The organism is Burkholderia sp. 572, assembly GCF_040545135.1.
Classification (GTDB): domain Bacteria; phylum Pseudomonadota; class Gammaproteobacteria; order Burkholderiales; family Burkholderiaceae; genus Burkholderia; species Burkholderia cepacia.
The window spans coordinates 285,454-343,124 of record NZ_JBEPLH010000006.1 but is presented as its reverse complement, the minus strand read 5'-3'; the positions used below and the strand labels follow the sequence as shown (position 1 = coordinate 343,124).

General features: G+C 66.4%; 46 protein-coding genes (2 of these 46 only partly in view). 18 read left to right on the top strand and 28 right to left on the bottom strand.

The features are described from left to right. A protein-coding gene (locus tag ABIC51_RS14480) for a flavin monoamine oxidase family protein (RefSeq protein ID WP_226128574.1) crosses the window boundary here: on the top strand, positions 1–1,519 show its 3' portion. 626 nt of this gene lie to the left of the window's left edge; 1,519 of the gene's 2,145 nt are visible here — the last part of the coding sequence; its start codon lies beyond the left edge, outside the window; it ends in the stop codon at positions 1,517–1,519. 117 nt (positions 1,520–1,636) lie between these two features. Here the strand turns inward: ABIC51_RS14480 and ABIC51_RS14475 are convergent, their stop codons facing one another. Further along, positions 1,637–1,825, bottom strand: a complete 189-nt coding sequence (locus ABIC51_RS14475) for a hypothetical protein (protein WP_027792696.1) — start codon at positions 1,823–1,825, stop codon at positions 1,637–1,639. Between the two features lie 616 nt (positions 1,826–2,441). Between ABIC51_RS14475 and ABIC51_RS14470 the strand changes: the two genes are divergently transcribed. Beyond that, positions 2,442–4,553: a radical SAM protein gene (locus tag ABIC51_RS14470; protein ID WP_226128572.1), complete on the top strand. Its 2,112-nt coding sequence runs from the start codon at positions 2,442–2,444 to the stop codon at positions 4,551–4,553. A gap of 104 nt (positions 4,554–4,657) precedes the next feature. Here ABIC51_RS14470 and ABIC51_RS14465 read toward each other — a convergent pair whose 3' ends face one another. From ABIC51_RS14465 to ABIC51_RS14455, 3 genes are all read right to left on the bottom strand, one after another. Beyond that, positions 4,658–6,988, bottom strand: a complete 2,331-nt coding sequence (locus ABIC51_RS14465) for a putative bifunctional diguanylate cyclase/phosphodiesterase (protein WP_027792698.1) — start codon at positions 6,986–6,988, stop codon at positions 4,658–4,660. Between the two features lie 53 nt (positions 6,989–7,041). Continuing rightward, positions 7,042–9,144 (bottom strand): putative bifunctional diguanylate cyclase/phosphodiesterase, encoded by a 2,103-nt coding sequence (locus tag ABIC51_RS14460; protein WP_354006526.1) that lies wholly within the window; start codon positions 9,142–9,144, stop codon positions 7,042–7,044. A 565-nt stretch (positions 9,145–9,709) separates the two neighbouring features. Beyond that, positions 9,710–11,407: a M4 family metallopeptidase gene (locus ABIC51_RS14455; RefSeq protein WP_176115160.1), complete on the bottom strand. Its 1,698-nt coding sequence runs from the start codon at positions 11,405–11,407 to the stop codon at positions 9,710–9,712. Between the two features lie 275 nt (positions 11,408–11,682). Between ABIC51_RS14455 and ABIC51_RS14450 the strand changes: the two genes are divergently transcribed. Continuing rightward, the gene (locus ABIC51_RS14450) at positions 11,683–11,841 is read left to right on the top strand and encodes a hypothetical protein (RefSeq protein WP_175854004.1); all 159 of its coding nucleotides are present in this window, start codon (positions 11,683–11,685) and stop codon (positions 11,839–11,841) included. A gap of 209 nt (positions 11,842–12,050) precedes the next feature. Here the strand turns inward: ABIC51_RS14450 and ABIC51_RS14445 are convergent, their stop codons facing one another. Further along, on the bottom strand, positions 12,051–13,265 hold the full coding sequence (locus tag ABIC51_RS14445) for an MFS transporter (protein WP_226128566.1): 1,215 nt from the start codon (positions 13,263–13,265) through the stop codon (positions 12,051–12,053). Positions 13,266–13,668: 403 nt separating this feature from the next. Between ABIC51_RS14445 and ABIC51_RS14440 the strand changes: the two genes are divergently transcribed. Beyond that, positions 13,669–14,199 carry a P-loop NTPase family protein gene (locus ABIC51_RS14440; RefSeq protein ID WP_060084660.1) on the top strand — a complete coding sequence of 177 codons (531 nt, stop codon included), beginning with the start codon at positions 13,669–13,671 and terminating at the stop codon, positions 14,197–14,199. A 34-nt stretch (positions 14,200–14,233) separates the two neighbouring features. Here the strand turns inward: ABIC51_RS14440 and ABIC51_RS14435 are convergent, their stop codons facing one another. From ABIC51_RS14435 to ABIC51_RS14420, 4 genes are all read right to left on the bottom strand, one after another. Further along, positions 14,234–14,983 carry an SDR family oxidoreductase gene (locus ABIC51_RS14435; protein ID WP_136470969.1) on the bottom strand — a complete coding sequence of 250 codons (750 nt, stop codon included), beginning with the start codon at positions 14,981–14,983 and terminating at the stop codon, positions 14,234–14,236. Positions 14,984–15,220: 237 nt separating this feature from the next. Continuing rightward, the gene (locus tag ABIC51_RS14430) at positions 15,221–15,628 is read right to left on the bottom strand and encodes a VOC family protein (protein ID WP_027792704.1); all 408 of its coding nucleotides are present in this window, start codon (positions 15,626–15,628) and stop codon (positions 15,221–15,223) included. Positions 15,629–15,943: 315 nt separating this feature from the next. Further along, positions 15,944–16,858, bottom strand: coding sequence for a hypothetical protein (locus ABIC51_RS14425; protein ID WP_175899533.1), 915 nt, complete (start codon positions 16,856–16,858; stop codon positions 15,944–15,946). Positions 16,859–17,425: 567 nt separating this feature from the next. Next, positions 17,426–21,760: a YadA-like family protein gene (locus ABIC51_RS14420; protein WP_481193302.1), complete on the bottom strand. Its 4,335-nt coding sequence runs from the start codon at positions 21,758–21,760 to the stop codon at positions 17,426–17,428. Positions 21,761–22,905: 1,145 nt separating this feature from the next. On the opposite strand from ABIC51_RS14420, the gene ABIC51_RS14415 reads away from it, so the two are divergent. Then, a complete protein-coding gene (locus ABIC51_RS14415; RefSeq protein WP_027792706.1) occupies positions 22,906–23,712 on the top strand; it encodes a response regulator transcription factor in 807 nt (268 codons plus the stop codon). Between the two features lie 22 nt (positions 23,713–23,734). Here ABIC51_RS14415 and ABIC51_RS14410 read toward each other — a convergent pair whose 3' ends face one another. After that, positions 23,735–25,912 (bottom strand): TonB-dependent siderophore receptor, encoded by a 2,178-nt coding sequence (locus ABIC51_RS14410; protein WP_354006525.1) that lies wholly within the window; start codon positions 25,910–25,912, stop codon positions 23,735–23,737. Positions 25,913–26,260: 348 nt separating this feature from the next. Next, on the bottom strand, positions 26,261–27,286 hold the full coding sequence (locus ABIC51_RS14405; protein ID WP_027792708.1) for an AraC family transcriptional regulator: 1,026 nt from the start codon (positions 27,284–27,286) through the stop codon (positions 26,261–26,263). Positions 27,287–27,638: 352 nt separating this feature from the next. Here ABIC51_RS14405 and ABIC51_RS14400 point away from each other — a divergent pair, with 352 nt between their 5' ends. From ABIC51_RS14400 to ABIC51_RS14375, 6 genes are all read left to right on the top strand, one after another. Continuing rightward, positions 27,639–28,886 (top strand): dienelactone hydrolase family protein, encoded by a 1,248-nt coding sequence (locus ABIC51_RS14400; RefSeq protein WP_226128562.1) that lies wholly within the window; start codon positions 27,639–27,641, stop codon positions 28,884–28,886. A gap of 40 nt (positions 28,887–28,926) precedes the next feature. Continuing rightward, positions 28,927–29,715 (top strand): SDR family oxidoreductase, encoded by a 789-nt coding sequence (locus ABIC51_RS14395; protein ID WP_060084654.1) that lies wholly within the window; start codon positions 28,927–28,929, stop codon positions 29,713–29,715. Positions 29,716–29,779: 64 nt separating this feature from the next. Further along, positions 29,780–31,018 carry a styrene monooxygenase/indole monooxygenase family protein gene (locus ABIC51_RS14390; protein ID WP_060372600.1) on the top strand — a complete coding sequence of 413 codons (1,239 nt, stop codon included), beginning with the start codon at positions 29,780–29,782 and terminating at the stop codon, positions 31,016–31,018. A 5-nt stretch (positions 31,019–31,023) separates the two neighbouring features. Next, positions 31,024–31,551 (top strand): flavin reductase family protein, encoded by a 528-nt coding sequence (locus ABIC51_RS14385; RefSeq protein ID WP_354006524.1) that lies wholly within the window; start codon positions 31,024–31,026, stop codon positions 31,549–31,551. A gap of 36 nt (positions 31,552–31,587) precedes the next feature. Continuing rightward, positions 31,588–32,544 carry a SphA family protein gene (locus ABIC51_RS14380; RefSeq protein WP_027792713.1) on the top strand — a complete coding sequence of 319 codons (957 nt, stop codon included), beginning with the start codon at positions 31,588–31,590 and terminating at the stop codon, positions 32,542–32,544. 135 nt (positions 32,545–32,679) lie between these two features. Further along, entirely contained in the window at positions 32,680–33,942 is a 1,263-nt protein-coding gene (locus ABIC51_RS14375; protein ID WP_222212896.1) for a serine hydrolase domain-containing protein, read from the top strand. 289 nt (positions 33,943–34,231) lie between these two features. Here ABIC51_RS14375 and ABIC51_RS14370 read toward each other — a convergent pair whose 3' ends face one another. The 15 genes from ABIC51_RS14370 to ABIC51_RS14300 all read right to left on the bottom strand — a co-directional run bounded on the left by ABIC51_RS14370 (position 34,232) and on the right by ABIC51_RS14300 (position 47,164). Then, positions 34,232–35,194, bottom strand: coding sequence for a type II secretion system F family protein (locus ABIC51_RS14370; protein WP_027792715.1), 963 nt, complete (start codon positions 35,192–35,194; stop codon positions 34,232–34,234). Positions 35,195–35,230: 36 nt separating this feature from the next. Next, positions 35,231–36,208 (bottom strand): type II secretion system F family protein, encoded by a 978-nt coding sequence (locus ABIC51_RS14365; protein WP_060196884.1) that lies wholly within the window; start codon positions 36,206–36,208, stop codon positions 35,231–35,233. Between the two features lie 33 nt (positions 36,209–36,241). Beyond that, entirely contained in the window at positions 36,242–37,609 is a 1,368-nt protein-coding gene (locus ABIC51_RS14360) for a TadA family conjugal transfer-associated ATPase (RefSeq protein ID WP_060063808.1), read from the bottom strand. 18 nt (positions 37,610–37,627) lie between these two features. Then, positions 37,628–38,836: a CpaE/TadZ family protein gene (locus ABIC51_RS14355; RefSeq protein WP_059699373.1), complete on the bottom strand. Its 1,209-nt coding sequence runs from the start codon at positions 38,834–38,836 to the stop codon at positions 37,628–37,630. A 22-nt stretch (positions 38,837–38,858) separates the two neighbouring features. After that, positions 38,859–39,302, bottom strand: a complete 444-nt coding sequence (locus tag ABIC51_RS14350) for a TadE/TadG family type IV pilus assembly protein (protein WP_059699376.1) — start codon at positions 39,300–39,302, stop codon at positions 38,859–38,861. Then, a complete protein-coding gene (locus ABIC51_RS14345) occupies positions 39,299–39,832 on the bottom strand; it encodes a TadE/TadG family type IV pilus assembly protein (RefSeq protein WP_027792720.1) in 534 nt (177 codons plus the stop codon). The genes ABIC51_RS14350 and ABIC51_RS14345 overlap by 4 nt, the downstream gene beginning before the upstream one ends. A gap of 12 nt (positions 39,833–39,844) precedes the next feature. After that, positions 39,845–41,110, bottom strand: coding sequence for a pilus assembly protein TadG-related protein (locus ABIC51_RS14340; protein WP_175853980.1), 1,266 nt, complete (start codon positions 41,108–41,110; stop codon positions 39,845–39,847). Between the two features lie 25 nt (positions 41,111–41,135). Continuing rightward, positions 41,136–41,432: a hypothetical protein gene (locus ABIC51_RS14335; protein WP_027792722.1), complete on the bottom strand. Its 297-nt coding sequence runs from the start codon at positions 41,430–41,432 to the stop codon at positions 41,136–41,138. A 20-nt stretch (positions 41,433–41,452) separates the two neighbouring features. Further along, the gene (locus tag ABIC51_RS14330) at positions 41,453–43,378 is read right to left on the bottom strand and encodes a type II and III secretion system protein family protein (RefSeq protein WP_175899545.1); all 1,926 of its coding nucleotides are present in this window, start codon (positions 43,376–43,378) and stop codon (positions 41,453–41,455) included. A gap of 97 nt (positions 43,379–43,475) precedes the next feature. Continuing rightward, on the bottom strand, positions 43,476–44,315 hold the full coding sequence (gene cpaB / locus ABIC51_RS14325; RefSeq protein ID WP_027792724.1) for a Flp pilus assembly protein CpaB: 840 nt from the start codon (positions 44,313–44,315) through the stop codon (positions 43,476–43,478). Positions 44,316–44,350: 35 nt separating this feature from the next. Further along, positions 44,351–45,751 (bottom strand): DUF8689 domain-containing protein, encoded by a 1,401-nt coding sequence (locus ABIC51_RS14320; protein ID WP_175899546.1) that lies wholly within the window; start codon positions 45,749–45,751, stop codon positions 44,351–44,353. A gap of 32 nt (positions 45,752–45,783) precedes the next feature. Then, positions 45,784–46,323, bottom strand: a complete 540-nt coding sequence (locus tag ABIC51_RS14315; protein WP_175899548.1) for an A24 family peptidase — start codon at positions 46,321–46,323, stop codon at positions 45,784–45,786. Between the two features lie 28 nt (positions 46,324–46,351). Continuing rightward, on the bottom strand, positions 46,352–46,507 hold the full coding sequence (locus ABIC51_RS14310; RefSeq protein WP_226128560.1) for a Flp family type IVb pilin: 156 nt from the start codon (positions 46,505–46,507) through the stop codon (positions 46,352–46,354). 142 nt (positions 46,508–46,649) lie between these two features. Further along, positions 46,650–46,832 (bottom strand): Flp family type IVb pilin, encoded by a 183-nt coding sequence (locus ABIC51_RS14305; RefSeq protein WP_021156632.1) that lies wholly within the window; start codon positions 46,830–46,832, stop codon positions 46,650–46,652. Positions 46,833–46,972: 140 nt separating this feature from the next. Beyond that, entirely contained in the window at positions 46,973–47,164 is a 192-nt protein-coding gene (locus ABIC51_RS14300; RefSeq protein ID WP_027792728.1) for a Flp family type IVb pilin, read from the bottom strand. Positions 47,165–48,226: 1,062 nt separating this feature from the next. Here ABIC51_RS14300 and ABIC51_RS14295 point away from each other — a divergent pair. The 6 genes from ABIC51_RS14295 (at position 48,227) to ABIC51_RS14270 (ending at position 54,067) form a co-directional block, all read left to right on the top strand. Then, positions 48,227–49,468, top strand: coding sequence for a glycosyltransferase family 87 protein (locus ABIC51_RS14295; protein ID WP_027792729.1), 1,242 nt, complete (start codon positions 48,227–48,229; stop codon positions 49,466–49,468). Next, positions 49,465–50,844 carry a glycosyltransferase family 87 protein gene (locus tag ABIC51_RS14290; RefSeq protein ID WP_175899552.1) on the top strand — a complete coding sequence of 460 codons (1,380 nt, stop codon included), beginning with the start codon at positions 49,465–49,467 and terminating at the stop codon, positions 50,842–50,844. Before ABIC51_RS14295 ends, ABIC51_RS14290 begins: the two co-directional genes overlap by 4 nt. 24 nt (positions 50,845–50,868) lie before the next feature. After that, on the top strand, positions 50,869–51,912 hold the full coding sequence (locus ABIC51_RS14285; RefSeq protein WP_059699392.1) for a glycosyltransferase family 2 protein: 1,044 nt from the start codon (positions 50,869–50,871) through the stop codon (positions 51,910–51,912). Between the two features lie 15 nt (positions 51,913–51,927). Next, positions 51,928–52,311 carry a GtrA family protein gene (locus ABIC51_RS14280; RefSeq protein ID WP_027792732.1) on the top strand — a complete coding sequence of 128 codons (384 nt, stop codon included), beginning with the start codon at positions 51,928–51,930 and terminating at the stop codon, positions 52,309–52,311. 296 nt (positions 52,312–52,607) lie between these two features. Beyond that, the gene (locus ABIC51_RS14275) at positions 52,608–53,111 is read left to right on the top strand and encodes an inclusion body family protein (RefSeq protein WP_027792733.1); all 504 of its coding nucleotides are present in this window, start codon (positions 52,608–52,610) and stop codon (positions 53,109–53,111) included. A 65-nt stretch (positions 53,112–53,176) separates the two neighbouring features. Further along, positions 53,177–54,067, top strand: a complete 891-nt coding sequence (locus tag ABIC51_RS14270) for an AidA/PixA family protein (RefSeq protein WP_175899555.1) — start codon at positions 53,177–53,179, stop codon at positions 54,065–54,067. 28 nt (positions 54,068–54,095) lie between these two features. Here ABIC51_RS14270 and ABIC51_RS14265 read toward each other — a convergent pair whose 3' ends face one another. Both ABIC51_RS14265 and ABIC51_RS14260 read right to left on the bottom strand, forming a co-directional pair. Then, positions 54,096–55,034, bottom strand: a complete 939-nt coding sequence (locus tag ABIC51_RS14265; RefSeq protein ID WP_175899557.1) for an ABC transporter substrate-binding protein — start codon at positions 55,032–55,034, stop codon at positions 54,096–54,098. A gap of 119 nt (positions 55,035–55,153) precedes the next feature. Next, the gene (locus ABIC51_RS14260; protein ID WP_175853968.1) at positions 55,154–56,272 is read right to left on the bottom strand and encodes a TauD/TfdA family dioxygenase; all 1,119 of its coding nucleotides are present in this window, start codon (positions 56,270–56,272) and stop codon (positions 55,154–55,156) included. Between the two features lie 426 nt (positions 56,273–56,698). Between ABIC51_RS14260 and ABIC51_RS14255 the strand changes: the two genes are divergently transcribed. Beyond that, a protein-coding gene (locus ABIC51_RS14255) for an MFS transporter (protein WP_354006523.1) crosses the window boundary here: on the top strand, positions 56,699–57,671 show its 5' portion. It continues 461 nt past the right edge of the window; 973 of the gene's 1,434 nt are visible here — the first part of the coding sequence; its start codon is at positions 56,699–56,701; its stop codon lies off the right edge, out of view.

Genomic DNA, 57,671 nt, shown 5'->3' with positions numbered 1-57,671 from the left:
CGTCGCCGGCGGGCTGGTGGGCAACCCGCAAGGCGAGAATGTCGCGATGTATCCGATCGCCAATGTGGATCCGGCCAAGATCGCGGCGATCCTGAATGCGGCTACGCCGCCGGCCGATGCCCTCGAGCGGATTCAGACGAAGTACTGGCCCGAGTTCATCGCGCAATACGATGGCCTGACGCTCGGTGCGGCCGTCCGCGAGATCGTGACGGTTGCGTTCGAGAAGGGAACGCTGCCGCCGGTCGACGGTGTGCTCGACGTCGATGAATCGATCAGCTACTACGTCGAACTGTTCGGCCGCTTCGGCTTCGGCACCGGCGGCTTCAAGCCGCTGTACAACATCTCGCTGGTCGAGATGATGCGGCTGATCCTCTGGGACTATTCGAACGAATACACGCTGCCGGTCACGGAAAACGTCGAGTTCATCCGGAATCTGTTCCTCAAGGCCCAGGACGTCGGCGCCGGCAAGCTGGTCGTCCAGGTTCGTCAGGAACGCGTCGCGAACGCCTGTCATTCCGGCACCGCGTCGGCGCGCGCACAACTGCTGTCATACGACAGCCATAACGCCGTCCATTCCGAAGCCTACGATTTCGTGATTCTCGCCGTCCCGCACGATCAGTTGACGCCGATCGTCAGCCGCAGCGGCTTCGAACATGCCGCCAGCCAGAATCTGGGGGACGCGGGCCTGGGCCTCGAAACGCATACGTACAACCAGGTCTATCCGCCGCTTCTGCTGAGCGATAGCAGCCCCGCTGCAAACGCCCGGATCGTCACGGCGATCGGCCAGCTTCACATGGCGCGCTCGTCGAAGGTGTTCGCCACCGTCAAGACCGCCGCGCTCGACCAGCCGTGGGTCCCGCAATGGCGCGGCGAACCGATCAAGGCCGTCGTCTCCGACAGCGGCCTCGCGGCGAGCTACGTGGTACCGAGCCCCATCGTCGAAGACGGCCAGGCGCCCGAGTATTCGAGCCTGCTCGCCAGCTACACGTGGGAGGATGATTCGACCCGGCTTCAGCACGATTTCGGGTTGTATCCGCAAAACCCGGCAACCGAGACCGGTACGGCGGACGGGATGTACCGGACGATGGTGAATCGCGCGTATCGGTACGTGAAGTATGCGGGCGCGTCGAACGCACAACCGTGGTGGTTCTATCGGCTGCTCGCGGAAGCACGCACGGCGGACCGCTTTGTCTTCGACTGGACGACCAACAAGACGGCCGGCGGCTTCAAGCTCGACATGACGGGCGACCATCACCAGAGCAACCTGTGCTTCCGGTATCACACGCATGCGCTCGCCGCGTCGCTCGACAACCGCTTCTTCATCGCCAGCGACAGCTACAGCCACCTCGGCGGCTGGCTCGAAGGCGCGTTCATGAGCGCACTGAATGCGGTGGCGGGCCTGATCGTGCGCGCCAATCGCGGCGACGTGAGCGCGCTGTCCACTGAGGCACGTCCGCTCGTGATCGGTCTGCGGCCCGTCGTGAAGGTCCCCGCAGCGGAGCTGGCCACCAGCCAGTAATTCGCGAACGAAGAGACGCTTGCGTCGCGCGTCATCATGCGCCCGCCGTCCGGCGGGCGCGTTTCACATCGATCGAAACAGGGGCGCGCGGCCGGACGGCGGAATCGATGTATCCGGTTACCGCTCGCTCACCTTCACGCGCGGCAGCCATTCCGCCTCGGCACCCTGCGTGCCTTTCAATTGGGCGGGAATCGCGTCTTGCACTTGCGCGTCGTAGCGGCGTACCGCCTCGGTGTCGAGATGACGGCCGTCGAACGTCGACTGGCGACGGGTAATCATGTTGATGCGAAGGCGTTTTGCCGCCATGGTCGGTCTTCCTTGAAAAATCGGCACCCCGCGGACTGGCGAAGTGCAATAGATGTACGTGAGAAAGATGTCGCCAAGATGACGTGATGTGAAACGCACGTCTCCCGCCATCCTACGGCGGCTGCGCATGCACCGCAATGACCTCGAGCAAGCATCGCAGTTCACTTCTCCGCGATCCGCTTGCCGTCCGGCTTGATGGGTCGTTTCAAAGAAGGCACTCGAGGCGCGCCGCACGATCGACACGCTCCGCACTGGGTGCAGCGTCGAGGTACAACGGGTCGAAGGCCTGCCGGACGTGACGCCGTTCAACTTCGACCGCATCTGACCTCGCAGGCCGGACCGTGATCGGGCCGCCGTTATAATCGGTGCGACTCTACGGCGGCCGCGCGTGTCGGCTGCCGGCTACACGCCGGGATGATTTCCCTTTCGGGCGCGACGCGCTCGAGGATTTCATTCTCCCCGAGCGTGAAGCGCCTTGCGCCATTCCCCGCGCCTGCCATTCATGCTCAGCGAGGCAACGGATGGTGACTGCGCGAGTTGCTTCAAATATGACGGTTTCCCGTGCTGCCACCGGGTTCACGGGGATCCTCGACAAAAAAGACAGAGGGCCTCGCCGATGCCGGTTTCCACTGGTTTTGACCGCAATGCATTCAGGGCGTATCCGCTGGACGGCGCGCTGCTGCGCTTTCACCCCGCGACAGGAACGCACGTCCGGATCGAGAACGCGGCGACCCGCCACTTGCGGCGCCTCGCACCCCGGGTCGTGATGTTCGGGATAACGAACAAGTGCAATCTGTCCTGCGACTTCTGCTCGCGTGATGTGCGGCGCGACAGCGCCTGGTCCGTCCAGTCGGCCGCCGGCGTCCTTCGCGGCCTCGCCGCGGCAGGCACGCTGGAAGTCGCCTTCGGCGGCGGAGAGCCGTTCGCGTTCCGTGGATTCGCCGAGCTGATCGACATCCTCCATCACACCACGCCGCTTGCGCTGAACGTCACGACCAATGGAACGCTGATCCGGCGCAACACGTTCGGGCCCTACGCGGGCCGCTTCGGCCAGGTCCGCGTCTCGCTCTACGACGACGTGCGCTGGCGCGACGCGGGCACGGTCCTCTCGGAATACGGGCAAAGGTGGGGCGCCAACCTGATCGTCGACGACGCCGTGCTGCCGGGCCTCCCCGCCCTGCTGGCCGAACTGGCCGCGCTGGGTTGTCAGGATGTCTCGTTGCTGTCCTACATCGGCCCCGATTTGCGCAGGCACCTTTCGCCGAGGGGGCGCGCGCAGCTCGCGGCCATCGTGCAGGATTCGCCGATCGCCTGCCGCCTGTCGGTGTGCTTCGGCGACGCGGTGCCCGTATCCAGATTGTTCGACGGAGCCGATGGCAGTGGCGACTGCGGCGCGGGGCTGGACTTCGTCTCCATCACGCCCGATCAGCGCATGCAGGGCTGTTCGTTCCAGGACGGCGGCCTGCCTGCCGCCAGTGCGGAGGACATCCTGCACGGGTGGCGCAACGCGCGTGCGTACCTCGAGCAACCCAGTGCGCGGCGCGGTTGTGCACGTCGCGGCGCAGATGCCGGTCGAACCCGGTCAACGCCGCCGGTCAGCGTGTGGCAGGCCTTCTCCGGCAACAACAGCGGTGAGTGCGTGATGGTCGCGAAATTCGAGACCATCGCGGATGCGGACGCCTACCTCGCACAACTGCTGCCGTCATGGGCGCCCGATGCCGAGTATTCGTCCGAGTGGAAGCGCCTGTTCAAGGAAGAAGCGGTCGCGGGGCCGGGCTTGTCGGGCGGAGGGTCGCCTCGCGAGCTGGCGGCGATCGGCCGCTCGGTGATCGCGACGGGATACGAGGCAGACGACCTGTTTCCGGAATTGCGTGCGCTGGCCTGGAAGAAAGGCGCATACGTGGTGCCCGGCGGCATCCACGCCCACGACGTGTTCCTGCTGGCCGCGGTGCGTGCGTCAGGCGCGGATGACGCACGCGATCTGGCCGCCCGGAAGCCCCATCCCGCCGCCAGGACCTGGCTGCATGGAGAGGTCGTCCTCGTCACGCTCGAGCTGCAGGGTGACGGCGCGCCAGGTGAACTCGTCGAGATTCGGCAACTGCTCACCGACTATTGCGCCGGTCGCCCGCTCGCCGCGGAACTCGTGTTCGACGACATCGACGACGCGGCCATGCTGTCGGTCAAGAAGCGGCTCGGCGCGGAAATCGGTCGAACGCCAAGGCTTGCGCTGCATTTCGGCTCGCGTGAGGATTCCGGCGAGCGGGCGGTTCGATTCGCGCAAATGATCGCGGAAGGCCAGACCAACGTCGCCGGCACGTGTGTCCTGGTATCGGGAATCGAGCGGCGCAAGCGGCTCGCGGTGCTCGCCTATCGGCAAGGTGCGCATGTCGGCGCCATCGACGGCCCGGAAGTGCGCGTCAGCGCCTGTTTTTTCGTGCGTAATGTCACCCCTCGGAAAGGCCGGCGCGCGGAACCCGGCGAGATCGATATCGGCCTGGTTCGCGAAGCGCTTCACCAGCGGTTTCCGGGCGGCGTTCGCATCGATGTCAAGGCGGGATATCGCCGGGGTATGGCCTTCGTGACCATTGTCACCGCGGACCCCGGATACGCTTTCGGTCAACTCGAGCAGCTTGCGGCGTCGTTCGATGCGAGGCTCAGCATCGGGGTGCACGAGGTCGATCCGCTGGCGTTTGCCGTTCGACGCGTGATCGCGGACGTGTATTCCTGACCTTCAACGCAACCCGCCCGGCGCGCGCAATCTTCTTCCCGGAATGCGCGCTTTCGGCCTTCAATCGATCCGGGTATCGCGCAGTCCGGTCGCGTCGCCGTCGCTCACGCCCGCCTGCCCGTCGACTGCGCAGCCAGCGCGGCCCGCTCGATCCAGCGAATGGCCGGAGCATCGTGCTCGCCCGGCGCGGGCTTGCCGATCAGGAAGCCCTGCACCTCGCGGCAGCCGGCATCCGTGATGCACGCCAGTTGCTCCTCCGTCTCGACGCCTTCCGCGACGGTCGTCACACCGAGGCGCTTGCCGAGATCGGCCACCGCGCACACGACGGCCGCGCAGTCCGGTCGCGAGATCGCATCGCGCACGAAGCTGCCGTCGATCTTGATCTTGTCGAACGGAAACGCGCGCAGATGCGCGAGCGACGAGAAGCCCGTGCCGAAATCGTCGAGGGCGACGCGCACGCCCATCGAACGCAGCGCGCGCAGGTCCGCGATCGCCTTGCCCTCGTCATGCAGCAGCGCGGTTTCCGTCACCTCGATTTCCAGCCGGTCGGGCGTGAGGCCCGCGCCGGCCAGCGCCGCCGCGAAGGCCGGCACGATCGTGCCGTGGCCGAGCTGCGCCGCCGACACGTTGACGGCGACGCGCGCGCCGTCTGGCCAGCGCGCCGCCTCCCGGCATGCATGGTCGAGCACGAAGCGGCCGAGCCGGTCGATCAGGCCGCCGCGCTCGGCCACCGGAATGAAGTAGCCCGGCGAAATCCAGCCGGAGCGCGGGTGATGCCAGCGCAGCAGGGCCTCGCGCGTCGTCACCTGGCGGGTCCGGACATCGACGATCGGCTGGTAGAACACGTACAGCCCCTGGTTCTCGTCCAGCGCGACGCGCAGCTTCGATTCGAGCGCGATCCGCTCCTGCGCGCTCGTTTCCATGTCCGGCGAGAACATCCGGTACGTCCCCTTCCCGGCTTTCTTGGCCGCATAGAGCGCCATGTCCGCGCGTGACAGCAGCACGCCGGCGTCGTTGCCGTGATGCGGCGCCAGCACGCAGCCGATCGACGCGCCGATGCGGAACTGCCGCTCGGGCGACGGCGCATAGGGCGCGACGAGCGTGTCGACGAGCCGCGCGGCCGCGCCCATCGCGCCGTCCGCGTCGGTGTCGCGCAGCAGCACCGCGAATTCGTCGCCGCCGATGCGCCCGAACATCGTCCTCGCTTCCGGGCACTGCCCGCGAAGGCGTTCCGCGACCTGGCGCAGCACCTCGTCGCCCGCCGAATGCCCGCACGCGTCGTTGATCAGCTTGAAGCCGTCGAGGTCGATGAAGAGCAGCCCGAGCGTCTTGTCCGAGCGGCGCAGGCTCGTGTCGAATTCGGCGAGGAAGGTCGCGCGGTTCGGCAGGCCGGTGAGCGAATCGTGATGCGCGAGCTGGTGGATGCGCGCTTCCGCCTCGGCCTGCTGCGTGACGATCGACCACGACAGCATCGGGCCGATGTAGCGCCCCTCGGCATCGCGCACCGCCGAGACCTGGAGGTCGAGCACTTCCGGCCCGAGCCGCACGCGGCCGCGATGCGGCAGGTTCGCCGGATCGGCGAGCAGGCGGCGCTGGTGCTGCGGGTGCGGATGGAAGAAGTCGATCGACGCGCCGAGCGCATCGTCCGCGCGGATCGGCAGCAAATGCTCGATCGAGCGCAGCAGGTTTCGCGACGCCGTGTTCAGGTAGTTGATGCGGAACGTCTCCGGGTCGGCCGTCATCACGGCCACCGGCATGTCGTCGATCATCCGCATCAGCCGCGTCTGCGCCTGCTCGCGCATCCGCGATTCGGCCTGCGCGTCGACGGTACGCACGAAGCCCCGGTAGTTGACCGAGATGACGGCGATCAGCGCGGCCGACACGAAAGCCATGTTGACCGCGGTGGCGACGAGCGTCGGCTGGCCCGTCGAGAGGAAGAACGCGATGAACGCGGCGTTGACGATCACGGCCACGATCAGCGCGGCCGTGCGCAGGTACATCAGGCTGAAGATGCAGCCGATCACCGTGATCGCCATGTAGAACGCGACCTGGGCCTTTTGCCACGCGTCGCCGTACGGGAACAGCAGCAGCGCCCAGAGGGTGAACGTCACCGCGATCGGGATCACCAGCCAGTTCGTCATCGTGAGCGCACGCGACACGGTGTCCGGCGTCGGCTCCACCAGCCGCGCGCGGCGCCAGTGCAGCAGCCGCGCGAGCGACACGAGCGTCATCCCGGCCGGCATCGCGACCGACAGCCACCACGGCGTGCTGCGCAGGTGCGTGACGGCGAGGCTCCAGGTGCTCGAGACGAGGATCAGGTACATCACCGGGAGCTGGCCGGCGAATACCCGGAATTGCGCCGCGAGCAGGTCCGGGTTCCGGGCCGGCGCCGCGATGCTTGCCAGTCTGACCATCCGTGCGTAGTGGGTTTTCATGTGAGCCTGCCTGCTGCAACCTGCGTTCGGATTGCCGTATCCGGCGTTGTCGCTTACCGGCGCGGGCCCGGATCCATCTCGGCCGTGACGGCCGATCCGGACGCGGGAACCGTCGCGCTGGCGCGGTTGCTGCCGGTCAGCGCGATCTGCCCGCTGCCGACAATCTCGTTGAGTGGTGCGGGCCTGCCGAGCAGGAAGCCCTGCGCTTCGTCGCAGCCTTCGTCGGCCAGCAGCACGAGCTGCTCGCGCGTCTCGATGCCTTCGGCCAGGATCGGAATGCCCAGGCTCTTGCCGAGCGCGAGCACGGCGCGGATGATCGCGCGATCCTGCGGTTTCGCTTCCGCGTCCGCGACGAACGACTGGTCGAGCTTGATGCGGTCGAACGGGAACGAGCGCAGCGTGTCGAGCGACGAATAGCCGGTACCGAAATCGTCGAGCGCGATGCTCACGCCCAGCGCCTTGATCTGCCGCAGCGTATCCAGCGCGCGCTCGCGGCCGGCGAAGATCGTCGATTCCGTCAGTTCCAGTTGCAGGCGCGACGCCGGCAGGCCGGTTTCCTCGAGCACGTCCGCCACGAGCGCCGTCAGGTCCGCGTGCATGAACTGCGCGGCCGATACGTTCACCGAGACCGTATAGGGCGGCTCCCACGTGGCCGCGCGCGCGCATGCCTCGCGCAGCACCCACGCGCCGATCTCCAGGATCACGCCGTTTTCCTCGGCGAGCGGAATGAACTCGGTGGGCGGTATCGTGCCGAGCGTCGCATGCTGCCAGCGCAGCAGCGCCTCGTAACCGCGGATCTCGCCGGTCGTCAGCGACGTCTGCACCTGGTAGTGGATGCTCAGCTGGTTGTCGGCCACCGCGCGGCGCAGGTCGGCCGCGAGGCTGCGGCGCGCGCGGACGATCAGGTCCATCGCCGGCTCGTAGAAGCAGATCGATTGCGCGACGCTGCCCTTCGCACGGTACATCGCGAGGTCCGCGTTGTTGATGAGGATCGCCTTGGTGGTGGCGTCATCCGGGTAGATGGCCACACCGAAGCTCGCGCCCGGCACGACCTCGTAGTCGTCCAGCCTGACCGGCTTGTAGAGCGCGGGCTCGAGCCGTTCGAGCAGGTCCATCAGGCGGGTGTCGTCGCCCATGCGGCAGAGTGCCGCGAATTCGTCGCCGCCGATGCGGGCGACGAATTCGCCTTCGCGCAACACGTTCGACATGCGCCGCGCGAGGATGCGCAGCACCTCGTCGCCGGCGTGATGGCCGCGCAGGTCGTTGATTTCCTTGAAGCGGTTCAGGTCGATGCCGATCAGCGCGAGCTTCGTGCCCTGCTCTTGCGCCAGCGCGATTTCGAGGTCCAGCCGCTCGTTGAAGCTCGCCCGGTTCGGCAGGCCGGTCAGCATGTCGCTCAGTGCCAGCCGGCGCAGGTGCTCGAGCGATTCGGCCCGCACGTTGCTGTCGATCACGTAGCTCACGAGCCCCGTGCAGACGATCACGAGCGACGTACCCGCGACCGCGAGCGCCAGCGGACGCAGCGTGTTCACGTCGGTCCACGCGCCGTCGAGCGTCAGCGGCGTGATGCGCAGCGCGGACATCCCGGTGAAATGCAGCGCGAGGATCGCGAGCGACAGCACGCCGGCCATCTGGTTGACCGCGTGCGGCGACGGCCGCATCGCGAGGTGCAGCGCGAGCGCCGCGAGGGTCATCGCCAGCAGCACCGACGCGACCAGGTAGCCGATGTCCCACGACACGATGCCTTCGACCCGCCACGCGAGCATGCCGGTGTAATGCATCAGCACGATCGCGACGCCGACGATCGCGCCGCCGAGCGCGGGCGCGATCCTGACGATGCGGCAGGTCGTCAGCGCGAAGCCGATCGTGCTGCCGCCGACCGCGATGAGCAGCGATACGAGCGTGAGCGGCAGGTCGAATTGCACGGGCGCGCCGGCGTCGAAGCCGAGCATCGCGACGAAGTGCGTGCACCAGATCGCCACGCCGGCCGAAATGGCCGTCAGCACCTGCCAGCCGAACCGCTGCGTGCCGGAGGTGTTCACCGTGCGCTGGAACAGGCGCGCGGTGACCCACGAGCCGGCCCCGCACAACAGCGCGGCAAGCAGGACCAGCCAGTGATTGTGCCGTTGAACGATGCACCCTAAAACTGTCGCCAAAACCTTTCTTCCCCTATCCGTCGCATGCGTGGATGCCGTTCCCGATCGAAACCGCGGGGCGATGCCGCTTCGATCAGGCGCGCCTTCCGGATATCGGCATGCGATGAATAAACTGAACGCCGCGCGGCGGCACGCAAACGATTGCCCGGAAGATATTTTTTCTGGGAAAAGTGCCGGAACGAGACGGGGCGGGATATCGAAGGATTGGCCGATGGTTTGCCGATCGACCGACGGGTGTGGGCGATGGGTGATACGGCTGGATTCCGCCGCGCTTCACCGTCAGGTTTCTTCCGGGTTCGTCACGGATGGCCAGGGAACGCGGCGCGGTTATCGAGGAAGGTGCGGCAGGCGCAACCATGTCGGCACGAAGTGCCGAAGAACGGGATATGTGGCTGGCGGGACAAAAACCGGATTCCAGAGATCGACCGCCCGCAATTGCAGGCGGTCGATCAACACGCGTCCGTCATTTGCCCGGGCGTCGCGTGGCCTCGATCGGCTCTCCGTTCTCCGACACGAAATGCCGTCACGCGATCGTCGGGCATTCAACGCACTGGCACAAACGCCATCAATTCACCCCGACCGCGCTCCAAGCACGAGCGACCGTCGCGCTTTCGGCCGAATTCGCGCCGTACAGGTCGTTCGCCGCCTGGATCGACGCACGCCGCGCGTTCGGGTAGCTGGAGTTGGCGTTCAGATACACGGTCAGCGTCCGGTACCAGATCTTGCCGGCTTTCTCGCGGCCCAACCCGGTGAAGGTCGTGTCGCCGTTGCAGACCAGTTTCGCCTTCGTCAGGCCGGTATCGGTCGACGGCACCGTCGGGCCTTCCGCCAGCAGGTAGAAAAGGCGGTTGCCGACACCCGACGTGAAATGCGGATCGTGGCGCGGATTCGACCACGAGAATCCGCCGGACGGGTAACAGCTGAACGACCTGCCATCGAGATCCTGCTTGTACATCTTGCGCAGGCCGCCGCTCACCACGCGCGCACCGATCACGTAGTTGCCGGGATCGTTCGGGTTGTTCGCGTAGTACTTGACGAGCGTGCCGAAAATGTCGGAAGTCGCTTCGTTCAGCCCACCCGCGTCGCCCGAATAGTTCAGGTTGGCCGTGGCCTCGGTCACGCCGTGGCTCATCTCGTGTCCGGCCACGTCGACCGACACGACCGGCTTCGGCAGGCTCGTGCCCGGCTGGCCGTCGCCGTACACCATGATGTGCGACGGCATCCATGCCGCGTTCGCGCCGGTCGTGCCGCTGCCGGTGTCGAACACCACGTGCGCGAAACTCTTCACGCCGCGCCCGTCGTTGAAGATGCCGTTGCGGTTGTGCGTCGTCTTGTAGTAATCCCAAGTTAACGCCAGACCGTAATCGATGTCGGCGGCGACGGTCTGCCGGTCGGTGGTCGCGTTGTTGCCCCACACGTTCGTGCTGCTCGTGAAGATCGGCAGGTCGGTCGCCTGCTCGACGTCCTCCGCGATCAGTCCGCGACCGTCGTACACGGAGCCGCCGCCGCGATTCGGATCGAGCATCCGGTACGCGTTCGTGCCGGTCTGGTCGGTGGTCAGCGTCAGGTTGCCGTAGTACAGCGAGCGGCCGGTGCCGGTCGCGGCGGCGGTCTTGATCAGGTCCTGCGCATCGAGCACGGCGCCCGTGCGTGCGTCGACGTAGTACAGCACCGCATCGCCGTGCACGTCGTTCGACTTGCCGTATACGCGCACCGCGTAGGCCAGCGTCGGCGTAACGTCGCGCGCGAACACCACGAGTTCCGCGTCGTCGACGCGGCGCACGTCCGAGTTGAAACGCGCGGTCGCGATGCGCTTGACCCTGGCGTTGCCGATGTCGGGCGCGTTGCGTATCACGGAGCGGTTTCCGACCTTGCCGATCGCGCCGGCGAGATTGATCGGCGCGAGCTGGGTCACGCTCGCCTGCTTCAACTGCCCCTTGCTCGAATGGACGACCACGTCACCGCCGATCACGGGCAGGCCCGCGTAGAAGCGGTCGAAACGCACGTGCTCGGTGCCGTCGGGATCGACGATCACGTCGCGCACCTCGAATTGATCGCCGTCCGTCGGCGCACTCGCCTGCGGCCCTGCGAACTTCAACGTGCGTGCTGCGCCGCCAGCGGCCAGACTGAAGGCGGACGGGTTCTGCTGGATCAGTTGCAGTGCCTTGTCGACCGTGGCCGACTGGTCGCCGGCCTGGGCAAAAGCACTGAGACTCGCGACGGTAATCGCGGTGATGGACAGCAGGCGAGACAGTTTCTTCATGTAATCCCCCGGTTATGTATGGGTGATGTTCGAGGAATGCATCAAGTACAGACTTTGATCCAAGACATGTCACGAACTGCAGAGGGATGCTAGAAGGTCATTTTTATAATTACAAGATATTTTCTGACAGGTTAATATTTTCTGTCGGCGATGTTAATCGAGTCATGATTTGGTGAGAAATCTGAAATGATCTCGTCGGCTGCGATGCCGGTTTCGGCAACGCCGCATCGGCGGAATGTGCGTGACGGGCCCGTCGTTACTGGGGAAAGGCGTGCGTGGCGCGGGTCGGCGGGATGGAGAATGTGAAGCTCGAGGTAGCGCGGCAGATGCTATTTGCTTTATTAAATATTGATTTTGATTATTGCCATTCCGGGCGCACCACCGGGATTTTTAGTGGCTTTCCGATTCTCGCCCTTGATGACACCGCCTTTTAATTCGTAGTAAAAGCCTCGCGAACGACGCATGAGAACAAGTTTTCTACGAATCGTTCGTTTAAGCGGTACGGCTCATCCGGCAGCATGAGTGCGTCACACTGCCTCTTGCGTCGCCCTATCCGCGCAGCGTGACGCGAATGCGCGGCCGCACGCCGCTGTTTTCGCGAGAGATGCATACGGCCGATGAACCGTCCGTCGACGTCGGCCGCCTACCTGCCCCGCACCTTGACCTGCACCACCAGCCACGTCAGCGCCCCCAGCACGAATACGGCGAGCGTCCACGTGCCGCCATGGTGCTGCAGCACCGCAGCCGTCGCGGCGACGCCCGCCAGTCCCTGCTGCAGGAAACCGCACAAGGCCATCGCATGCGCGCCATGTTCATGCGCATCGCTGACGGCGGTCGCCATGCTGTTCGGAAACAGCACCGCCTGGCCGAAGATCGCCAGGCAATACAGCGTGATAAAGATCCACAGGCCGGAGAAATGGGTCAGCAGGCCGCTCAGCCACGACACCAGCATCAACGTGGTTGCGAACGCAAGCAACGCGGCACCGGCATGCATCATCCGGGCGCCGCCATGCCGTCTCACGAGACGGTTGACCAGCATCGCCCCACTGAAATAGGCCACGCCGAGCAGCAGGCCGATACTGCCGAAGCTCGTCACGGCCAGCTGGAAATGCTCCTGGAACACGAACGGGCTCACCTCCTGCAAGGTGACGGTCGTCGCGAACCCCAATCCGCCCGCGCAGGCTGGCCACAGGAAGCCCGGGCGCCGCAGCAGGAGCCAGTAGGTACCGGCCAGGCCCGACGGTTTGGCGGCTCGGCTTCCCGCCTTCAACGGCAACGCATACGACAGCGCGATCGCCAGCGCGGCGACGACGGCCATCAGCACGAAACCCGTTTGCCAATGACTGTATCGGCCGATGAGCCCGCCGATGAACTGGCCGCCGCCCAGGGCCGTGATGAAGGCGATCGACAACACGGAGAGGCGTCGCGCCAGTTCGTCGCCGCGCCAGTTGTCGCGGACGATGATTCGGGCGATGATCGCCGCGCCGCCGCCGCCGATGCCCTGGATGGCGCGCAACACGAGCAGCGCCGGTGCGACCGTGCAGCCGGCGAGCAGCAGGCTGCTGCCAATGAACAGCAGCAGCGAAATCAGCAGCGGGCCGCGCCGGCCCCAGCGTTCCGCGGCAGCGCCCCAGAATGGCACCGGCAGCGCGGCACCGATCACATAGGCGGAGATGGATAACTCGGCGCCGCCTTGCGTCATCTTCAACTCGCGCATGACGACAGGCAGCGACGGCAGGTACACCGTCGTCGCCATTTGGGCCATGAATACGACCAGGCACCCCAGTGCCATCAAGGAAGCAGCCGACGCCGCAGGTTCGCACGGCGCACCGGCGGCAAGAACGGGTTTGTCGCTCATGCCAGCCCTCGATCCGGTCGGGACGCGCACCCGGTTGTTGCCCATTCGAGCGCACATGACGGGCTCCCGTCGCGGGCGCTATCCGCGTATATGTGCGTCTGAAATCCGGGTTCGGTCGCCATCGTTTCTCTCACGTTATTTTTTTCGGGGTTTGCCGCGGCAGTGGGCGGCAGGACTGAAGCGGCTGATTGTACAAAGGTGCGGGAAACGAATGGTAGACGCCGAATTCAAATGACCGTTGCGGAGCGGCGAGGGGCGCCCGGCTCCGCCCGCCCCGACAATGCAGGAAGTGTGGTGGGGCAAGCAGGGCCATGGCCGATATTCAATGACGAACCGCAGTCGAGCGACCGCTTCGTGCATGAGGCACAATAGCCGGCTTCAACATTCAACCGCGATCAAACCCATGCGCTTCGTCGTCGTCGGAACCAGCGGAGCGGGGAAATCCACCTTTTCCAGCGCACTGGCGGTGGCAGCAGGCTGCCCGTACATCGAGCTGGATCGACTCTACTGGGGCCCCGACTGGACTGCCGTGCCGCCGGAACAGTTCGAGCGCGCCGTGCTGGCCGCGACGGCCGGCGACCGATGGGTCGCCGACGGGAACTACAGCGCCGTGCGCGACGTGCTCTGGTCGAGAGCCACTCACGTGATCTGGCTCAACTTCGGGCGGCGGACGGTGTTCTCCCGGGTGCTCTGGCGCACGTTGAGCCGCGGGCTCATGCGCACCGAGCTTTCGCACGGCAACCGCGAGTCGCTGCGGATGGCATTTTCGCGAGAGTCGGTGCTGCTGTGGTCGTACACCACGTTCGCCAGGAATCGCGTCAAGTTCGCCGGCCTGCGTGACGACCCGAAATACGCGCATCTGCACTGGACGGAGATCACCCGGCCTTCGCGCACCCGCGCGGTCATCGACATGCTGGTTCGCGCCGGCGGTTGAGCGCGGCGCGACGCGCGTTTGCGGCGATGCGAATTCACTTCACGGCCGCATTGCCTCCGTCGGCGAACAGGGCCGAGCCGGTAACGAAACTGGCCATCGGGCTCGCCAGAAACAGCGCCGCGGATGCGATCTCGTCGGGGCGGGCGATGCGCTTCATCGCGTGGAGCCCTGCCGCCCATTCCTTTTGCTCGGGGTCTCCCCCCATCGCGGTGTCCACACCGCCCGGCAACAGTGCGTTTGCCCGAATCCCCCGTGCCGCGTAGTCGGCGGTGATGCCCTTCACCAGTCCCATCAAGCCGGCCTTGGACGCACCATACGCGGACATGCCGGGTAGCCCGACGCTGGTCCCGACGAAGCTGGACGTGAAGACGATCGAGCCGCCTCCGCGTTCGAGCATCGCGGGAATCTGGTTGCTTGCGCCCAGGAAGGCTGCCGTCAGATTGGTAGACAGCGTGTGCTGCCAATCGTCGAGCGAGATGTCCGCGAGCGGTTTGAGCGGCCCGACGGTTCCCGCGTTGTTGATCGCGATGTCGAGACCGCCGAACTCGCGCAGCGCCGTCGCGACGAGCCTTCGATGCGTATCGACGTGACAGACGTCGCCGGCGCAGGCGAACGCCTGCCCGCCGTGACGACGAATCTCGCTGGCCACCTGATTCAACGCGGATTCGCTTCGCGCGCCCAATACGATTGACGCGCCATGCGCCGCGAACATCAGTGCGATCGCCCGGCCGATTCCGGTGGAGGCACCGGTGACGATGGCGACTTTCCCGTCGAGTAAGGTCATCTTCTTCACATCCCGTGATTGAGGTCAGTCACGGCAATGTAGACGACCGTTTGCAGGCAGACACTCCGTTTCTTGCTGTTGAAGTCCGGTGCGACGGCATCGCGGGTGGTGCGGCACGGCCATGTCGCGCGCTGCGGCGATCTGCACGTGATGGAGATGCGCAGCCTTCCCGACCTGCACGGTCATTGAAATGGCGGCCCGCGCCGGCACCCGAACGCGGTACGACGCTTGCCGGCGTCAGTCGTCGAACGTGCCTTGATATTCCGGCGCGGCATCCGCGCGCGTGTTCAGCTCGAACATCACGCCGCCCGGCGCGCGGCAGAAGAAACGCGAACCGCGCCCGTTGTTGAAGACGTCCGTCACCATCTCGACGCCCTCTTCCCTGAAGCGTTCGAACAACGTGCGAACGGCATCGAGGCTCGGCAGCTCGAACCCGACGTGGAAATTCGTCGGCCACGCGGTCTCATCGTCGCCGGCGTGATCGATCACTACGTCGAAGCCCGGGCGCTTGAGGATCCAGGATTTGTCCCAGCTTCCCGCGATCGTGAAGCCGAGATGCCGCTCGAAGAATCGGGCCGTCGCCAGTGTGTCGGCGGAGGGGAAGCTCAGGTGATTGAGCTTCATGGTTTGCGTCATGGCAGTCATTGCGAGTCTCCGTCATGCGTCGATCGGCGGAGGCCCCATGCCGTTCCGCCCGACGCACCCAGAATACGAGCCGCGGCTCGCATTCGACAATTCGCATTCGCCGCCTGGCTCGACAGCGCGCGAACCCGCGAGAAATCGCGGATCGGGGCGCGGTTGCGAGCGCTGCGGATCGCGCCATTCGCATTTGTCCGTGATTTGGCTGAGCCACGTCACTTCCGGCAGCCGCCCACCTTGTTTCTCGAGAGAGCCATCTCCATTGGCTCCTCTTTCTGGACAGGTGGAACCATCGTTGAAAGCGACACGCCCCATGCCGCCCTACGTCTTCACCGCTTCGTAAACCTTCGTCTTCGGATTGAACCGGTATTCGACGACATCCGCGGCGCCGTCGGTCTTTGTCCGGCCGGCGTTGTCGATGCCCGTCCCGGTCATTGCCACGCGAAGGCGCGGCCAGTCCCGGCCGTCTGCCGGCAGGAAGGTCAGCGTCGCAGAGCCTTCCACGCACGGTATCCGGTTGCCGGTACCCGCGGCATCGCATGCCGCGCCGCTGTCGTTGCCGCGAAATACGTTACCGGCATAGGTCCAGTCGGTATCGTCAGGATTGCTGGACGCATCGGTGCGCCGATAGACGAACATGCCGAACGACTTGATCCGGGTACCGGAAGCCAGGTACCAGGTCGGCACGGCCAGCACGATCCGCCCGTCCGGCAGGGTCGTGCTCACGGCGGATTCCTTGTCGTCGATCGTGTCGGCCTTTTCGTAGCGGCCAAACTCGCCGATCGAGCGTTCCGACTCGACCATGTTCCAGCCGGCCACGCCGCCGTCCGTGATCCATTCGAAGGTCGCCTCCGTGATCGTCACCCTTGCATCGGGCGCCGGCTCGGCGGTGTTCTCCTGTTCGGCGTACTTGTTCGGCGTCTCGTACGCGAAGCCGGTGAAGTAGTGGCCGCCGCTCAGGTCGAACGCGTGGCCGTACCAATACGTGGCCTGGCTTCCGTTGGCGATCTCCATCGTCGCCTCGCCATGCGCGTCCTTCTGGTAAATGCCCTCCAGCACCTGGCCCGGCCTGGGCGGCACGGGCGAGTCGCGCCCTTCGCGCTGCGAGGTAACGGCCTGCGTCGCCGACGCGGCCGCCGGCTGCGCATTCGATGCGGTATCGGCCTGACCGGAACGATCCCCGCATGCCGCGACCAGAAGCGAAACGACGGACAGCCATGCAACTTTCCCGATCATGTGCCTTTACCCCGGATGCGTCTTCAAGTGACCCGATGCACGCTCACGGGTGCACCAATTGATATCGCCGTTCGATACCGGTAGCCCGGCCGATCGATTCGGGCGCCGGTTCTCTTGTCGAACCCATGGCGCGGATTGTCCGGGCGCTAGCGGCACCTGCCGCCGTAACCGGCCGGCAAAGCCGATGGCAACGCGGCGCTGACCGCGAAGGCAGGCAGCCCAATGTGACGCGGCAACGCGAAGCGTTGCGCGGGAAGCATCCTCGGGTTTCATCGTTTTCATTTTGTCGTTGTCGGCGCCAATACGGGACTGGAAGACGTGCTCGGACACGCTCAATGCGGAGTGCATTGCGCCAGCGCCGATTATCTCCACAATCGGCGAATAAATCATCCATCGACGGCATCGGCTGCCGAACGAGCCCGGCGTAGCCATACCGCTCTTCGCGACGCATCAAGCGTCGATGGCCCGGGGTCGACAGACACACCCCGGGCCACGGATCTCCCGCCGGTGCCGGGCATCACGACCGCTGCCCGACACCACCGTTCGATCGATACTGCACGGACAACGTCAGAACTGGTAACCCGCGCCCACCACCGCGCCGAAGTCCGAACGCGTGTTGCCCGTCACCGACGCCTTGACGACCCAGCGGTTGCTTTCCGTCACGTACGAGTACCCGGCGGCGAAACCCTGCTGGCCGTGATAGTTCGACGTCGCCGCCGAGACCATCGAGCGGCCCGCGCCCGTCGGTTGCGGCAGGCCGGCCACGGCCATTGCCGATGCCACGCCGCCGTACATGTCCTTCTTCAGGTCGTTGAACGAGTTGTACACCTGGCCGATGCGCTGGTCGGTGTAGCCCTTCGCCTGCGACGTGGCGGTCGACAGGTTGTCGTTCAACTGCTGCACGTTCACCGCGTCGGTCGGCGCCGTGCCGGCCGCGACGTTCGTGACCTGGCGCTCGCTGCCCTTCGCACCGACCGAGAACGAATTGTCGCGATCGGCGACGGAGCCCTGGCCGACCGCCACCGCGTTCTTGCCGGTTGCGGTTGCCGTCGACCCGATCGAACCCGCATCGGCACGTGTGATCCACGTCGTGTTCGCATCGGTCGCCGCCGCGCGGATCTGGTCGTTGGCCGCCGCGTTCTTCAGCGCGTTGTTGAACTGGCCCATGTTGACCGCGTCGTTGTCCTTCACGCCCGCCGCGACACCGGTCAGCACGCGATCGCCCGACGTGCCGGAGAAGTTCACGCTCGTGCCGCCGGTGTCCTTCCCGACCGTAATCGCGCCGTTCGGATCCTGCTGCTGCACGAGGCCGGCCTTGCCGTTCGCGATGTTGTTCACGTTCCCCTGCAGGTTCGTGATGTCGGTCGTGTTCTTCGCGACCTGCTGGTTCGTCGCGTAGAGCTGCGAGCCGTTCACCGCATCCGTGCTGGTTGCGCTGAGCGTGCCGGCCTGCACGTTGGTGATGCGCGTGCCACCCGCGCCGCCGAGCGTGATCGAGCTCTTCGACGCGTCGTCGTACTGCACCGCGAGCGCACCGAGCTGGTTGAGACTCGACTGCACGCCCTTCAACTGCTTGACGTTCACCGCGTCGGTATCGGCGGTGCCCGCGGCGACGTTCTTCAGCACGACGGCCGCATTCGGGTCGCCGCCGATGAGCGATACCGAATTCAGCCGGTTGCCGTTCGCGTCGACGTCGTACTTGACGACGTTCTTCACGGCCTCGCCCGCCTGGTTGGACACCTGCGTGATCTGCTGTTCGAGCGACGACTTCACGCCCGACAACTGGCCGCCGTTCACCGCGTCCGTGCTGCCCGCGGCGACGTTGCCGTCGGCCACGTTCGTCAGCTTCGTCGGTGCACCGCCGCGCGCCGCGTTGTAGGCACCGAGCGTCGGGTCGAACTGCAGCGCGTCCTGCTGCAGCCCCGCGATCGCGGCCGTGTTGCCCGCGATGTTCGTTTCCGCATTGCCGATGCGCGTTTCGTGATTCTCGAGCGTCGTCGTGTTGTTGAGAACGCGGCCGTCGAGATTCGTGAGCGCGTCGCCGACATTGTTGAACGAACCGCCGCCTACCTTATAGTCCGGCGCGCTGATCGAGCCGTCCGGATTCGCCGTCGCACCGCCGCCCAGCGCGGCCGCCGTGCCGTCGGTTGCACGGCGCAGTTGCGCGCCGTTCACCGCGTCCGTGCTGCCGGCCGCGACGTTGCCTTCCGCGACGTTGGTCAGGCGCACCGGGCTCCCGCCGTTGCCCGCGCCGAGCGAAACCTGCTTCTTGCTCGCATCGTCGTACTTCACGGCGAGTGCGTCGAGCTGGCTCGTGCCGTCCTGGATCGCCGCGTTCAGCTGGTCGACGTTGACCGCGTCCGTGCCGTTCTTGCCGGCCGCGACGTTGCCGATGCGTTGCGGGCCGTTGCCGCCGTGGCTCGCGTCGTAGGTGCCGAGGTTCGCGTTCCACTGGAGCGCGTCCTGCTGGAGCGCCGCGATGTTGCCCGTGTTCGTCGTCACCTGGTTGCCGAGCGTCGTCACGTTGTTGCTGACGTTCGTAATCGACTGGTTCAGCGAGTCGGTTGCCTTGCCGAGCTGGCCGACGTTCACGGCGTCGCTCGCGGCAGTGCCGTCCGCCACGTTGTGCAGGCCGACCGGCGACTGCGCGCCCTTGCCGCCGAGCGTCACGCCGCTGTGCGCATCGTCGTCGTACTGCACCGCGTTCTTCGTCGCGTTGCCGATCTGGTTGTTGATCGACGTGCTCAGGTTGCCGAGCGTCGTATTGATGTTGTTCGTCACGCTCGTGCTGAGCGACGACAGGCCGCCGTTCAGTTGCCCGACGTTCACCGCGTCGGTGTTCGCGACACCGGCCGCGACATTGTGCAGCGTCGTGCCGTTCGTGCCGGCGAACGTCACCGAGTCGAAGCCGCTCTGGCCGTCGTACTTGACGTTGCGCGTGTCGGCCGCCTGCAGGTTGCTGATGTTGGTGGTCGCCGTGCTCAGCGACGCATTGATGCCGGTGACGTTGCTCTGCAGGTTCGTGATGTTCGACGCGGCGGTCGAGATCGACGATTGCAGCGGCGCGACGCTGCCGTTCAGCTGACCGACGTTGACCGCGTCGGTGTCGGCGACACCGGCCGCGACGTTGCCGATGCGTTGCGGGCCGTTGCCGCCGTGGCTGGCATCGTATGCGCCGAGGTTCGCGTTCCACAGAAGCGCGTCCTGCTGGAGCGCCGCGATGTTGCCCGTGTTCGTCGTGACCTGGTTGCCGACATTCGTAATCGACTGGTTCAGCGAGTCGGTTGCCTTGCCGAGCTGGCCGACGTTCACGGCATCGCTCGCGGCAGCGCCGTCCGCCACGTTGTGCAGGCCGACCGGCGACTGCGCCCCCTTGCCACCGAGCGTCACGCCGCTGTGCGCGTCATCGTCGTACTGCACCGCGTTCTTCGTCGCGTCGCCGATCTGGTTGGTGATCGACGTGCTCAGGTTGCCGAGCGTCGTGCTGAGGTTGTTCGTCACGCTCGTGCTGAGCGACGACAGGCCGCCGTTCAGTTGCCCGACGTTCACCGCGTCGGTATCGGCGACACCGGCCGCGACGTTGTGCAGCGTCGTGCCGTTCGTGCCGGCGAACGTCACCGAATCGAAGCCGCTCTGGCCGTCGTACTTGACGTTGCGTGCGTCGGCCGCCTGCAGGTTGCCGATATTCGTGGTTGCCGTGCTCAGCGATGTATTGATGTCCGTGACGCTGCTTTGCAGGTTCGTGATGTTCGACGCCGCCGTCGAAATGGACGTCTGCAGCGGGGCGACACTGCCCTTCAGCTGGCCGACGTTGACCGCATCGGTGTCGGAGACACCGGCCGCGACGCCGCCGATCGTGGTGCCGTTGCTGCCGTCGAGCGCGATCGCCGCGTGCGAATCGTCGGTGTATTTCACGACGTTCTTCGTCGCCGTCACGATGCTGGTGCTGAGGCTGTTGCCCACGCTGGTCACACGCTGGTCGACGTTCGAAATCGTGGTCGACAGCGAATTGCCGACCGACGTCACGCGCGCGTCGACGTTGGCGATGCTCGTGCTGAGCGTGCCGTTCACGTTCTTAAGCTGCTGGACGTTGACGGCATCCGTATCGGCCGCGCCCGCCGCGACGTTCTTGAGCTGACGCTCGGCGCCGATGGCGCCGAACGACACCGCGCCGCCGACCGGCGCGGCCGTGCCGCCGAACACCGGCGTGCCGCCGTTGTTCGCGCCGACGCTGCCCGAGCCGATCGCCACCTGGTTGTTGTCGTTCGTCTGCGCGCCCGCACCGATCGCCACGGATTGCGTGCCGCCGGCGCGCGTCTGTGTCGCCGCGTCGTACGACGCGCCGGCCGACACGCCGTCGCTCGAGGTCGGGTTCGCACCGCCGATCGCAACCGAACGGTCGCCGCTTGCCAGCGCCGAGTGGCCAAGTGCGATCGAGCTCGTGCCGCGCGCATCGGCGACGTTGCCGAGCGCCATCGAGAAATCGCCGACCGCGGCCGACTGGCGGCCGACGGCGAGCGACGTATTGCCTTGCGCGACGGCTACCGTGCCGATCGCCGTGGCCGAGTTTGCCAGCGCCTGCGAACCGACGCCGATCGCAATCGCGCCCCCGCTGCTGGTGCCGCCCTTGCTGCTCGCATTCGACTGGTCGCCGATCGCGATCCCGCTGGTACCGGCCCTGGCGTTCGTCCCCATCGTGACGTTTGCCGTGCTCACCGCCACGTAGCTTCCGCTCTTGGTCGACACGCACAGCGGGTTCGTCCCGTCGATGCACTGGCCGTTCAGCGCGTTGTCCGGGTTGCCGCGGTCGACGAAGTTGTCCGCATGCGCGGCCCCCGCGATCAGGACACCTGCACCCGTGAACATGGCGGCGGCGAGCGCCGAAATCTGCTTCCTCTTCATGGTCTTCTGCTCCGTTTTGTAGCGTCAGGTTTGTATACGGACTACTTAATTTGCTTGAAGGATTCAGATGCGATTGCGACTGCGATTACGATTACGACTTCAGTGCGGAACCCGATTCCGATGCCCGGCCCGAGCGTGCCGAAGGCGACACGCATCGCCCGCCCGTAGCGACGGGACGTTCGAAAGCCCGGGCACGCCGTTGGTGTGACGGCCCGTTCCGTTAATTCGGTTAATGCATTAGGAATGCATATCGTTTTATATGGGCGAATTCACCCATCGACTGAATCCGGAGATTCAACCCGCCGTTATGGACACCCCTGATTTGATGTCGCGCCGACCGCGACCAACCCCGCTTCTTTTATTTCATCGACGGCAACCGGACGTGCGCCTGAGCGCTACGGACTTGCGTTCGGACGAGCATCAATTGATGCCACGGCCCCGAATCACGCAACGTCCGTCACAACCCTCCGTGCCTTGTGCTGCCCCGTGCAACCCTGCGTTCAAAGTTCGGACGAATTATGAGACACGCACTTAAATTATTGAAGGCGACATTCTTTATAGATTGTAAAATCCAATATATTCAATAAGTTGCGTTAAAAATGCGCATCTCGCAAACGATTTCGCGGCGCCGGAATTAATCCGGATGTTTTGTAGAGCGGACAAATGCTTTGCCGAAGCGGATTAAAAACAAATTCCAGCGAAAATATTTCTGCAGAAAAACCACCGAGCCGCGCGATCGCGTGCGGGCAAGAATGAAAATGGCGGAAATGGACAGGCATCAGGGTGCCACATCGCTAACGCAAATCACAATATCTGATTAAGAATCAGAAAACTGGAATGAAGTAAATAGAGTCAATGCGTCTGGCAAGAATCGAAATATCCCCCTACAATTCGGCTCGCATCGACACGGTCAGCCGCACCCTTTTCCACGCGCGGCGGCGGCAACGCTTCGCGTCCTTACCGGATCAGCGATCAATACAAGCAACGCCGGGTATTACGCCGACCGGTCGTCTGTCGCGCGGTTCGCGCGAAATCCGAATATCGATGCGCTTGTGCGTTGCCATAGAGCAGTTTCCAACGATTATCCGAACCGGGCCGGCCACCCGCAGGAACGCAGCCAGCAGCCATTCCAGAACAGGTGCACGATGCATCCATCGACCTCCGCATTGGGCGACGCCCATATCCTGATCGTCGACGATCAGCCCGACCAGCTTCGCTTGCTGATCGACATCCTGCGCGGCACCGGGTGCCGGATCAGCATTGCATCCGACGGGCTGCAGGCGTGCCAGCGCGCGCAGGCGCTCATGCCCGACCTGATCCTGATGGATGTCCGGATGCCGCGCATGGACGGCTTCACCGCGTGCCGGCTGCTGGCCGCCGATCCGCTGACGTGCGCGATTCCTGTCATCTTCCTGACCGTGGCGGGCGCGTTGCACGAACGCCTCGAGGGGTTCGAGATCGGCTGCGTCGACTACGTGGTGAAGCCGTTCGAGCCGGCCGAAGTGCTCGCGCGGATTCGCGTGCAGCTCGCGCGGGCGACGCGCGAGCGGCCCGTCGACACGGAAAGCGTGTTCGTGACCGGCAAGGACGACGACATCATCGTGCGCGCGGCCATCCGCCACCTGGCGCGGACGCTGAACGATCCGCCGACGGTGGAACAACTGGCACGCGCGGTCGGCACGCATGAAAAGCGGCTGTCGCGGGCGTTTCGCGACAATCTCGGCCAGACGGTGTTCGAGTATCTGCGGCACGAGCGGCTGAGGATCGCGCAGGATCTGCTGGATTCGACGTCGCTCAGCATTGCCAGCATCGCGAAGGAGATCGGTTTTTCCACGCCGGCGAATTTCGCCACCGCATTCCGCGAACGTTTCGGCCTCACGCCGACCGAGTGGCGGCGCCAGCGCCACGCCGGTGAACGCGCCGCGCGCCGGGAGCCGCAACGCGACGCGTAGGACGCGTTCCGCGCGCTCGCGCCTACCAGTTGTATTTCGCGCTGGCGAGCACGGTCCGCTCGTTGCCGAACACACACACGTTATACGACTGGCAACCGCTGACATAACGCCGGTCGAACAGGTTCGCGACGTTCAGCGCGAACCGCCAGTGCGGCATCTCGTATTGCAGCGCCAGGTCGACCAGCGTCACGCTCGGCACCGTCAGCGAGTTGTCGGGCGCGCCCGCCGACGCGCTCTGGTAACGCACGCCGCCGCCGAGCCCGAGGCCCGACAGCGCGCCCGTGCGCCAGGTCCAGTCGGCCCACATCGAAGCCATCTGCCGCGGCAGCGGCACGGTCACCGGCCAGTGGTTCAGCGACGCGTCGTTCGCCTGCACGTTCTTGACGTCCTGATGGACGTACGACGCGACGACCGACAGCTCGCGGGTGACCTTGCCGACCGCGCTCAGCTCGATCCCGCGCGAGCGCACCTTGCCGGTCTGCACGGACGTCGTGCCGGTCGGGTCGAGATTGACCGGCGTCGGCGTCACGACGTTGGTCTGGTCGATCTGGTAGAGGGCCGCACTCAGCATCAGGTTCCGGCCCGGCGGCTGCCAGCGCAACCCGGCTTCCGTCTGCGTGCCGCGTGTCGGCTTCGGCAGCCCGCCACCATACAACCGCACGCCGATGACGGGATCGAACGACGTCGAATGGCTCACATACGGCGACAGCCCGGCGTCGCCCCGATAGGTGAGCCCGACGCGCCCGGAGAATGCACTGACGTCCTGCCGCGCCTGCTTGCCGGCCGTCCGGTCGTCGAACCGCGCATTGACGAAATCCTCGCGGCCGCCGAGCGTCAGCGTCCAGCGCTTCCAGCGGATCTGGTCTTGCGCGTATACACCGAACGTGTTCATCGCCGTGTACTGGTCGACGTGGCCGAGCGACGTCGGGCCGGAGAAAATCGCGTCCGTGACGGGCCGGTATACGGGGTGATACAGGTTGAGCGACGGCGCGATCGCAAGCCACACGCTGTTGGTCGTCGTCTGCCGGTCGTATTGCACGCCGAGCAGCAGCGTATGTTCGAGCGGCCCCGTGCCGAAGCGGGCCTGTGCGTGGTTGTCGATGTCGAGCCGGCTGTAGTTGAGCTGGAACAGCCCTGCGGTACGCATCATGTTGGTGGTGCTGCGGGGCGCGAAGCCGTTGCCGAACACCGTCGCGTCGTCGAGCGACAGGTGCGACCAGCGCACGTCCTGGTGCAGCGACCAGATCGCGTTCACGCGGTGCTCCAGCGCGTAGCCGAGCGACCACTGCTTCTTCCGGTAGTCGTTGAACCCGGGGTCGCCCATGTAGATGTCCTGCGACAGGCGGCCGTTCGGGTTCGGCAGCACCGTGCCCGACGCAGGCAGGAAGTTCGACGAAATATCGCCGCTGTCCTGCAGGAACGTCGCCGAGAGCGTCAGCGACGTGTCGGCGTTCGGCCGCCAGCGGAACGACGGCGCCAGCGCGACGCGACGGTCGCCGTTCGGGCCGGTTTCCGCGTTGCCGTCGCGCGCCACGCCGACGAAGCGATACGCGTACCGGCCGTCCGGGTCGAGCGTATCGCCGACATCGACCATGAATTGCTTGCGCGCGTCGTTGCCGATCTGCACGCCGGCTTCACGGACGCGTTCGCCGTCGGCGAGCTTCGTGTGCGCGTCGACGATCGCGCCGGGCTCGCCCGCGCCGTACAGCACCGACGTCGGCCCGCGCAGCACCGCGATCAAGTCGATCATGTACGGGTCGACGCGCCAGTCCGCGATCACGGCCGTATGCGGCGCGGCCACGCCGTCGACGTATAGCGTCGGCGTGAAGCCGCGCAGCGCCGCATACGAGTCGGTGCGGCTGTCGGCACCGAACGTCGCGAATCCCGGCACGTAGCGCAGCGCCTGGTTCAGGTCGGTCGCGCCGGTCATCTCGATCTGCTGCGCGGTCACGATGTTGATCGTCTGCGGCACTTCTGCCACCGGCGTGTCGGTTTTCGTGCCGGCCGTGGTGCGCAGCCCGACGAGCCCGCTCGACGAGCGGTCGCCCTTCCCCGTTACGTCGATTTCCGGCAGCACGGCCGCCGGCGGCGCTGCCGCACCCGATGCCTGCGCGTGCGCGCCGCCCGCTGCCGCCACGTACAACGCGCCTCCGGCGGCGATCACCATCGCGCGTTTCGCCGCGCCCGTCCCCGTTACCATCGTTCCATGCTCCGTCGTGCTGGTGGCCGATTCGACCCGATCGCGGCCCGATCGCGGCGCGACGCACCGCCGGCGTCCGCCCCGTGTTGTCATGCTGGCGATGCTGGTTGCGCGCGAGTCGGCATGCAACGGCCAATGGCGTCGTTCGCGAGCGCAGCGATCATACCGGGCGAACGTAACGGAGTCTTTAAAAAAAGTGCGCCGGCGGGAAAAGCCTGCGTTTGGCGCTTTGGAGGCGGGGCCGGCGCGGGATCGATCCGTGCGGCGGCCCGCGAGGAAGGCAGATGAAAGACGGGAACGCCAGGCTGCATGCGCCCCGGGAACGGCCGTGGGCTGCCGCCGGAGGGTCTAGGCGCGCACGCGCCGCATCCTGAGCGTCGCCGACGGCGACTCGCCGAACGCCCGCTTGTACTCGATCGCGAATCGCCCGAGGTGCGCGAAGCCCCATTTCAGCGCGATGTCCGTCACCGATGCGAGCCCCGGCGACTCGTCGGCCAGCAGTTCCTCGCGCACACGTTGCAGCCGCAACTGCCGCACGAAGCCCATCGGCGTGATCCCGTGGCGATGGCGGAAGCCGGCGAACAGCGTGCTCGGGCTCACGCCGGCGAGGTCGGCGAGCCGCTCGATCGTCAGCGGCTCGTCGAGATGGGCGCGAATGTAATCCTCGACGCGCCGCACATAGAACGGTGCGAGCGCCACCGGCAGGTGCCGCGTGCCGTTGCGCGCGCTGTTCGGGTGGCCATGCAGCAGCAGGTTGAGCAGCGTCGATTCGAGCGGCTCGAACGCGAGCGGATGACGCAGCGGATGCGCGTCCGTCGCGATCGCGCCGGCGAGGACCGGCAGCAACTGCGCGAGACACGCCCCTTGCGACGACGACAGGTTGAATGCCGGTTCGAATTCGACCGGTGCGCGCCGGTCGTCGCCGAAATGCCGCTGCGCATGGCGCTCCATCACTTCGCGCTCGATGCGCACGATGACTTGCGGACACGCGTCGCCCCAGCGCATCTTCAGCGGCAGCGTCGGCGAGATCAACGACGCGGTGCCCGGCGACGACACGAAACTTGCCGATCCGCACTCGATCTCCGCGTCGCCGCGCAGCGGGATCTGCAACAGGAAGAAGTGCTCGAGCGGCCCGGGCTCGATGCTGACCCCGCCGCCGTAATCGAGCAGGTTCAACGACAGGTTGCCCCAACGCGCATGATGCATGCAGCTGTGCAGCGCGCGCGATTCGCCGGTCGGCGTGAGCCGGTGCGGCTTGAAGACGTCGGCGACACGCGCGCGCACCTCGTCGACATCGTTCGACTGCAGCAGCAGGTTGTCGTGATTGAAACAGGCGGTGTCGGCCAGCCAGCCCGTTCCGGAAAATTGCGCCATCGATGTTCTCCCGTCATGCTCGGTTGCACTCGCGCCGTGCATGCGTTCCCGGTGTGGGGGCATTCGCCGCACGATCCGGATAGCGCCCGGAGTATCCGGACAGTCCGGCCGCCAAAGCACGCAAGTCCCGCGCAAACGACGCAAGAAACGGACCGTTCGCGCATCGTAGAAAACTGTGCGGGCTTTCCGCATCCGCACATACCCGCAGTCGGCCGCGCGCCTGCCCACGCGCGGCGGCCGGTGCCGCAGGTTTCCGGAATTCGCGGATACCGGCCGAAGAAAGCGGATAGAAGCGCACGTCTCGTCCGCCAATACTGGGCTCGTCGCAGCAATGAATTCAACGGAGGGACAGATGAAAGGACGTCACATCGACATTCCGTCGCCGGACGGCGGAACGTTTCGCGCCTACCTGAGCACGCCGGCCGGCGGCAAGGGGCCGGGCATCGTGCTGTGTCACGAGATCTTCGGCGCGAACGCGACGATGCGGGAGGCCGCCGACTACTACGCGGAGGAAGGCTATACGGTGCTCGTGCCCGACCTGTTCTGGCGCCAGGCGCCGGGGATCGAGCTCGGCCATGCGGCAGCCGATGTCGAGCGCGCGATGGCCCTGTATCGCGAATTCGACGAGGACAAGGGCGTCGAGGACATCGGTGCCGCGCTGGACGCGCTCAGGCAGCAGCCGGAATGCACGGGCGAAACCGGCGTGCTCGGCTACTGCCTCGGCGGCAAGCTCGCCTATCTCGCCGCGTGCCGGCTGCCGGGCGTGGCCGCGGCGGTCAGCTACTACGGCGTGGGCATCGAGCAGGCGCTGGACGAGGCCGCGCACCTGCAGGGCCGGCTCGTGCTGCAGATCGCGGGGCTGGACCGCTTCTGCCCGCCCGACGCGCAGCAGCGCATCGCCGACGCGCTGTCCGGCCGCGACGGCGTCGAAGTGTATGTGTATCCGGGCGTCGATCACGCGTTCGCCCGCGTCGGCGGCGATCATTTCGACAAGGCCGCCGCGGTGATGGCCCACCAGCGCGCGATCGCCGCGTTCCGCGCCGCGCTCGGCCCGCACTACGACCTGTCCACACTGTGGGAAGCGCATCTCGAACACGAATTCGCCACGCGCAACGTCGATGCCACGATGGCGACGATGGTCGCCGAGCCGTACGTCAACCATGTTCCGACGCTGACGGGCGGCGTCGGCCACGACGAGCTCAAGCGCTTCTACACGCATCACTTCGTGCATGCGAATCCGCCCGACACGACGATCACGCCGATCTCGCGCACGATCGGCGCGAGCCAGGTCGTCGACGAGCTGCTGTTCTGCTTCACGCACACCACCGAGATCGACTGGATGCTGCCGGGCGTCGCGCCCACCGGCAAGCGCGTCGAGATTCCACTCGTCGCGATCGTCAAGTTTCGCGGCGACAAGCTCTATCACGAGCATATCTACTGGGATCAGGCGAGCGTGCTCGTGCAGATCGGCCTGCTCGATCCGGCCGGCCTGCCGGTCGCGGGCGTCGAAACGGCCCGCAAGCTGCTCGACGAAACCGTGCCGTCGAACGGCCTGATGCGCCGCTGGCAGGACAGCGAGCCGTCGACGGGTGTGCACTGACGCGCCCCCTCCCTCACCTCACGATTCACGGAGACACCCCATGACTGCCCTTGCTGGCAAAGTCGCGATCGTCACCGGCGGCGCCACGCTGATCGGCGCCGCGGTCGCGCAGGACCTGAGCCGCGCCGGTGCATGCGTCGCGATCCTCGATCTCGACGCGGACAACGGCGCGCGCGTCGCCGGTTCGCTCGGCGAAAAGGCCATGTTCGTCGCGCTCGACATCACCGACGATCGCGCGATCGAACGTGCGATATCGGCGATCGTCGAGCGGTTCGGCGCGATCGACGTGCTCGTCAACCTCGCGTGCAGCTATGTCGACAACGGCATCCAGGCGACCCGCAACGACTGGCTCGCCGCGATGGACGTCAACGTCGTGTCGGCCGCGATGCTCGCGAAGGCCGTGCATCCGCACATGGCCCGGCGCGGCGGCGGCGCGATCGTGAACTTCAGCTCGATCTCGGCCGAGTGCGCGCAGACCGGCCGCTGGCTGTACCCGACGTCCAAGGCGGCGATCCGCCAGCTCACGCGCAGCATGGCGATGGATCTCGCGCCCGAGCGCATTCGCGTCAACTCGGTATCGCCGGGATGGACGTGGTCGCGCGTGATGGACGAGCTGACGCACGGCGACCGCGCGAAGACCGATCGCGTCGCCGCGCCGTTCCACCTGCTCGGCCGCGTCGGCGATCCGTCCGAGGTCGCGCAGGTCGTGACGTTCCTGTGCAGCGACGCGGCGAGCTTCGTGACGGGCGCCGACTACGCGGTCGATGGCGGCTATTCCGCGATGGGCCCCGAACAGGCGGTGCCGGCCATTCCGCGGCTCGCGGAGTGACCGTTCCGCGCCGCCGCTTCCCGCAATCATTCCAGCCGGCATCCGGCCAACCAAGGACATCCCCATGAGACGTATCGCCATCGTCGGCGCCGGCCAGTCCGGCCTGCAACTCGCCTTCGCCCTGCTCGGCCAGGGCTACCACGTGACGCTCGCGACGAATCGCGACGCCGAACAGATCCGCACGGGCAAGGTCATGTCGAGCCAGTGCATGTTCCATACCGCACTGCAGATCGAACGCGACCTCGGCCTGAACACCTGGGAGGAAGCGTGCCCGTCCGTCGAAGGGATCGGCATCGCGGTACCGCATCCGGACGGCGGCGGCCGCAAGGCGATCGACTGGTCGTCGCGGCTGACCCGCTACGCGCAGTCGGTCGACCAGCGCGTGAAAATGGCCGACTGGCTCGACGGCGTGCGCCGCCGTGGCGCGGACGTGCGCATCGGCGACATCGGCGTGCCCGAACTCGAGGAACTGGCACGCAGCCACGACCTCGTGCTGCTCGCGGCCGGCAAGGGCGAGATCGTCAACCTGCTCGGCCGCGACGACGCGCGCAGCGCGTTCGACCGCCCGCAACGCGCGCTGGCCCTCACCTATGTGAAAGGGATGACGCCGAGCCAGCCGTATTCGCGCGTGCGCTTCAACCTGCTGCCCGGCATCGGCGAGTATTTCGTGTTCCCCGCGCTGACCACGACGGGCCCGTGCGAAATCATGGTGTTCGAAGGCATTCCGGGCGGCCCGCTCGACTGCTGGGCCGACGTGAAGACGCCCGAGCAGCATCTGGACCGGAGCCTGTCGTTCCTGCGGCAATACGTGCCGTGGGAATTCGAGCGCTGTCGCGACGTCGAGCTCACCGATTCGAACGGCACGCTGGCCGGCCGCTTCGCGCCGACGGTGCGCAAGCCGTTCTTCCGGCTGCCGTCGGGCCGCACGGTGTTCGGGATGGCCGATGCGGTGGTCGTCAACGATCCGATCACCGGGCAAGGCTCGAACAACGCCGCGAAATGCGCGAACGCATATTTCGATGCGATCGTCGCGCGCGATGCCGCGCCGTTCAGTGAAGACTGGATGCAGCAGACGTTCGAAGGCTACTGGGCTTATGCGCAGCATGTCGTGCGCTGGACCAACTCGCTGCTCACCCCGCCGCCGCCGCACATCCTCGAACTGCTCGGCGCGGCCGGCCAGTTGCCGTCGCTCGCCGCGGCGATCGTCGACGGCTTCGACGATCCGCGCCGGTTCTCGCCGTGGTGGTTCGAGCCGTCGGCCTGCGCGGCGTTCATCCGCGAACACAGTGCGCGTTCGGAGTAACCGGCATGGAAACGATCGCTACCGACCGCCCGACCCTCGACCCGATGCAGCTGCGCGCCGCGTTCGGGCAGTTCCCGACCGGCGTCACCGTGATCACCACGTGCGCGGCCGACGGACGCAAGGTGGGCCTCACCGCCAATTCGTTCTCGTCGCTGTCGCTCGATCCGCCGCTCGTGCTGTGGAGCCTTCGCAAGGTCGCGCCGAGCCGCCCGGATTTCGTCGCGGCCACCCATTTCGCGATCAACATCCTCGCGCACGACCAGATCGACCTGTCGCGCCGCTTCGCGACGCCCAGCGCCGACAAGTTCGACGGCGTGCCGCACGCGGATTCGGACGCCGGCGGCGTGCCCTGCCTCGACGGCGCGAGCGCGCGCTTCGTGTGCCGCAACGTCGGCCATTACGAAGGCGGCGATCACCTGCTCTTCATCGGCCAGATCGAACAGTTCGCCGCGTTCGGCAAGGCGCCGCTCGTGTTTCACGCGGGCCAGTATCGTGCGATCGCCGATCATCCCGATCTTTTTCGCGCCGTTTGATTAGTTATACCGATAAACAACCAGGAGGTGGTGAACATGAAATTCGGCTCTCGCCTGCTCGTCGTCGCGGGCCTCTCGATCGCCGGCATGGCCGCAAGCGCGCCGGCCCGCGCAACCGACCTGCCGGCGGTCAATCTCGGCATGACCAGCTTCCTCGACGGCATGCCGCCGGCCGGCTCCGGCTGGTACGGCACGCAGTACCTGCAGTACTACACGGCCGGCCGCGTCAACGACAACGCGGGCAACAAGGTCGGGTTGCCGAAGCAGGACATCGACCTGTTCGCGGGGCTGAGCCAGCTCGTCTATCAGTCGCCGCTGACGTTCGCGGGCATGCATCCGGGCCTCGACGTGATCCTGCCGTGGGTCGCATCGGCGCGGACCGACGACGGCATCGGCAACGTCGCGCTGAATGCGCGCGCCGGCTTCGGCGACCTGCTGATCGGCCCGTTCGTCCAGTTCGATCCGGTGATGGGCGCGCAAGGCCCGCGCTTCGCGCAGCGCGTGGAATTCCAGTTCATCGCGCCGACCGGCGCGTACGATCCGTCGCGCGCGATCAACCCGGGCAGCCATGTCTGGTCGTTCGACCCGTACTGGGCGGCGACGCTGTGGCTCACGCCGAAATGGACCGTGTCGTGGCGGCTGCACTATCTGTGGAACACGACCAACCATCGGCCGGCCACGTCGCTCGGCCCGGACGTGACGTCGACGCAGGCCGGCCAGGCGATCCACGCGAACTTCGCGACCGAGTACGAGGTGCGCCCCGGCCTGCGGCTGGGGCTCAACGGCTACTGGCTGCGCCAGACCACCGACATGAAGGAAAACGGGCAGGACGTGCCGGGCACGCGGGAGGCCGTGTTCGCGATCGGCCCGGGGGCCATGTACAGCTTCTCGCAGCAGGATCACCTGATGTTCAACGCGTATTTCGAGACCTATGCGCGGAACCGGCCGCAGGGCACGCGGATGGTGCTGCGGTACGTGCATCACTTTCAGTGACGGCCGCGACCGGACGAACGAGCCCGGTCGGTTTCGTCGGACGAATGATGCATGCTGCCCGCACCGGCGCGCCTGTCCTATAGTTTTGGAGAAGACAACGCAGGCAATACGTCACGACCACGGAGGACCCGCGCGATGAATCCTTCAGCAACCTCCCGGTTCTTGTCGAACGTATCGCGGCGGCTGACTCACGGCATCGTGGCCGTCGCGCCGGCCGTGGTCATCGGCATCGCCGTTTCCGCGTGCGGCGGCGACAGTTCGCCGGGCTCGAGCGTGCCGGCGTTCGCGAACGCGGCGCGCCCGCAGATCAACGCCCTGCTCGCGGATACGCAGACACCCGGCGCAGTCGTCTATGTGCAATCGCCGCAAGGGAACTGGCTCGAATCGTTCGGCACGGCCGTGCGGGGCACGAACACGCCGATACCGACGAACGCGCACTTTCGCGTCGGCAGCGTGACCAAGACATGGACCGGCACGGTGATCCTGCAACTCGTGCAGGAAGGCCGGCTGAGCCTCGGCGACACCGTCAGCAAGTTCGTCGCGAACGTGCCGAACGGCAATACGATCACGATCGAACAGTTGCTGACCATGCGCAGCGGCCTCTACAACTATTCGACGAATCTCGCGTTCAACCAGACGCTCGACGCGCAGCCCGACAAGGTGTGGACCACGTCGGAACTGCTGGGTATCGCCGAAGGCCAGCCGGTCTATTTCGCGCCCGGTGCGGATTTTCGCTACTCGAATACGAACACGGTGCTGCTCGGGCTCATCATCGAGCAACTGACCGGCATGAGCGCGGCCGATGCGATGAACGCGCGCCTGTTCGCGCCGCTCGGCCTGGTCAATACCTTGCTCCCGCCGCAGCAGGATACGTCGCTGCCGGCACCGGCGCCGCAGGGCTATCAATGGGGCACCAATGCCGAGACGACCGACAGCGACGCGCTGTCGCCCCAACGCCAGGCGGACGCAAAAAACGGCACGCTGCAACCGACGAACGTGACCCGCGTGAATACGTCGTGGGCGTGGACGGCGGGCTCCGGCATTTCAACCGTGACGGAACTGGCCGCATACGTGCAGCGGATGGTGGGCGGCGGCTACCTGAACGCCAACCTTCAGGCGCAACGGCTCGCCAGTTGCACGCCGATCGATTCGTCCGACCCGAGGTCGGCCAGCTACTGCATGGGCCTGGCCAAATTCGGCACGTTCTACGGACATACGGGCGAGATCCCGGGCTTCAATACCTTCATGGGCTACGACCCGGTCACGAAGACGACGATCGTCACGTGGGCGAACACGGCGGCCGCGCCGGATGGGCGCGCACCGGCCAACGTGATCGCGCAGATCGTCATGGGCGAGCTCAGCAAGGCGGCCGAAGTGCCGAGCGAAGGGCGGCCGTGATGCCGTGCGAACACCGCTGCGTCACGTACAACGTGATGCCGGCAAACTTCGCCGGCATTCAGGTTAGCAGTAGGGGGCAGCCGATCAGGCGGTGGACTACGGCTACTTCCATGGCCGACCATGGGTCCAGGATGCATTGACGCCGCTATGGTCAACCTGTCTCGCGGCGCCGCCTGGGGAGGGAGCCTCCATGAAGCCTGTCGCCGTGCCGGCCGGCGGGGGTGGCCGTCCGGCACGCTGAACCTTCATCGACGTTTCCGTCGATCCCGGCACGACGCCGGTTCGCCGCTTACTGCGACATCCCGACGAACGTCGGCAGCAGCACGCGATAGACGTGAATCATCGCCGGCCCGAGCAGCACCAGCATCAGCGAGGGAAAGATGCAGAAGATCAGCGGGAACAGCAGTTTCAATGCAATCTTCGCGGCCCGTTCCTCCGCGCGCATACGGCGCCGCGTGCGCAGCATGTCCGACAGCACGCGCAGCGATTCGCTGATGCTCGTGCCGAAACGATCGGCCTGAATCAGCATCGCGCAGAACGATTCGATGTCCTCGACGCCGGTACGCAGCGCGAGATTGCGCAGTGCCGTCTCCTTCGTGAAGCCTGAACGCATCTCGAGCAGCAGCAGGTCGAGTTCGCTCGAGACCACCTCGCTGCTGAACCGCAGCTCCTCGCTCACCTTCATCAGCGCCGCGTCGAGCCCCAGCCCCGCTTCGACGCACACCGTGAGCAGGTCGAGCGCGTCAGGGAAATCCTCGAAGATCTTCTGCTGACGCACCTTGATCCGCTGCGACAGCACGATGTTCGGGATGTAGTAGCCGATCCCGGCGAGCGCGACGAGGATGACCGACAGGAGTTCGCGCTGATCCCCGAGCCGGGTCGTGATCAGCACCAGCAGCACCGCGCACGGCACGGCGAGCGCGAGCATCGTCTTCGCGGTGAAATACAGCGCGGCCGCGTTCGGGTTGCGCCAGCCGGCGTTCATGAGCCGGATGCGCAACGGCGAATTCTCCCACCCGTCCTTCGGCACCGACAGCCTGGAGATCGGGGTGGACAGCTCCACCAGCTTCGCGACCCAGCGCGACGCCATGTCGTCGCTGTCGCCGGGGCCCGTGCCGGCGCCGCCGGCCTGCTGGATCCGGCGCTGGATATTGCGCGGCGCAAACAGCAGCATCCCGATCAGGGCGCCGCCGGCCACGAAGATGAACAGGCCGCCCAGCATCACGGCGTGAACTACGCTCAGGTTTTGCATGACAGTCTCGCTACGGTTCGTTATTCAGCTCACGCGTCAGACGCGAATCCGGACAATGCGGCGGATCCACAGCAGGCCAAAGAGCATCGTCACCAGCATCGTGCCGACCATCCTGATCCCGGCCGGATCTTCCCAGAGCACCGACAGGAACTCGCGGTTCATCACCGCGATCGCCCCGGCCGTACCGAACGGCAGCAGCCCGAGGATCCACGCCGACAGCCGCCCTTCCGCCGACAGCACACGCACCTTGTCGAACAGCTTGAAGCGCTCACGGATCAGCGCGGAGATGCTGTCGAGCAGCTCGGCCAGGTTGCCGCCGGTCTCGCGCTGGATCAGCACTGCGATCACGAAATAGCGCAGGTCCTGCACCGGCACGCGCGTCGCGAGATTCATCAGCGCGTCGTGCAGCGACACGCCGTAGTTGACCTCGTCGAACGTGATCCGGAATTCGCCGCCCATCGGATCGGGAAACTCCTCGCTCACCATCCCGAGCGTGCTCGTGAACGAATGACCGGAACGCAGCGCGCGCGAAATCATGTCGCAGATGTCCGGCAACTGCCGTTCGAGCTTGCGCATGCGGCGCCGGCGGGCACGCATCACATACATCGCCGGCAGGCATCCGGCACACAGCGCGATCGGCAGCGCAACCAGCTGCGGCAACGTGGCGAAACTCAGCGCCAGCCACGCGATCGCCGGAAACACCGCGCTGAGCACGATCAGCTTCGACAGCGTCCAGTCGAGGCCCGATTGCTGGATCACGAGATCGAGCGCCTGCACGCGCGGCATGCGCAGCAGCAACTGGTCGAACGGCTTCGACTCGTCGAGCATCCGTTTCTTCAGGATCGACAGCCGCTCCTGCTGGACGTTACCGCCGGCCGACATCGCGCGAATGCGCGACTCGATCCGGCGCGCGGCAGCGCCATGCCGCGCGTTCCACCATTGATAGGTGCCTTCGATCGTCAGCACGACCGCGACGAACATGAGAATCACAAAGGCGTAAAAGATCGTGTTCATGAGGTCTCCCCGGCGGTTAGCGGCGCCCTGTCGTCAGTTCGTCTCGTAACGCTGCGACGGGTCGTACAGCGAATCCGGCAGGTTGATGCCGAACGCCTGCAGCCGCTCGACGAACTTCGGCCGCACGCCCGTCGCGCAGAAGTGGCCGCGCACCGAGCCGTCGCGGTCCACGCCCGTGCGCTTGAACGTGAAGATCTCCTGCATGTTGATGATGTCGCCTTCCATCCCGGTCAGTTCCTGGATGCTGACGATCTTGCGCTTGCCGTCCGTCAGCCGCGCCGCCTGCACGACCACCGAGATCGCCGATGCGATCTGCTGGCGCATCGTCTTCGGCGGCAGCGTCAGCCCGGAGACGCTGATCATGTTCTCGAGCCGCGTCAGCGCGTCGCGCGGCGTGTTCGCGTGGATCGTCGCGAGCGAGCCTTCGTGGCCGGTGTTCATCGCGTTGAGCATGTCGAGCGCTTCGGCGCCGCGCACTTCGCCGAGGATGATCCGGTCGGGGCGCATCCGCAGCGCGTTGCGCACCAGCGTGCGCTGCGTGATCTCGCCCTTGCCCTCGATGTTCGGCGGGCGCGTTTCGAGCCGCAGCACGTGCGGCTGCTGCAGTTGCAGCTCGGCGGCGTCCTCGATCGTCACGATCCGCTCATTGCGCGGAATGTAGCCGGACAGGATGTTGAGCAGCGTCGTCTTGCCGCTGCCGGTGCCTCCCGACACCAGCACGTTCACCTTCGCGCGCGACAGCGCATCGAGCAGTTCGGCCATCGGCGGCGTCAGGCTGTGGTAGCGCACGAGGTCGTCCATCTTCAGCGGGTTGACCGCGAAGCGCCGGATCGACATCAGCGGCCCGTCGATCGCGGACGGCGGGATGATCGCGTTCACGCGCGAGCCGTCCGGCAGGCGTGCGTCGACCATCGGGCTCGATTCGTCGATGCGGCGCCCGACGCGCGACACGATCTTCTCGATCACCTTCATCAGGTGCGCATCGTCGTAGAACGTCACGTCGGTCAGTTCGAGCTGGCCGGCGCGCTCGACATAGACCTGCCGGTACGTGTTCACGAGGATGTCGGAAATGCCGGGGTCGCGCAGCAGCGCTTCGAGCGGGCCGAAGCCGAACATCTCGTCGTACACGTCGATCGCGAGCTGCCGCCGCTCGATGTCGTTCGCGGGCATCCGTTCGTCGTCGAGGATGCGCGAGATCAGCGCGGCGATTTCCTGCCGGACCTGCTCCTGCGGCATCCGCGACAGGCGCTCCAGCTCGACGCGCTCGAGCACCGCCAGGTGAATTTCGCGGCGCAGCTTCTGGTACGCGTCGCGTACCGACGAATGCGCCGGGCCGGCCGGTTCGCTGCCCGCCGCCAGCGGCTGGGCCCGGTGCAAGGACATCTGTTCGCGCAATGACATGATGGTTCCCCGAAAGATTTACATGGACTTGAGCTTCGGCGTGGCCTTGCGGCCGAACAGCCGGGACATCAGCGGTTCGCTGCGCGTGGCGCTGCGCCCCACGCGCACCTCCCCTTCGACGAGCTGCTTCGCGTATCCCTGCAGCGCACGCGCGACCGCCGTGCCGCGCGCGAGACGCGACACCGGGTGGCCCTGGTTGACCGCTTCGAGCACGGTGTCGGCATCGTCCGGAATCGTGCAGGCCGCCTGCAGGCCGAGCACTTCCTCGAGCGCGGTGCGGGTCCGGTCGCTCGCGCGCGTCGCGCGGTTCAGGACGAGCCGCATCTGGTCGGTCGAATAGCCGAGCGACACGAGGATCTCCAGCAGCCGACGGCCCGCGCGCACGTGCGGCATCGCGGGTTGCATCACGAGCTGGATCTGGTCGCTGCGATCGAGCGCGACCATCGACAGCGGATTGATGCAGACACCCAGGTCGAAGATCACGAAGTCGTAGCGCGGCGCGGCGACGCCCAGGATCCATTCGAGCGCGTCCTCGCGCATCTCGGCGGCCTTGACCGGGTCGCCGGCGCCCGCGAGCACGTGGAAGTTCTCCGTCACGCGCGCGACGCTCGCGTCGAGAAACGCGCTGTCGAGCCGCTCGATCTGCGCACACAGCTGCGGCAGCGTCGACGGCGGGGTTTCGTCGCTGACGAGGAACGCCGCGTCGGCGAACTGCTGGTTCAGGTCGATCAGCAGCACGCGGCGCTTGAAGCCTTCCGCGATCTCGAAGGCGATGTTGCTGGCCGCGAAGCTCGTGCCGGCCCCGCCCTTGCACGACATGAACGACACGATCCGCGTATCGTCGGTGTCACGCCGCGTGCTTTGCGCGGCCGCGCGTTCGAGCGCATTGCCGAGCGCCTGCAGGTCGAGCGGCCACTGCAGCACGTCGCGCGCGCCCGCGCGCATCGCGTCGAGCAGCACGTGCGGCGACGCATCCGCCGTCACGAGGATGCAGGTCAGCCCGGTGTGAACCCGGCAGATCCGCTCGATGGCCGCCAGCTCGGGCGCGTCGAGCGACGTGCCGTCGACCAGCAGGATGTCGAACGCGTCGAGCCCGTCGGTGCGATGCTCGATCTGCGACGGGCGGCCGGTCGCGCGTGTGGCGCGATAACGTCCGCAGTCGGTCACGAGGCGCGCGATCTGCGTGAGCCGCGCGGTATCGTCGGAAGCTACGAGGATGTTGATCATGTCGTGTGCCTCGCCTGTTCGATCAATTGCAGTTTGCACCGCCGGTCGCGGAAGTCAGGCTTTCGCGCGGCAGCGTCGTCGTGAACGGCGGCATCTTTACCGATACGTTCATGAACGGGATCATCGTCTTGACCGTGACGTTCGTGACGCTCACCGTCACGAACGCGCAGGTGTTTACGGTGCAGCTCGCCGGCGAGTAGTTCACCGACACGTTCGCGTTCGACAGCAGCGGCAGCAGCGCCGTCACGCGTTTCGCGACGCCGGCGGCATTCACGTCGCAGACCACCGCCGTGCGTGCGCCGAGGCGCACGGCCTCGCTTGCGGTGTTCCAGTAGAACAGCACGCGGCCGAATTCGAAGATGCCGAGCAGCAGCATGATCAGCACCGACGAGATGAGCGCGAACTCGACGATCGTCGAGCCGCGTTGGGCACGCCGGCGTGACAGGGGGACTGGGCGCGCGCTCATGACACTTGCCTCATCACGGTGACGATGTTGCCGAACGGGATCGACGTCAGCCCCGGATACGCGGGGATCGGCTGGTACGTGTAGCCCTTGATCTTCACCTCGACGACGTTGATCGCGCCTGTCGCCGTGCCGCTCGCCGCGTTGTTGTTCGAGTCGTAGGTCGGCAGGTTCGAGAATTGCGCCGGGTCGGACGCGTCGCTGCAACCGGTCGTATGCTGCGCGTCGCAGATGGTCACCATCGAGGTCGTGAGCCCCGGCACCAGCTCGGTGCCGGCCTGGCCGCACGTCGTGCTGCCGTAGACGACGAGGCACTGCGCCGCCGATACCGGATACGCGCTGTCGGTCGGCAGCCAGATCGACAGGTAGCGCGCCGCGTCGCGCGTCGCCTTGGTCAGCGTCTCATACTGGTAGATCGCGCGGCCGAACTCGGCCACGCCGGTCGCGAGCACGATCATCGGAATCAGCACGATCGCGAACTCGACGGCGGCCACGCCACGGGTGCGCGAACGGCGAAACGGGGGCCTTTTCATGATCGCTTCTCCCTATTGAACGAGCATCGGCACCTGGACCCCGGACGCGCTGCCGTCGCCGGGCAAGCCGTGCGTCGCGCACGGATTGTTGCCGGAGACGGACGAGCCGAGGTACTCGAGGTGCGCTATGACGGGGCCACTGCCGGAGCTGAACGGCAGGGGATCGAGCATCAGCACGCAATCCCATTGCGTGACGTGTACCTTGCCGCTGCTGCCCGTCAGCGATGAGCAGTCGCCTTCCGGCGCGAGCGCGACACGGCGGTCGCCGCCATAGGTCTGGTAGTTGCTCGCCGTCACGGTGCCGTTGGTGGAGATCCCGCTCCCCGACGGCGGCGCGCCGTCGCCCTGGTAGGGCTTGAAGGTCGTGCGGTCGGCGACGAACTGCGTGTACGCATCACCCTTGATGCCCGCCGTTCCGGGCGGCCCGTAGTTCGGGCCGACATACGCGTAGCCGGTGAAGTCGGGCTGGCCGCTCGAGCCGTTCGCGCCGTTCGTATAGATGCCGAAGCGCGTATTCCAGGCGCGGAGCGACGCCGACTTCAGGCCGGTGGTGCCGAGGTCGGGCGGGCTCGTGATATTGCAGGTGTTGCCCGACAGCTCGCTCGCGATGGCCGGTTCGTTCGTCGAGCCGTCGAGTGCCGCCCAGCCGAAGTTGCCGGGCCCGTAGGACGAACCGGACGGCGACGTGATCCAGTCGCCGACGTTGTAGGGCGGCGCGCCCGTCGCCCGGCACACGAACACCGGGATCGCGCACGCCGTCTGCCCGCCGCCGACCGTCGCGATCGCGCTCGCCGACACTGTGGCCGCGTTCGCGAGCTTGGTGCCCGGCAGCACGTTCAGCACCTCGATGAACCAGTGCGCGATGTTGCTCAATGTCGCGGTGCACTGCACGTACTTGATGTTCGCCGGCGTCGTGACCGAGTCCTTCGTCAGGAACGGATTGGTCAGCGAGTCGCTGAACGTGACGTTCGAATTCGTCGCCATCTGCACCGACTTGTTCTGGAAGAACACGAAATTCAGGTGCCCGGCGGCGATACCGTTCGCCTCGGCCACCGACAGGCTGATGGCTGAAGTCAGGTCACGCGCAGCCGACAGCGCGCATGCATCGGCGCTGTTCTGCAGTTCGCTGCGCGTGACGTACAGCTTGCCGAGATCCAGCGCGAGACCGACGAACCCGATCATCACCGCCAGTGCGAGACCGACGATGATCGCGACGGCACCGCGCTGGCGATGCAGGCTGCGACGCATGACTTTCGGATAGCGGGCTGCGCTGTTCATGGCGTTCTCCCTGAGCGTGCCGTCGTTACTGGGTGGCCTTGCCGATGCCGATCACGAACGCGTTCGTGGGCGGATCGACCTGCTTGAACGACTTTTCGTAGTTGTCGAGCGCCGACGCTGCCGCGCCGCCGTCGACCACCGTCGTCGCGGCCGCGTGTTCGGCGGCATGCGGGTCGATGATCTGGGCCTGCGTCACGGCGCGGACCGATTCGCCGAAGCGGGTGTCCCACACCGGGGTCGACGACATGCAGCCGGCAAGCGCGAAGGCGAGCGGTGCGGCGAGCGCCGCACGGCGCACGAATACGAGGTAGGCGGATTTCATGAGTGTCCCCTTGGATGGCATCAACGATCGGTGGGCTCGGATTCCGAGCGTGCGACCTGCGCGTGGGCAGCCGCCGGGAGCCGGTGCGTCGGCTGGGCCGGTGTGGCCGGGCCGGCCGCGGCAAGACGCGCGGCGGTGGCTTCAATGCGCGCGACACGGGCTGCGTTGGCTGCGTTCGCCGCGTTGGCCGCGTCGGGCCGTGGCACGGCAGCCGCCACCGGCGCGGGCGTCTTCTGCGGCTCGGCCGGTACCGGCGGCTGCGCGTCCGCGCCTTGCGGCACACGCGGTGCGGGCAGCGCGGCGGCCGCGGCGGCCGGGGCATCCGGTTGCGGCGCCGGTGCGGGCGCCTGAGCCGGTGCCTGCGGGGCAGTTGCCGCGCCGTTCGCCGGCTGTGCGCCAGGCTTGCGGACGCCGCCGCGGCCTTCCATGTTGCCCGTCGCGTACACGTCGACTTCGTTCGGCTTCGAGAAGCTGTCGGTCGGCAGCGGCACGTCGGCGGTCTGCAGCGGCTTCACCAGGTGCGGCGTGATCAGGAAGATCAGCTCGGTGCGATCCTGCTGGAACGACGTGCTGCGGAACAACGCGCCGAGCACCGGCACTTCGCCCACACCCGGGAGCGCCTTCAGCGCGCCGGTCACGTTGTCCTTGATCAGCCCGCCGATCGCGAACGATTCGCCGTCGCTCATCTGCACCGTCGTCGATGCGCGCCGCGTCGTGATCAGCGGCAGGATCGACGTGCCGCCGATGTTGGTCGAGCTCAGCGTGACGCCCGTCGCCGACAGTTCCGACACTTCCGGCGCGACCTTCAGGCTGATCCGGCCGTTCGCCAGCACCGTCGGCGTGAACTTCAGCGCGACGCCGAATTCCTCTTCCTGCAGCGTGATCGACGACGTGCCGTTGCCGCTGCTCTGTGGAATCGGGATGAAGATCTTGCCGCCGGCGAGGAACGTCGCTTCCTGGCCGCTGATCGTCACGAGATTCGGCTCCGCGAGGATCTTGACCAGGTTGTCGGTGTTCTGTGCGTCGGCCGCGAGGTTGAACGGTTTGTTGTTCGCCTTGCTGAACGCGACGCCGCTTGCGACGCCCGCGAGCAGGTTGCTGACCAGCGCCCCGCTCCACGAACCGAACCCGCCCTGGATGTTGAGCGCGCTGCCCATCTGGTTGATCAGCGTCTTCGACACCTCGGCCACCTTCACCTCGAGCATCACCTGCTGCGGCGACGTGACGGCCAGCATGTTCAGCACGCCGCTGCCGCTTTGCTTGCCGCCCGCGGCCGGGTCGCCGGCGCTGTCGCCGTAGGCGCGCGCGATCTGCACGGCCTGCTGCGCCGCCTGCGAGCTCGACACGGTGCCCGACAGCACGATCGTGCCGGCCGCGGTCGTCACGCGGATGTCGCGCTCGTTCGGCATCAGCTGCTGCAGCGACGCCTGCAGGCCGCCTGCATCCGCGCCGACTGCCACATCGATCACGCGGCACGCACCGCTCTTGCCCTGCACGATCATGTTCGTCGTGCCGACCGCGAGCCCGAGGATGTACAGCGTCTGCGGCGACACCATCGTGGCCTGCGCGACGGCCGGATTGCCGATCGTCCGGTTACGGACCGGCTCCGGCATCGGCACCAGCAGCGACTTGCCGAGCGGCACGCTGACGCTGGTCGATTCGCGCACCGCGCCGACGCAATTCGGCCCGCGCAGCGGGCCCGCCGATGCGGCGGGTGCGGCGGCCGCAACCGGCCCCATGCTGATCGTCATCTGCATCGGCCCCTTGCCGACCGCGGCGGGCGCGCTGGCGCCGCCCTTCGTCAGCGCCGCCGACTCGACGCCTTCCTGTGCGAGTGCGCCATAAACCGTGAGCCATCCCGAACAAAGGATCGCGGCCATCATCGTGCCCCGTGCGACGCGTGTGCGCAGCGGGCCGGTATCCGTGCATTGCGGTTTGATCTTCATTTCGTCTGATCCCCCGAGAGACCGGCTCCGTGCCGGTTATCGACTTCCAGGGCCGCCGTGTTGCCGGCGGCCGTTTATGTAACTGTGTTGATCTGCTTCAGAAACACTCGATGCTGCCCCTTACGCCCGTCAGCACGCCGACGCAGTCGCGCCGCGCTTCCGGCGCCGCATGCGATGCGACGTGCACGCGTACCGTCCGTACGCGAGCGGGCGCCGCGGGCGCTTCGGGTGCGGGCTCCTTGCCGAGCAGCGTCATCTTGGTCGCCCCGTCGGTGTTCAGCGTCTTCTGGTCGACCTGGTTGCGCAGCACGAGCGACAGCGTGCCGACGCTGCGCGCGAGGTCGAGCCGTTCGGCCTGGTCGGGCGTGACTTCCAGCGTCACCGCGTTGACGACCTTCGGCGCCGTGTCGTCGCGGCTCACCTGCTGCGCGACGGCGAGCACGAGGATGTGCTCGAGCACGATCTTCGAGATGCTCTGCCCGTCGGTCTTGCCCTGCTGTTCCTGCGTGTTGACGATCACGTCGACGTAGTTGCCCGGCAGCGCGAAGCCCGCGACGCCGACCACGTCGTTCACGCGCACCGTGATCGCGCGGCTGCCGTCCGAGATCACCGCGGACAGCCCGCCCTTCGTGCCGACCGGCGCGAGCTTCGACTCGATCACCGGCTCGTCCCGCGACAGGCTGGTGCGTACCACGCGCCCTTCGAGCGCCTTGGTATCGGTGAACGCGCCGGTCGGCACGCTGCCCGACGGCCAGCTCACCATGCGGATCTGGTTCGGCCCGAGTGGTTCGCCCAGGTTCAGGTCGGTGGCCGCCACCGCAACCGACGTGACCGAACTCGTGGATGTCTGCATCAGCCAGTGGGACGCGAACACGACCGCGGCAAGACCCGCGACCATCGCGACGACCAGCATCAGGATCGCTCGACTGTTTTTCATGGCAATGCTCCTCGACGAATCGTGAAAGAAACGGCTCAACCGGTGATGAAGGTGCGTCCACCGCGCTCGACGGGCGGCGGATGGACGCCGTCCCGTTCAGGTCCCGCGCCGAAATAGCTCGCCCACGCGTCGTACAGTGCGTCGTGCGTCACCTCGAGCGGATCGCCGCGATAGCGCGCGCCGGCGGCGACGAGTCGCAGCAGGTCTGCCGGGAAGCACGCGAGAAACGCCTTGCCGGTCGGCAGATGCAGCCGGTGCAGCAAGTAGTCGAATGCATCGCTCGCCGCGACGAGTCCCAGCGATGCGCAGGCCGCGTCGAACACCGCGCGGTAGTTGTCGATCGACAGCGCGCCGACGTGGATCTTCGAGCCGAGGCGGCGCATGAATGCGTCGTCGCAGAACTGTTCGGGCGCCAGGTTGCTCGAGAACACGGGCCAGACGTCGAACGGCATCACGAAGCGGTTGCCGGATTCGAGCGTCATGAAATCGACGCCACGATCGAGCGGGCGCAGCCAGCGGTTGAGCAGGTCGCGCGGCTCGACGCGCTGGCGGCCGAGATCGTCGACGACGTACATGCCCATGTTCGCCTTCATGTGCGGCGGTGCCTGGTAGAAGCCCGCGGCTTCGTCGCGGCGCAGGTCGAGCTCGTCGAGCGTCAGTTCGCCGCCGGACATCACGACCGGCCGCTCGCACAGGCGCCAGCGGCGATCGACCGACTGGCCGCCGGGCTGCGATGCCGCGTCGACATGCACGAGCGGGTCGTGGATCTGGATCACTTCGCCGGCCGCGCAGATCGCGTGCGGCACCGGCACGTAACCGCGCATCAGCGAACCGAGCCGCTCGGCGAGGAAGGTCTTGCCGCTGCCCGCCGGGCCGTAGATCAGCAGCGGACGGCCCGCGTTGAGCGCCGCGGCCGCCGCGTCGAGCACCGACGTGTCGATCACGATGTCTTCGAAGGCGGCCCACACGTCGCTCTGGCCGATGTGCAGCTTGCGCACCGAATGAGCCGCCACGCATTCGAGATACGCGTCGAGCGTCACCGGCGCGGGCCCGCTGTAGCCGCTGCGCGCCCGTTCCTCGAGCGCCAGCACGCGGCCCGCGTCGGTCAGGCGGAACGTCACGTCGAGATCGGTCGCGCCGCGATGGGTGAGTTCGACGAGGTGCTCGCGCACCAGGAACGCAAAGACGTCGTCGAGCACCGCGAGCGGCAGGCAGTGCCGCTCGACCAGGTCGCCGTACGACGGGCGGCCGAGCATCAGCGTCGACTTCAGCACGAGGCCGGCAACGAACGTCTTGCTCAGTCCCGTTTCGTCGAGCGAGCGCGGCGCGGCCGGCAATTGCGCGCCCAGCTTCGTGTGAGCCTCCCGCGACGGCACCGGATCGGGCAGATGGGCCACCTGCGCGTCGCGTCTCGGTTCGGTATGGTTCGTGTTCATGGTCGTTCGATCCTCGTTGCGGGTGCGTCGCGCTAGGTGTGCGACGCGAACAGCATGGCCAGCGTGCCGGCCGCGATCGCTACGCCATACGGCAGCGAGCCGACCGATGCGATTTCCGCAGGGCCGTCGGCGGCCTCCCCGCGCGTTCCTCGCGAATGCCGCGCGATCAGTGCGCGGACGTTCGCCCACATCTGGCGCATCCGGCCGCGCAACAGCACGACCGCGAGCGCACCGATCCCGCCGACCAGGAACGTGGCCAGCACGATGTAACAGGTCATTTCCGCGCCGACCCATGCGCCGATCGCGAGCATCAGCTTCACGTCGCCGGCCGCCATCCCGCGCAGCAGGTAGAACGGCAGCAGCAGCGCGAAGCCGGTCGCCGCGCCGGCAAGCCAGGCGAGTGCGCCTGCCAGGACGCCGTGCAGCACGCACTGGGCGACCAGCGCGCCCGCCAGGCCGATCGCGACAAGGCCGTTCGGGATGCGGCGGGCCGCGATGTCCGTGCCGGCCGCGGATACCGCGAGCAGCGTCACGCACAACGGAATCGGGTAAGACGGCGCAACGGGCAACATGGCGAACCTCGCTGGGCGAATCGAAGGATCAGGAAACCATTGCCAGCGCAGTGGCCACGGCGGCCGTGACGGCCGTTGCGATCACCGCGTACGTATTGGCAAGCGAGCCTTTCGGCGTGACGACGCTGCCCAGCACCGCGACGGCGAACGTCGCCGCGACGGACGCATATCCGATCGACGTCATACCCTGCTCCGCGCCGATCCTGGGGCTTGCGACACGCACCCTGGTTTGCATGATGGTCTCCGGTTTCCGGTCATCCGATGCGTGGGAGCGGCTCGATCGCTGCACCGGCCGAACCGTCCGCACGCTCTGCTTTTCAACGGCCTCACACGGCCGCGGTCAGGTCGGCAGCGATCGTGGTGAACACGGTCTTCAGCTGCGTGCCGACCGCCGTGACCGCCACGATGATGCCGACCGCGATCAGTGCTGCGATCAGGCCGTATTCGATGGCGGTCACGCCGTCTTCGTCGCGAACGAAACGGGCGGCTTGTTGAATGAACTTGGTCATGATGATCTCCTTGCGTGGTGACTTTCAAAGTCCTCGCGTGCCGGCTGGTCGGTTGACCGTGCATCGATACGTCGAGGTAGGGTGTTGTTGCCGTGTGGTGTCGACGAGCGATTCGAATGCTCCGTTCGTCGTACCGTCCATCAGAGTGCTGTTACCGCCGAGTCCAGACTCGAGGCGATCGTGCTGAACACGGTCGACAGGTCTGTACCGATCGCCGTCAGCGCGGCGACGATGCCGAGCGCGATCAGCGCGGCGATCAGGCCGTACTCGATGGCCGTCACGCCTTCCCGATCCTCGACGAACCAGGCGATCTTTTCGATGACTCTTGTCATAAGTACTCTCCTTTCGGACTGCTATTAAATACCCTTCGTCTTGTGCGACGTCGGGACGGGCACCACCGGCACTACGCGAAAAATCGGAACGCGACGCTCAGCTGCGGGAACGGGGATGCACGTCCCTGTCCGCGCGAACGGGTATCAGTGAGGCAGAATGCGAGAGAGGCGTGTACGGTGCGAGGGGTCGGACAAGCCGGACAAGCCGGGCAATCCGGTCGACCGGAACGGCACGACTGCCGTTCGACGCATGGAATCCAGATGAACGGGAAACAATCTCCCGGATAAGCTGCAATATGTTTTTAATCCGGTTCTCGAACCGTGATGTGCTGTGGTCTTTCATTTTTATTCCCCATATTCGGCCATGCCGACTTTTTATTGCCCTGACGATACCTGGGCTCATTGGTCACTCGACGAAGGCTTGCACGGTTGATCGACCTGGAGCTGCATGTTCCCCGACGCGCTCCGGCCCTTCTTTCCGCCGGTGATTCCGATGCGGGTTCCGTCTGTCTTTTGCCGGAACCGCCCGGTCGTCACCTCGTCGACTGCCGTGCCAACGCTTACGCAAAGAGCAGGCCACCTCGAGCGGAATCGAGGCGCATCAAGGGTTCCGGCGATGCCCGCGTTCGCCGGCCCGGGGCCCGGCGCGTGAAATGTTTCAAAATTGATATATGTTTCCGCGCAAGCGTTGCAAGCCTGAATGCCTGCCGCCGCGCTCCGCAAAGGAGCAAAAATTTTTACTCGGGACTTTCCCGCACACGCGAAACGACCGGCGTCTCGTGTGGCCGGCGGGATGCGGAGCCGGTCAAATTGGCCGAATGTTTCAAAGCAGAAACACGAAATCCGGAAATGTCGATTTCTCATACCTGAAAACACGGTTTTCACGTGCGTCACCGGTCAATCCGGATTCCGGATTTCAGGGGGCGATTTGCATCACGCGATTTTTTCTTCAACAATGAATTCACCGGACGACGCGATTTCAGTGCGATTCGATCCGCAGGCACGACAGAACATGAAACGGCTGCCACAAACCATGCAGCCTCTACACACATACGGGGAATCATGTACACAGCCAATCGTGGGTCGCGCGTTCGCGCAATACGCTGTGCTCAATGGCTCACAGCCGACCGGATCGTTCCGTACAGCTGCATCATGCTGATGCTCTTCGCCGCGTTGCTGATTGTCTGGGGCTTCGTGACGAACGGCTTCACGTCGAACGCCGCCGTCCGCCCGGGCGTCGACTTCTCCGTTTTCTGGACCGCATCGCACCTGGTGTTGCAAGGCCATGCCGCATCGGCCTACGACCCTTCCTTGTTCCTGCAGGCCGAGCTCGCACAATTCGACACGTATTTGCAGCACCGGTCGCTTCCCTGGCTCTATCCGCCGACGATGTTGCTGTTCATCGCTCCGGTTGCCCTTGTGCCTTTCCTGCCCGCATATTTCCTCTTTTTCGCGGGCAGTCTTTTATGCTACGCGTTCGCCGTCTCGCGGTTGTCGGGATTGCGCGCGCATCTTCCGGTGCCGCACGCCGCGGCGATCGTCGTGGTCGCGTATTCGGCCGTGTGCATGTCCGCGCTGTTCGGCCAGAACAGCATCCTGACCGCCGGCCTCGCCGCACTCGCGCTGCATCTGCTCGGCAAGCGCCCGGTCGCGGCCGGCGTACTGATCGGGCTGCTCGCGATCAAGCCGCAGCTGGCGGTGGTGTTCCCGTTCGCGCTGATCGCGGCGCGCGCGTGGCGCACGTTCGCGGCGGCGGCAATCAGCGCAACGCTGTTCGCGGCGGCCGGGATCGCGCTGACCGGTACGGGCGCACTGCATGGGCTGGGCGACGCCGTGGCGACGGTGCGCGGCCAGCACTTCATGCTGCCGTCCTACTGGCTCGCTTCGCCGACGCCGTTCGCCGCGCTGCGGCTCTCGGGCTTCCCGGTGCCGGCTGCCCTGGCCGCGCAGGCCGTGATCGCGCTGCTCGCGATCGCGGCGACCGTCGATGTCTGGCGGCGCACGCCCGACATGCGCTTGCGCGGCGCGGCACTGGCCGTCGCCACCTTGCTGACTACACCCTATCTGTGGCACTACGAGCTGACCTGGCTCGGGATCGCGATCTTCTGCCTGATCGCCCATGGCCTCGATGAAGGCTGGCTGCCCGGCGACCAGGCCGTGATCGTGCTCGCCTGGCTGCTGCCGATCTTCGAAATGCTGAACCGCTTGATGAAGCTGCCGCAGATCGGCCCGATCGTGCTGCTTGCGGTGCTGTTCGTCGTCGTTCGCCGCGCCGCGCAGTGCTCGCCCCGGAGCTCGCGATGAAAACGCCCCATTCCGTTTTCCACGCCCGTCCCGAGACGGATGCGCACCCGGAACTCCCGATCGCCGGCCCGCGCCGTTACCCTCACTGGCTCAATCGCGATCGGGTGCGCGTCTATGCCGGCGCCGCGTTGCTGGCCGAACTGCTGTTCATCGGCATCTACATCGCCCGAATGTATTTGCAGCATGGCGCCGCGCTGGTGCCGCTTTCGCAGGATTTCTCCGCGATCTGGAGCGCGGCATGGCTCGCCGCGCACGGGCGTGCCGCCGACGTCTGGCATTTCAGCGCGTTGTTCACGATCCAGCAACTCGCCGTCCCGGGAATGAATCTCGAGGACGGCATGCTCCTGTGGCTCTATCCGCCCAGCATGCTGTTGCTGGTCCTGCCGCTCGGCTGGCTTCCGTACACGCCGGCCGTCGTGCTCTGGCTCGGCGTCACGTATGTGCTGTTCGCCGTCGTCATTCATGCGACCGTGCAGCGCGGCACCGCATGGCTGTGCGCGCTGGCCTTCCCCGCCGCATTCATTACCGTCGTCATCGGGCAAACCAGCCTGTTTACAGCGACGCTCGGCGGCCTCGGCCTGTTGCTGCTGAAGCGCCGGCCCGTCGTGGCCGGGATCTGCTTCGGCTTGCTGATGATGAAACCGCAGATCGCCATCCTGTTCCCGCTCGCGCTGCTGTGCGCCGGCCAGTGGCGTACGTTGGCCGCGTGGGCCGCGACGATCGTCGCCTGCGTCGCGCTCGCCACGCTCGCGTTCGGCACCGACTCGTGGATCGCGTTCGCACACGGGATGCACGATGTCTACCAGGTCATCAGCACCGGCCATGCGAAGCTCGCGCGGATGCCGACCCTGTTCGCGCTGGCCGCGATGGCAGGCCTGCCCGCTTCCGTCGCCAGCGGCCTTCAACTGCTGTCGGCCGCGGTCGCCGCGATCGCGGTCGTCTATGCGTGGCGCGGCGACTGCGCGTACGCGCTGCGCGCCGCGACGCTCGCGTGCGCGTGCCTGCTCGTCAGCCCCTATCTGTACGACTACGACCTGACCTGGTACGGCCTCGTGATCGCGTGGTACGCACGTTATGCGTGGACGCACGGCTGGCGGCGCTTCGACCGTGAATGGCTGACGCTGCTGTGGCTGATGCCGCTCGCGGGCCTCGCGGTCGTGCCGCATCTGTCGTTCCAGTTCATGCCGCTCGTCACGCTGGCGTCGCTTGGGGTGCTCGTCAGCCGGATCGCCCGGGACCGGCGCGACGTGCCGTCGATGCCGGACGCACGCGACCACTCGACCGACACCGCGTTCACCCATTCGGCAAGAACGCACCACCGCCCGGCGTACGGATTGCGCCGCACCGGCCGACCGACCATCGGCGTGCATCGGTGAAGCGACATCACAGGGGAAATCATCATGCGGGAACCACTCTATATACCGCTCGTATCGCTGGTCGTGCCGTTCTATAACGAAGGCGAGGCCGTCGAGCGCTTCTTCGACGTCGTGATGCCGTTGATGACGTCCATCGACGGCATCCGGTTCGAGATCGTCTGCGTGAACGACGGCAGCCGCGACGACACGCTCGAGCGGCTGATCCGGATCGGCGCCGGCGAACGGCGCGTGCGGGTGATCGACCTGACCCGCAACTTCGGCAAGGAAGCGGCGCTCACAGCCGGTCTCGACGAAGCCCTCGGCGACGCGGTGATCCCGCTCGACGCCGACCTGCAGGACCCGCCCAGCCTGATTCCGGTGATGATCGAACACTGGCGCGACGGTGCGGAAGTCGTCGCCGCGAAGCGCAGCAACCGCGCGTGCGATTCGTTCGCGAAGCGCACGGCGGCCGCGATCTACTATCGCGTGCATAACCTGCTGTCGGACGTGAAACTGCCGGAGAACGTCGGCGATTTCCGGCTGATGGACCGCAAGGTCGTGAATGCGCTGCGCAGCCTGCCCGAGCGGCATCGCTTCATGAAGGGGCTGTTCGCGTGGGTCGGCTACCGGACGGTCATCGTCGAATACCAGCGTGACGCGCGTAGTGCCGGACACTCGAAATTTTCCGGCTGGAAGCTGTGGAATTTCGCGCTGGAAGGCATCACCAGCTTCAGCACCGTGCCGCTGCGCAGCTGGACCTACATCGGCGTCGGCATCGCCGCGCTCGCGTTCCTGTACGGCGCGTTCATCATCCTCCGCACACTGCTGTTCGGCAATCCGGTGCTCGGCTACGCGTCGCTGATCTCGGTCACGCTGTTCATCGGCGGGATCGAGCTCATCGGGATCGGTGTCGTCGGCGAATACATCGGGCGGATCTACGACGAGTCGAAGCAACGGCCCGTCTACCTGATCCGCCGCCGCTACCAGACGCACGGCAAGGTGGTCGAACTGCGGGTCGCGCGCGATGCGCGCCGCCAGAGCGCTCGCCGGCGCGTGCAGCCGACCCGTGCGCGGATCGGCGAACGCTGACGCGCGGCGACGGCCATGATCGGCCTGCTCGATGCCGAGCGCACGCGCCTCGTGCGCTTCGGCGTGTCCGGCCTCTGCTCGACCGCGATCCACACGCTGGTCGCGGCGGCGCTGTTCGCACAGTTCGACGCAACGCTGGTGACGGCGAACACGATCGCGTTCCTCTGCGCGACGGCGTTCTCGTATCTCGCGAACACGCTGTGGAGCTTTTCGTCGACGGTGCGCACGCGCAACGCGGTGCGCTTTCTCGCCGTCACGCTCGCCGGCTTCGTCGAAACCCTGCTGCTCGCGCGTGCGGCCGAAGCGCTCGACGTGTCCCGCGCAATGAGCATCGTCGCGATCGCGTTGCTGATTCCGCCGACGACGTTCCTGCTGCACCGGCTCTGGACCTACCGGTAAACGCCCCTCCCCGCCGCCCCCGAAAATAATCGGCCATTCAATTAACAGATTCAATGTCGGCATATTTATGTCACGCATGAATCCGATTGATTCCGATTTTAAAATTACCGCCCGAAACAAATTAAATACCCTGTTTACTTTTACAGCTTCCAGAAACAACCGAACGGGATAATCTGCCTTCGCCATCTCGCCAGCACGGGCATCGAACGGCGACGGGCCTTGCAGGACAAGGCAATGGCGGCTGCGCGACGAAATTCGCGCAACAATAATTCCCATTCATTCAAACGGGAGCTTCTATGTCACGCGTTACCGATGTGCTCGTCTCTTTCGATACTGAAACCATCCTCAAAAAATATCCGAATCCCAGCAAGAATCCGAATAGCCCGACGCTGATCGACTGGAAGCACGTGTACATGGTCACCAACCAGGACAACGTGGTGTCCGGGCAGGCGGGCGGCGAACTCGACCTGAAGGCGCAGGTCGGCGACCTGATCCGCTGGCGTGAAACGAGCCTGTCGCTGGGCTTCGAGAACCAGGTGGTGTTCTACAAGTTCATCGGCAACGTCGGCAACGAACTGATCTCGACGCCGACGCCGCGCGTCGCGGAAGCGTCGATCCCGGTGCCGAACACCAGCAAGCCCGAGGTGCCGACCTGCCAGAAGGTCGCGAACTACTACTGGTCGTCGGAATGCCTGAAGGTCGGCCGCGTGACTTACCACTTCCAGTTCCAGATCATCGATCGCAACTGCCAGAGCCAGGGCTGCTTCTCGTGGGATCCGTTCATCTCGATCCATAACTGATCGCGGCAGGCGGGCGGCCGCGCGGCGGCTGCCCGCATCAACCCCTTGTTGCGGAGGAAGCGCTCATGCCTGGTCTTCGTTCCGATGTGCTCGTGATCGTCGACGCCGTCACGCTGCTGTCGGCCTACCCGGAGGCGAGCCGGGACCCCGACGCGCCGACCGTGATCGACGGCCGGCACCTCTACGTGGTGAGCCCCGGCGACGCCGCGCAGCTCGGCCACAACGACAGCCGGCTCTTCACCGGGCTGTCGCCGGGAGACCAGTTGCGCCTGCGCGAGACCGCGCTGGCACTGCGCGCCGAGGCGAGCGTGCTGTTCGTCCGGTTCGCGTTGAAGGATGCGGGCATCGTCGCGCCGTTCGAAGCCGAAGTACGCGACGCGGCCGCGCCGGTACCCGATGCCGACGACCTGCTGCATCCGCCGTGCCATCCGATGAAGGACCACTACTGGCGCAGCGACGTGCTGGCCGCGGGCGCCACCACGTGCACGGCCGATTTCGCCGTGTTCGACCGCGACGGCACCGTATCGGGCTATTTCCGCTGGGAAACGTCGATCGAGATCGGCGCCGGCCAGCCGGCCGAGAAACAGCCGGATTTCAAGCCGTCGTCGGATCGCAACGGCAACTTCACGCTGCCGCCGGATACCGCGTTCAAGGCGATCTTCTACGCGAATGCCGCCGACCGGCAGGACCTCAGGCTCTTCATCGACGATGCGCCGGAACCGGCCGCGTCGTTCACCGGCAACAGCGAGGACGGCGTCAGGCTGTTCACGCTGAACTCGAAGGGCGGCAAGATCCGGATCGACGCGTTCGCCAACGGCAGGAAATCCGCGACCGATGCGCGTCTCGCGCCGCTGTCCGCGGGCGACACCGTCTGGCTCGGCTGGCTCGGCGCCGAGGACGGCGCCGATGCCGACTACAACGACGGGATCGTGATCCTGCAGTGGCCGATCACCTGAGCATCGCGGCAATCGGCACCCGGGCGGTTCAGGTGCGCGGCAGCCCCGGCGGATTGGTCTGCGACCGGTCGATCTCTTCGGCGTCGAGACTCCAGCGGCCGAGTACCTTCCGGTAGCTGCCGTTCGCGATCAGCGCATTGATCGCGACCGTCAGCGGATCGGCGAGGCCGCTGCCCTTGCGCGTCGTGATCGCGATGTCCGCGGTGCGCGGCCAGCCGCCGCTCACGGTGCCGATCAGCTTCGCGTCGCCGCGCAGCGATGCCTGGTACGCGAGCATCGAGTTCACGCTGAAGATCGTGTCGACGCGCCCTGACTGCAGCGCGACCCAGCGCTCCGCCGCATCCGCGTAGTACTGGATCTCGACCGGCGCGAGGCCGCGCGCGACGTTCTGCCGGTTCCATTCGAGCAGGATCTTTTCCTGGTTCGTGCCCGAATCGGTCACGACGCGCAGCCCGGCAACGTCCTTCGGCTCGCGAATCGACGCGATCCGGCTGCCGTTCTTCACGTAGAAGCCGAGCTGATCCTTCCGGTAGGTCGAGAAGTCGAATTTCTCCTTGCGCTGTTCGGTCACCGTCACGTTCGAGATCACCGCGTCGACCTTGCCGGACTGCAGCGCGAGCGGCCAGTCGGCCCACGAGAGCGGCACGATCTTCAGCTTGCGGCCGATGCTGTCGGCGACGAGCTGGGCGAGATCGGGATCGAAGCCGACGACCGTTCGCGCATCGGTCGCATAGGTGCTGAGCGGCGGCAGGTTCGGCGCGATGCCGATCGTCAACGTGCCCGCTTCGGCAAACCGGTAGCCGGCCGGCAATGCCTGCTCGACCGCCGGGTTCACGGTGCCGCGCTGCCGGCCCGGCTGCTCGGGGCTCAGGTCGAACGTCGTGGCCTGCGCGGCGACGCTGCCGCCGAGCAGGACGGCGGCCAGCGTGCGAGCGATGCGTGCTGCGGGAATTGCTGTTCTTCTCATGTCTTCTGGATTCCTTGATGTTTGACGACGCGTGTGCCGAACGCGGGCGGCGCCGAACGATGCTCACCGCCCGTTCGCCGCCCTTCGCCGCCCTTCTCCTCCCGGCGTTCCCGGTACGCTCACGCGGGCGTCGCCTCGAGTTCGGCGGCGGCCGCGCGTTGCGGCGCCGGTTGCGTGACCGGCGACGGGCGCGTCGCGTGCGCGTCGCCCGCATACAGCGCCTTCGGATCGAAGACCCGCGCCTGCAAGGGCGTGAATGCGCGGAAGTTCCAGAGGCTGCGCGCGACGAACACGCGCTGCACCCAGCGGAATGCCCGGTCGTTCTCGTCGTATTGCGGATCGAAACGGTCGCGCGAATGCAGCGTGAAATGGTTGTTGATCAGCACCAGCTTGCCGGGCTGTACCTGCACGCCGAACGACACTTCGCGCACCGCGCGATACAGGTTGGCCAGCGCCTGCTGCGCACGCGCATTGACCGCCAGCACCATGTCCGGATAGAACGCGACCGTCACGCGCGGCGCGTCGAGCGGCCCCGACAGCACCGCGCTCAGGTCGGTATTGTCGCGCGGCGTCGGCGCGGCGCCGCGCCACCGGTACGGCACGCGGATGATGTAGTGCTCGCCGTAGAGTTGCGCGATGTCGTCCGGCGACAGCAGCTGCAGCGCGCGGCGCGCGTCGGCGAGCCGCGTGTACGGGCCGCCGCCGGCTTCGCTGCGCACGCCGAGCAGCAGCAACGCGAACGGCGACGTGTCTCCTTCCGGCATGTGCGCCTGCGCGGCGTTCTCGATATGGAAATCGAGCTCGACCTCGGAGCCGAGGCCCGTGTAGTCGCGTGCGGTCGCCTTGTGCGGCGTGAGGTTGTTCACGAGCTCGCGGCCTTCGTGCGCGATCGAATACGGCTCGCCGGCCAGCGTGCTCAGGGCGACCAGCACGTTCTCGCTCAACACGCCGGCCTTGAACGAGCGGCCGGTCTCCTCGAACCTCGGGCTGCCCTTCACGTCGTCGTCGATCGGCAGGTTGTCAATCTCGATCGAGCCGTGCGCGTCGGCGGTCGGTGCCTTCGCGCGATCGAACGCGTCGACGATCCGGTCGGGAAACGCGTTGTAGGCGAGCTTGCGCACCGCGCTGATGTAGCCCGCGCCGCCGGCCGGATCGTAGGCCAGTGCGCCGAGCGTCTTCCGGATGTGACCGGACTCCGCTGCCGTCAAGACGATGCGTTCATCTGCGAGATAGGTCATAGGTCTCTCGTATAAAGATCGGGGTTCGAAGAGCGGCATGGCACTGCCGCCGCGCGTTGCCGTCCTCGGGGCGCAGCGCTCGACAAGACTAGGAGACCGACATTGCATTGCGAAATGATATTAAATCTATTGCTAACAAAAATTTTCGATATAAGTTCAGCAATCCCGGCGGCGGCGATCGCGCCGCGTCTTAACACGAAAGGTGGTTAAAAAATCGCTGGTTATTATTTGTATTCGTTAGCAGGTCGATGCTAGTTTTCTGTCGGATTCGACGATGCGGCCGGCCGTCGATCGGCAGCCGGCGCCCTTCCTCCGCCCTACGGAAATCTGCCCGATGACCCGATTCCGCCTGCTGCGCCGTTCGTCCGGTCACGACGTGACCCCGCCCGCATACTGCCTTGCGCGCCACCCGGCACGGAGGCCGCAATGAGCGAACGCGCTCCGGCGCTCGGCGGCGCGCCGGCCGCCATCGAACCGCCGCATCGCACGTCGCTGCGCGCGATCTTCCCGACCGTCGCGGCCGCGAGCCTCGGCTTCGCGATCGTTCAGCTCGACGTGACCGTCGTCAACGTCGCGATTCCGAGCCTCGGCCATTCATTCGGATCGAGCGTCCACGGGCTGCAGTGGATCGTCGATGCGTACACGCTGTCGTTCGCCGCGCTGCTGCTGACGTCCGGCACGCTGGCCGACCGCTTCGGCAGCCGCCGGCTGTTCGCGTACGGCCTCGCACTGTTCCTGCTGGCATCGCTCGGCTGCGCGCTCGCGCCGTCGCTGGCCGCGCTGATCGCCGCGCGGGTCGCGCAGGGCGTCGGCGCCGCGATGATCCTGCCCACGTCGCTCGCGCTCATCACGCATGCGTGCGCGAACGATGCCGCCGCGCGCGTAAGGGCCGTCGCGTGGTGGAGCGCGACCGGCGGCGCGATCAGCGCGGCCGGGCCGACGCTCGGCGGGCTGCTGATCGATTCGCTCGGCTGGCGTGCGATCTTCTTCATCAATCTGCCGATCTGCGCGGCCGGGTTGTGGCTCACGGTGCGCCATGTACGGGATTCGGCCGCCGCACGCACGCGGCTGTTCGATCCGGCCGGCCAGCTCGTCGCGGTGCTCGTGCTCGCGCTGCTGACGGGCGGGATCATCCGGGCCGGCGCGCAGGGGCCGGGCGACCCGTATGCGGCCGGTGCGCTGGCCGCGTCGGTCGCGCTCGGCGCGCTGTTCGTCGCGATCGAGCGCCGCGTGGCCGCGCCGATGCTGCAGCTCGCGTTCTTCCGGATCGCGCGCGTGCCGGGCGTGCTCGCGATCGGCGCGATCACGAATGCCGCGTTCTACGGGCTGATTTTCTCGCTGAGCCTCTATTTCCAGAATGCGCGCGGCTTCACCGCGACCGAGTCGGGGCTCGCACTCG

Coding starts and splice junctions, on each gene's coding strand:
- ABIC51_RS14400 (WP_226128562.1), top strand. CDS start 27,639: ATGAAAGGACGTCACATCGACATTCCGTCGCCGGACGGCGGAACGTTT.
- ABIC51_RS14275 (WP_027792733.1), top strand. CDS start 52,608: ATGTCACGCGTTACCGATGTGCTCGTCTCTTTCGATACTGAAACCATC.
- ABIC51_RS14410 (WP_354006525.1), bottom strand. CDS start 25,912: ATGGTAACGGGGACGGGCGCGGCGAAACGCGCGATGGTGATCGCCGCC.
- ABIC51_RS14360 (WP_060063808.1), bottom strand. CDS start 37,609: ATGTCATTGCGCGAACAGATGTCCTTGCACCGGGCCCAGCCGCTGGCG.
- ABIC51_RS14395 (WP_060084654.1), top strand. CDS start 28,927: ATGACTGCCCTTGCTGGCAAAGTCGCGATCGTCACCGGCGGCGCCACG.
- ABIC51_RS14340 (WP_175853980.1), bottom strand. CDS start 41,110: ATGAACAGCGCAGCCCGCTATCCGAAAGTCATGCGTCGCAGCCTGCAT.
- ABIC51_RS14445 (WP_226128566.1), bottom strand. CDS start 13,265: ATGAGCGACAAACCCGTTCTTGCCGCCGGTGCGCCGTGCGAACCTGCG.
- ABIC51_RS14435 (WP_136470969.1), bottom strand. CDS start 14,983: ATGACCTTACTCGACGGGAAAGTCGCCATCGTCACCGGTGCCTCCACC.
- ABIC51_RS14365 (WP_060196884.1), bottom strand. CDS start 36,208: ATGAACACGATCTTTTACGCCTTTGTGATTCTCATGTTCGTCGCGGTC.
- ABIC51_RS14440 (WP_060084660.1), top strand. CDS start 13,669: ATGCGCTTCGTCGTCGTCGGAACCAGCGGAGCGGGGAAATCCACCTTT.
- ABIC51_RS14310 (WP_226128560.1), bottom strand. CDS start 46,507: ATGACGTCGATCGGATATGCGTCCGTCGCGGCGACGTTCGCCGTCGCG.
- ABIC51_RS14280 (WP_027792732.1), top strand. CDS start 51,928: ATGATCGGCCTGCTCGATGCCGAGCGCACGCGCCTCGTGCGCTTCGGC.
- ABIC51_RS14370 (WP_027792715.1), bottom strand. CDS start 35,194: ATGCAAAACCTGAGCGTAGTTCACGCCGTGATGCTGGGCGGCCTGTTC.
- ABIC51_RS14300 (WP_027792728.1), bottom strand. CDS start 47,164: ATGACAAGAGTCATCGAAAAGATCGCCTGGTTCGTCGAGGATCGGGAA.
- ABIC51_RS14430 (WP_027792704.1), bottom strand. CDS start 15,628: ATGACTGCCATGACGCAAACCATGAAGCTCAATCACCTGAGCTTCCCC.
- ABIC51_RS14330 (WP_175899545.1), bottom strand. CDS start 43,378: ATGAAGATCAAACCGCAATGCACGGATACCGGCCCGCTGCGCACACGC.
- ABIC51_RS14465 (WP_027792698.1), bottom strand. CDS start 6,988: ATGAAAACCCACTACGCACGGATGGTCAGACTGGCAAGCATCGCGGCG.
- ABIC51_RS14315 (WP_175899548.1), bottom strand. CDS start 46,323: ATGTTGCCCGTTGCGCCGTCTTACCCGATTCCGTTGTGCGTGACGCTG.
- ABIC51_RS14335 (WP_027792722.1), bottom strand. CDS start 41,432: ATGAAATCCGCCTACCTCGTATTCGTGCGCCGTGCGGCGCTCGCCGCA.
- ABIC51_RS14425 (WP_175899533.1), bottom strand. CDS start 16,858: ATGATCGGGAAAGTTGCATGGCTGTCCGTCGTTTCGCTTCTGGTCGCG.
- ABIC51_RS14265 (WP_175899557.1), bottom strand. CDS start 55,034: ATGAGAAGAACAGCAATTCCCGCAGCACGCATCGCTCGCACGCTGGCC.
- ABIC51_RS14380 (WP_027792713.1), top strand. CDS start 31,588: ATGAAATTCGGCTCTCGCCTGCTCGTCGTCGCGGGCCTCTCGATCGCC.
- ABIC51_RS14375 (WP_222212896.1), top strand. CDS start 32,680: ATGAATCCTTCAGCAACCTCCCGGTTCTTGTCGAACGTATCGCGGCGG.
- ABIC51_RS14420 (WP_481193302.1), bottom strand. CDS start 21,760: ATGAAGAGGAAGCAGATTTCGGCGCTCGCCGCCGCCATGTTCACGGGT.
- ABIC51_RS14285 (WP_059699392.1), top strand. CDS start 50,869: ATGCGGGAACCACTCTATATACCGCTCGTATCGCTGGTCGTGCCGTTC.
- ABIC51_RS14295 (WP_027792729.1), top strand. CDS start 48,227: ATGTACACAGCCAATCGTGGGTCGCGCGTTCGCGCAATACGCTGTGCT.
- ABIC51_RS14270 (WP_175899555.1), top strand. CDS start 53,177: ATGCCTGGTCTTCGTTCCGATGTGCTCGTGATCGTCGACGCCGTCACG.
- ABIC51_RS14305 (WP_021156632.1), bottom strand. CDS start 46,832: ATGACCAAGTTCATTCAACAAGCCGCCCGTTTCGTTCGCGACGAAGAC.
- ABIC51_RS14320 (WP_175899546.1), bottom strand. CDS start 45,751: ATGAACACGAACCATACCGAACCGAGACGCGACGCGCAGGTGGCCCAT.
- ABIC51_RS14290 (WP_175899552.1), top strand. CDS start 49,465: ATGAAAACGCCCCATTCCGTTTTCCACGCCCGTCCCGAGACGGATGCG.
- ABIC51_RS14385 (WP_354006524.1), top strand. CDS start 31,024: ATGGAAACGATCGCTACCGACCGCCCGACCCTCGACCCGATGCAGCTG.
- cpaB (WP_027792724.1), bottom strand. CDS start 44,315: ATGAAAAACAGTCGAGCGATCCTGATGCTGGTCGTCGCGATGGTCGCG.
- ABIC51_RS14470 (WP_226128572.1), top strand. CDS start 2,442: ATGCCGGTTTCCACTGGTTTTGACCGCAATGCATTCAGGGCGTATCCG.
- ABIC51_RS14415 (WP_027792706.1), top strand. CDS start 22,906: ATGCATCCATCGACCTCCGCATTGGGCGACGCCCATATCCTGATCGTC.
- ABIC51_RS14355 (WP_059699373.1), bottom strand. CDS start 38,836: ATGATCAACATCCTCGTAGCTTCCGACGATACCGCGCGGCTCACGCAG.
- ABIC51_RS14260 (WP_175853968.1), bottom strand. CDS start 56,272: ATGACCTATCTCGCAGATGAACGCATCGTCTTGACGGCAGCGGAGTCC.
- ABIC51_RS14350 (WP_059699376.1), bottom strand. CDS start 39,302: ATGAGCGCGCGCCCAGTCCCCCTGTCACGCCGGCGTGCCCAACGCGGC.
- ABIC51_RS14405 (WP_027792708.1), bottom strand. CDS start 27,286: ATGGCGCAATTTTCCGGAACGGGCTGGCTGGCCGACACCGCCTGTTTC.
- ABIC51_RS14390 (WP_060372600.1), top strand. CDS start 29,780: ATGAGACGTATCGCCATCGTCGGCGCCGGCCAGTCCGGCCTGCAACTC.
- ABIC51_RS14475 (WP_027792696.1), bottom strand. CDS start 1,825: ATGGCGGCAAAACGCCTTCGCATCAACATGATTACCCGTCGCCAGTCG.
- ABIC51_RS14455 (WP_176115160.1), bottom strand. CDS start 11,407: ATGAAGAAACTGTCTCGCCTGCTGTCCATCACCGCGATTACCGTCGCG.
- ABIC51_RS14345 (WP_027792720.1), bottom strand. CDS start 39,832: ATGAAAAGGCCCCCGTTTCGCCGTTCGCGCACCCGTGGCGTGGCCGCC.